Origin of the sequence: Clostridium sp. AF19-22AC, from assembly GCF_003479085.1 — a bacterium.
GTDB classification, from domain to species: domain Bacteria; phylum Bacillota; class Clostridia; order Lachnospirales; family Lachnospiraceae; genus Faecalicatena_A; species Faecalicatena_A orotica.
Genome location: NZ_QUGN01000001.1, coordinates 230,687 through 288,357 on the forward strand (window position 1 = coordinate 230,687; position 57,671 = coordinate 288,357).

Annotated in this window: 51 protein-coding genes (2 of these 51 running past the window's edge); 42 read left to right on the forward strand and 9 right to left on the reverse strand. The window is 42.2% G+C overall.

The genetic code is table 11. The features are described 5' to 3' along the window. A protein-coding gene (locus DWX43_RS01030; RefSeq protein WP_118618256.1) for an ATP-binding protein crosses the window boundary here: on the reverse strand, positions 1-1,144 show its 5' portion. 197 nt of this gene lie to the left of the window's left edge; only the first 1,144 of its 1,341 coding nucleotides appear in the window; its start codon is at positions 1,142-1,144; its stop codon lies beyond the left edge, outside the window. 114 nt (positions 1,145-1,258) lie between these two features. Next, a complete protein-coding gene (locus DWX43_RS01035) occupies positions 1,259-1,459 on the reverse strand; it encodes a hypothetical protein (protein ID WP_118618258.1) in 201 nt (66 codons plus the stop codon). 178 nt (positions 1,460-1,637) lie between these two features. On the opposite strand from DWX43_RS01035, the gene DWX43_RS01040 reads away from it, so the two are divergent. Together DWX43_RS01040 and DWX43_RS01045 are read left to right on the forward strand one after the other, a co-directional pair. Continuing rightward, positions 1,638-3,938 (forward strand): glycoside hydrolase family 3 C-terminal domain-containing protein, encoded by a 2,301-nt coding sequence (locus DWX43_RS01040; protein WP_118618260.1) that lies wholly within the window; start codon positions 1,638-1,640, stop codon positions 3,936-3,938. Beyond that, a complete protein-coding gene (locus DWX43_RS01045) occupies positions 3,919-5,751 on the forward strand; it encodes a family 43 glycosylhydrolase (protein ID WP_118618262.1) in 1,833 nt (610 codons plus the stop codon). The genes DWX43_RS01040 and DWX43_RS01045 overlap by 20 nt, the downstream gene beginning before the upstream one ends. Positions 5,752-5,759: 8 nt before the next feature. On the opposite strand, the gene DWX43_RS01050 is transcribed toward DWX43_RS01045, so the two are convergent. Next, positions 5,760-6,611 (reverse strand): AraC family transcriptional regulator, encoded by an 852-nt coding sequence (locus tag DWX43_RS01050; protein WP_182440587.1) that lies wholly within the window; start codon positions 6,609-6,611, stop codon positions 5,760-5,762. Between the two features lie 587 nt (positions 6,612-7,198). Here DWX43_RS01050 and DWX43_RS01055 point away from each other — a divergent pair. The 18 genes from DWX43_RS01055 (at position 7,199) to DWX43_RS01140 (ending at position 27,050) form a co-directional block, all read left to right on the forward strand. Beyond that, positions 7,199-8,572, forward strand: a complete 1,374-nt coding sequence (locus tag DWX43_RS01055) for an MFS transporter (protein ID WP_118618266.1) — start codon at positions 7,199-7,201, stop codon at positions 8,570-8,572. A 16-nt stretch (positions 8,573-8,588) separates the two neighbouring features. After that, positions 8,589-10,949, forward strand: coding sequence for a glycoside hydrolase family 2 TIM barrel-domain containing protein (locus DWX43_RS01060; protein WP_118618268.1), 2,361 nt, complete (start codon positions 8,589-8,591; stop codon positions 10,947-10,949). A gap of 99 nt (positions 10,950-11,048) precedes the next feature. Then, positions 11,049-12,077, forward strand: a complete 1,029-nt coding sequence (locus tag DWX43_RS01065; RefSeq protein ID WP_118618270.1) for a LacI family DNA-binding transcriptional regulator — start codon at positions 11,049-11,051, stop codon at positions 12,075-12,077. A gap of 302 nt (positions 12,078-12,379) precedes the next feature. Further along, entirely contained in the window at positions 12,380-12,850 is a 471-nt protein-coding gene (locus DWX43_RS01070; RefSeq protein WP_118618272.1) for a cupin domain-containing protein, read from the forward strand. A 5-nt stretch (positions 12,851-12,855) separates the two neighbouring features. Next, entirely contained in the window at positions 12,856-13,266 is a 411-nt protein-coding gene (locus DWX43_RS01075) for a cupin domain-containing protein (protein ID WP_109731444.1), read from the forward strand. Positions 13,267-13,447: 181 nt separating this feature from the next. After that, positions 13,448-14,650 (forward strand): hypothetical protein, encoded by a 1,203-nt coding sequence (locus tag DWX43_RS01080; RefSeq protein WP_118618274.1) that lies wholly within the window; start codon positions 13,448-13,450, stop codon positions 14,648-14,650. Between the two features lie 13 nt (positions 14,651-14,663). After that, positions 14,664-15,836 (forward strand): iron-containing alcohol dehydrogenase, encoded by a 1,173-nt coding sequence (locus DWX43_RS01085; RefSeq protein WP_118618276.1) that lies wholly within the window; start codon positions 14,664-14,666, stop codon positions 15,834-15,836. 15 nt (positions 15,837-15,851) lie between these two features. Next, positions 15,852-16,685 carry an alpha/beta hydrolase gene (locus DWX43_RS01090; RefSeq protein WP_118618278.1) on the forward strand — a complete coding sequence of 278 codons (834 nt, stop codon included), beginning with the start codon at positions 15,852-15,854 and terminating at the stop codon, positions 16,683-16,685. After that, on the forward strand, positions 16,682-18,118 hold the full coding sequence (locus DWX43_RS01095) for a 6-phospho-beta-glucosidase (protein WP_118618280.1): 1,437 nt from the start codon (positions 16,682-16,684) through the stop codon (positions 18,116-18,118). The genes DWX43_RS01090 and DWX43_RS01095 overlap by 4 nt, the downstream gene beginning before the upstream one ends. A gap of 11 nt (positions 18,119-18,129) precedes the next feature. Then, the gene (locus DWX43_RS01100) at positions 18,130-19,092 is read left to right on the forward strand and encodes an aldo/keto reductase (protein ID WP_118618282.1); all 963 of its coding nucleotides are present in this window, start codon (positions 18,130-18,132) and stop codon (positions 19,090-19,092) included. A 202-nt stretch (positions 19,093-19,294) separates the two neighbouring features. Continuing rightward, the gene (locus DWX43_RS01105) at positions 19,295-21,160 is read left to right on the forward strand and encodes a PRD domain-containing protein (protein ID WP_118618284.1); all 1,866 of its coding nucleotides are present in this window, start codon (positions 19,295-19,297) and stop codon (positions 21,158-21,160) included. Positions 21,161-21,186: 26 nt separating this feature from the next. Beyond that, a complete protein-coding gene (locus DWX43_RS01110) occupies positions 21,187-22,431 on the forward strand; it encodes a PTS transporter subunit EIIC (protein WP_118618286.1) in 1,245 nt (414 codons plus the stop codon). Between the two features lie 14 nt (positions 22,432-22,445). Further along, on the forward strand, positions 22,446-22,757 hold the full coding sequence (locus DWX43_RS01115; RefSeq protein WP_118618288.1) for a PTS sugar transporter subunit IIB: 312 nt from the start codon (positions 22,446-22,448) through the stop codon (positions 22,755-22,757). A gap of 4 nt (positions 22,758-22,761) precedes the next feature. Continuing rightward, the gene (locus DWX43_RS01120) at positions 22,762-23,106 is read left to right on the forward strand and encodes a PTS lactose/cellobiose transporter subunit IIA (RefSeq protein WP_118618290.1); all 345 of its coding nucleotides are present in this window, start codon (positions 22,762-22,764) and stop codon (positions 23,104-23,106) included. A gap of 35 nt (positions 23,107-23,141) precedes the next feature. Beyond that, positions 23,142-24,131, forward strand: coding sequence for a Gfo/Idh/MocA family oxidoreductase (locus DWX43_RS01125; protein ID WP_118618292.1), 990 nt, complete (start codon positions 23,142-23,144; stop codon positions 24,129-24,131). 61 nt (positions 24,132-24,192) lie between these two features. Next, positions 24,193-25,215: an NAD-dependent epimerase/dehydratase family protein gene (locus tag DWX43_RS01130; protein WP_118618294.1), complete on the forward strand. Its 1,023-nt coding sequence runs from the start codon at positions 24,193-24,195 to the stop codon at positions 25,213-25,215. A gap of 13 nt (positions 25,216-25,228) precedes the next feature. Then, entirely contained in the window at positions 25,229-26,197 is a 969-nt protein-coding gene (locus DWX43_RS01135; protein WP_118618296.1) for a beta-propeller fold lactonase family protein, read from the forward strand. A gap of 4 nt (positions 26,198-26,201) precedes the next feature. Beyond that, positions 26,202-27,050 carry an aldo/keto reductase gene (locus tag DWX43_RS01140; RefSeq protein WP_118618298.1) on the forward strand — a complete coding sequence of 283 codons (849 nt, stop codon included), beginning with the start codon at positions 26,202-26,204 and terminating at the stop codon, positions 27,048-27,050. A gap of 193 nt (positions 27,051-27,243) precedes the next feature. On the opposite strand, the gene DWX43_RS01145 is transcribed toward DWX43_RS01140, so the two are convergent. Then, the gene (locus tag DWX43_RS01145) at positions 27,244-27,597 is read right to left on the reverse strand and encodes a helix-turn-helix transcriptional regulator (protein WP_182440588.1); all 354 of its coding nucleotides are present in this window, start codon (positions 27,595-27,597) and stop codon (positions 27,244-27,246) included. Between the two features lie 224 nt (positions 27,598-27,821). On the opposite strand from DWX43_RS01145, the gene DWX43_RS01150 reads away from it, so the two are divergent. The 9 genes from DWX43_RS01150 to DWX43_RS01190 all read left to right on the forward strand — a co-directional run bounded on the left by DWX43_RS01150 (position 27,822) and on the right by DWX43_RS01190 (position 37,721). Beyond that, positions 27,822-28,589, forward strand: a complete 768-nt coding sequence (locus tag DWX43_RS01150; RefSeq protein WP_118618302.1) for a Uma2 family endonuclease — start codon at positions 27,822-27,824, stop codon at positions 28,587-28,589. A 1-nt stretch (position 28,590) separates the two neighbouring features. Further along, positions 28,591-28,932 (forward strand): arsenate reductase family protein, encoded by a 342-nt coding sequence (locus tag DWX43_RS01155; RefSeq protein WP_118618304.1) that lies wholly within the window; start codon positions 28,591-28,593, stop codon positions 28,930-28,932. A 108-nt stretch (positions 28,933-29,040) separates the two neighbouring features. Then, positions 29,041-29,601: a TetR/AcrR family transcriptional regulator gene (locus DWX43_RS01160; protein ID WP_118618306.1), complete on the forward strand. Its 561-nt coding sequence runs from the start codon at positions 29,041-29,043 to the stop codon at positions 29,599-29,601. 163 nt (positions 29,602-29,764) lie between these two features. After that, positions 29,765-31,108, forward strand: coding sequence for an MATE family efflux transporter (locus DWX43_RS01165; RefSeq protein WP_118618308.1), 1,344 nt, complete (start codon positions 29,765-29,767; stop codon positions 31,106-31,108). Positions 31,109-31,207: 99 nt separating this feature from the next. Continuing rightward, positions 31,208-31,957 (forward strand): ABC transporter ATP-binding protein, encoded by a 750-nt coding sequence (locus tag DWX43_RS01170; protein ID WP_118618310.1) that lies wholly within the window; start codon positions 31,208-31,210, stop codon positions 31,955-31,957. Positions 31,958-31,970: 13 nt separating this feature from the next. Continuing rightward, entirely contained in the window at positions 31,971-33,980 is a 2,010-nt protein-coding gene (locus tag DWX43_RS01175; RefSeq protein ID WP_118618312.1) for an FtsX-like permease family protein, read from the forward strand. A 27-nt stretch (positions 33,981-34,007) separates the two neighbouring features. Beyond that, a complete protein-coding gene (locus tag DWX43_RS01180) occupies positions 34,008-35,567 on the forward strand; it encodes an ATP-binding protein (protein WP_118618314.1) in 1,560 nt (519 codons plus the stop codon). Continuing rightward, on the forward strand, positions 35,539-36,159 hold the full coding sequence (locus DWX43_RS01185) for a response regulator transcription factor (protein ID WP_118618315.1): 621 nt from the start codon (positions 35,539-35,541) through the stop codon (positions 36,157-36,159). The genes DWX43_RS01180 and DWX43_RS01185 overlap by 29 nt, the downstream gene beginning before the upstream one ends. A 164-nt stretch (positions 36,160-36,323) precedes the next feature. Further along, positions 36,324-37,721 carry an MATE family efflux transporter gene (locus DWX43_RS01190; RefSeq protein ID WP_243099227.1) on the forward strand — a complete coding sequence of 466 codons (1,398 nt, stop codon included), beginning with the start codon at positions 36,324-36,326 and terminating at the stop codon, positions 37,719-37,721. A 70-nt stretch (positions 37,722-37,791) separates the two neighbouring features. Here the strand turns inward: DWX43_RS01190 and DWX43_RS01195 are convergent, their stop codons facing one another. From DWX43_RS01195 to DWX43_RS01205, 3 genes are read right to left on the reverse strand one after another with little or no spacing between them, the layout of a single operon-like run. Further along, entirely contained in the window at positions 37,792-38,748 is a 957-nt protein-coding gene (locus DWX43_RS01195) for an EFR1 family ferrodoxin (RefSeq protein ID WP_118618319.1), read from the reverse strand. 42 nt (positions 38,749-38,790) lie between these two features. Beyond that, the gene (locus DWX43_RS01200; RefSeq protein ID WP_118618321.1) at positions 38,791-40,062 is read right to left on the reverse strand and encodes an OFA family MFS transporter; all 1,272 of its coding nucleotides are present in this window, start codon (positions 40,060-40,062) and stop codon (positions 38,791-38,793) included. After that, positions 40,059-41,636 carry an FGGY-family carbohydrate kinase gene (locus DWX43_RS01205; RefSeq protein ID WP_118618323.1) on the reverse strand — a complete coding sequence of 526 codons (1,578 nt, stop codon included), beginning with the start codon at positions 41,634-41,636 and terminating at the stop codon, positions 40,059-40,061. Before DWX43_RS01205 ends, DWX43_RS01200 begins: the two co-directional genes overlap by 4 nt. 172 nt (positions 41,637-41,808) lie before the next feature. Between DWX43_RS01205 and DWX43_RS01210 the strand changes: the two genes are divergently transcribed. After that, the gene (locus DWX43_RS01210) at positions 41,809-42,855 is read left to right on the forward strand and encodes a zinc-binding dehydrogenase (RefSeq protein WP_207666080.1); all 1,047 of its coding nucleotides are present in this window, start codon (positions 41,809-41,811) and stop codon (positions 42,853-42,855) included. Positions 42,856-43,482: 627 nt separating this feature from the next. On the opposite strand, the gene DWX43_RS01215 is transcribed toward DWX43_RS01210, so the two are convergent. Next, positions 43,483-45,438, reverse strand: coding sequence for an HTH domain-containing protein (locus DWX43_RS01215; RefSeq protein ID WP_118618325.1), 1,956 nt, complete (start codon positions 45,436-45,438; stop codon positions 43,483-43,485). 178 nt (positions 45,439-45,616) lie between these two features. Between DWX43_RS01215 and DWX43_RS01220 the strand changes: the two genes are divergently transcribed. From DWX43_RS01220 to buk, 12 genes are all read left to right on the forward strand, one after another. Continuing rightward, positions 45,617-46,762, forward strand: coding sequence for an iron-containing alcohol dehydrogenase (locus DWX43_RS01220; protein ID WP_118618327.1), 1,146 nt, complete (start codon positions 45,617-45,619; stop codon positions 46,760-46,762). Between the two features lie 108 nt (positions 46,763-46,870). Next, positions 46,871-48,046 carry an MFS transporter gene (locus DWX43_RS01225; RefSeq protein WP_118618329.1) on the forward strand — a complete coding sequence of 392 codons (1,176 nt, stop codon included), beginning with the start codon at positions 46,871-46,873 and terminating at the stop codon, positions 48,044-48,046. Beyond that, the gene (locus DWX43_RS01230) at positions 48,043-49,098 is read left to right on the forward strand and encodes an NAD(P)-dependent oxidoreductase (protein ID WP_118618331.1); all 1,056 of its coding nucleotides are present in this window, start codon (positions 48,043-48,045) and stop codon (positions 49,096-49,098) included. The genes DWX43_RS01225 and DWX43_RS01230 overlap by 4 nt, the downstream gene beginning before the upstream one ends. An 11-nt stretch (positions 49,099-49,109) precedes the next feature. Then, on the forward strand, positions 49,110-51,080 hold the full coding sequence (locus tag DWX43_RS01235) for an FAD-dependent oxidoreductase (RefSeq protein WP_118618333.1): 1,971 nt from the start codon (positions 49,110-49,112) through the stop codon (positions 51,078-51,080). A gap of 31 nt (positions 51,081-51,111) precedes the next feature. Continuing rightward, positions 51,112-51,753 (forward strand): class II aldolase/adducin family protein, encoded by a 642-nt coding sequence (locus DWX43_RS01240; RefSeq protein WP_109731664.1) that lies wholly within the window; start codon positions 51,112-51,114, stop codon positions 51,751-51,753. Positions 51,754-51,770: 17 nt separating this feature from the next. Beyond that, the gene (locus tag DWX43_RS01245; RefSeq protein WP_118618335.1) at positions 51,771-52,772 is read left to right on the forward strand and encodes a phosphate acyltransferase; all 1,002 of its coding nucleotides are present in this window, start codon (positions 51,771-51,773) and stop codon (positions 52,770-52,772) included. 37 nt (positions 52,773-52,809) lie between these two features. Next, on the forward strand, positions 52,810-53,442 hold the full coding sequence (locus DWX43_RS01250; RefSeq protein WP_118618337.1) for a 4'-phosphopantetheinyl transferase superfamily protein: 633 nt from the start codon (positions 52,810-52,812) through the stop codon (positions 53,440-53,442). Next, positions 53,439-53,678 (forward strand): phosphopantetheine-binding protein, encoded by a 240-nt coding sequence (locus DWX43_RS01255; RefSeq protein ID WP_181368690.1) that lies wholly within the window; start codon positions 53,439-53,441, stop codon positions 53,676-53,678. Before DWX43_RS01250 ends, DWX43_RS01255 begins: the two co-directional genes overlap by 4 nt. 11 nt (positions 53,679-53,689) lie before the next feature. Next, entirely contained in the window at positions 53,690-54,979 is a 1,290-nt protein-coding gene (locus tag DWX43_RS01260; RefSeq protein WP_109731476.1) for a thiolase family protein, read from the forward strand. Between the two features lie 12 nt (positions 54,980-54,991). Then, complete coding sequence (locus tag DWX43_RS01265) at positions 54,992-55,429, forward strand: zinc ribbon domain-containing protein (protein WP_109731477.1); 438 nt, start codon at positions 54,992-54,994, stop codon at positions 55,427-55,429. A 14-nt stretch (positions 55,430-55,443) separates the two neighbouring features. Then, entirely contained in the window at positions 55,444-56,274 is an 831-nt protein-coding gene (locus tag DWX43_RS01270) for a ThuA domain-containing protein (RefSeq protein ID WP_118618339.1), read from the forward strand. 45 nt (positions 56,275-56,319) lie between these two features. After that, complete coding sequence (gene buk, locus DWX43_RS01275; protein ID WP_118618516.1) at positions 56,320-57,420, forward strand: butyrate kinase; 1,101 nt, start codon at positions 56,320-56,322, stop codon at positions 57,418-57,420. A gap of 116 nt (positions 57,421-57,536) precedes the next feature. Here buk and DWX43_RS01280 read toward each other — a convergent pair whose 3' ends face one another. Continuing rightward, positions 57,537-57,671, reverse strand: partial view of a hypothetical protein gene (locus DWX43_RS01280; protein WP_118618341.1) — the final stretch only. The gene runs 783 nt beyond the window's last position; the window shows 135 of its 918 coding nt (coding positions 784-918); its start codon lies off the right edge, out of view; it ends in the stop codon at positions 57,537-57,539.

Consider the following 57,671-nt stretch of genomic DNA (forward strand, 5'->3'; position numbering starts at 1 on the left):
CTACAGGGAAAATATCGTTTTCCCGCTGAATCAGGAAATCAACCTCATAAGGAGGATTTGTCTGTGTCCAATACCGGGGTACGACTTCAAATTGTGTGACCAGGGTCTGAAGCACATAGTTCTCGGTCAGTGCCCCCTTAAACTCTGTAAACAGGCGGCTGCCTTCACCAAAGGCAGTAGGAGCCAGATGTGCCAGACGCCGGAGCAGCCCCACATCCACAAGGTAAATCTTAAAAGCTGAAAGGTCGTCATAGGCAGCAACAGGAAGGCCGGGAGCAGAACTTCGGTAGATTTTATACACCAGGCGGGCATCTACCAGCCATTGCAGGGCATCCTCGTATTCACGGGCTCTTGCCCCTTGTTTGACTACTTTATAGATAAATTTTTTGTTCTCCCTCGCCAGTTGGGACGGTATGGACTTCCAGATCATCGAAATCTTCGGGAACTCACTGATATTAGGGTGTTTCGCAAAGTCACGCTCATAGGCGCCAATGATTCCGGACAGGGCTTCCTGCATGGCAGGGACATCCCGTGCCATTGTCCACATTAAAACAGATTCCGGCATACCTCCGGTTACATAGTACATTTTGAGCTTTTCATAAAGAGGATTGAAGAATGCATCAGGGATTGGTTCAATAGTATCCAAGCTTTCTAAAAATGCCGCCAGATTGCCATCACCATTAGCTAACAGGAACTCCTCAAAGGTCATAGGGTCAATCTGCATAAAGTTGACTTTACCCACAGGGAAAGAGGAAGGCTTTGCCAAAGCTATGCCCAACAAAGAACCCGCGCAGGCAATGTGATACTGCGGTGCGTTCTCACAGAAATACTTCATGGAATTGATGACCTTGGGACAATCCTGCACCTCATCAAAAATAATGAGGGTCCTCTCCGGCACGATCTTCTGGGCACTGGCGAGCATCAAATTCTGCAAAATCCGGTCTACGTCCTTTGTCGTTTCAAAGAATTGTTTATATTCCTCGTTTTCATCAAAGTTAAAATAAGCAGTATTTTCATAATAGAGTCTGCCGAACTCTTTGAGAACCCAAGTCTTACCCACCTGACGCACACCCTTCAAAATCAGGGGCTTACGGTAAGGGGAATTCTTCCAATCGAGCAGTTTCTTCATTATAAATCGTTCCATATAAACACTCCTTCACACTTTTATTGGAGTTTTCGTGTTCTAAATCACACTTTTATTATATGCAGAAGTTGCGGAGAATACAACCCAAATCACAAAAATATATGAGGTTTATTATTACTGCCATAAAACCTGTGTCAGCCTAAGCAGTGCAGGGATGGTAATGATTGACATCATAGTTGAGGTGACCACAGCTTCTACGGCATAAGGATAGTCGAGGCGGACAAAGGAAATCTGATAGAGGGAAATGGAAGGATTCTGCTGGATGTGCATCACTCCATCTGCCGCAGCTGTTGAAATATTTGAAAAGAAAGACATCGGATATCAAATATCATATTTATAAGGTCAAAAATTTAAAAGAGGCTACGAATGCTGACAAAAAAATTACGTGAATTAGCAAATAGAGAGAATAAAAAGCGAAATTGCGATATTATGCTAAAGGAATTACTGCTATAATAAACCCAATTAATCATACAGGAAAGGTGGTTTTATATGCATGGATTCTGAGATAAGTCAAATTGTTTCGCAGCTTTCACTTGAAGAAAAAATAGCACTAACAATTGGAGAAGGTAATTGGAATACAAAGGATGTAAAGGAAATGGATATTCCGGCGGTACGTATGCAGGATGGTCCACATGGGCTTAGATTACAAGACGGAAATGGGAATGACATGAATGGAGGCGGAGAACCAACGATTTGTTTTCCGGCCGCTTGTTTGAGTGCATCAAGTTTTGACCGTGATCTTTTGAAAGAAATGGGAAAAGAACTGGGACTGGAGTGTCAGGCAAAAGGTGTTCATTTATTGTTAGGACCGGGAATCAATATTAAAAGAAATCCACTGTGCGGGCGTAATTTTGAATATTACAGTGAAGACCCATTCGTTGCGGGAGAACTGGGGGCCGCCTTTGTCCAGGGAGTTCAGGAGCAGGGAACCGGTGCCTGCGTGAAACATTTTTTCGCAAATAATCAGGAATATCGGCGAATGAACAGTTCATCGAATCTGGACGAAAGAACAGCCAGAGAACTGTATTTGCCAGCGTTTGAAAGGGTCATTCAGAAATCACAGCCGTGGGCTGTTATGGCAGCATATAATAAAGTGAATGGAACATATTGCACAGAGAATAAAGACATGATTGTTGACCTGCTGCGGAATGAATGGGGATTTAGGGGGACGGTGATCAGTGACTGGGGCGCAGTGCATAATCGTGTGAAGGCAGTGGCCGCCGGATGTGACCTGACAATGCCGGGAGAAGAAACCGATGATAAAGTAATGAAAGCGTACCAGAAAGGAGAAATAACAGAGCAGGAATTAGACCGTGCTGCAGAGAATGTATTAAAACTGGCTTTTAAGGGAAAAGGCTTTCATAAAGATAATGTCGAATTTAATTATGAATCAGGGCATAAATTAGCTGGAAAAATTGCGGAAGAATCTATCATTCTTCTTAAAAATGAAGAACAGGTTCTTCCGTTAAAACAAGAAGATGGGATTGCATATATCGGGAAATTTGCAATTTCCCCCCGGTATCAGGGCGGGGGATCCAGCCACATTAGCAGCAAATATGAGGAAAATGCATTAGAGGCTTCACGAAAACTTATGCCGGAAACAGATATCAGTTTTGCAATGGGGTATGAAGATGATACTGTTAATAAAGAATTTATTGCACAGGCAGTGGAAGTTGCTAAAAAAGTGCAGAAAGTAGTTATATTTGCCGGATTATCTGATGAAATGGAGTCAGAAGGATTTGACCGGAAGAGTATGGATTTGCCGGAGAGCCACAATGAATTGATTTACAGGGTTTCAGAAATACAGCCGAATACAATTGTAGTCTTACATAATGGAGCACCAGTGGAATTACCGTGGCTGAAACAGGTAAAGGGGCTGATTGAAACATATCTGGCAGGAGAGGCTGTCGGCACAGCAGTCTCCAAGATTCTTTTTGGTAAAGTGAATCCAAGCGGCAGGCTTCCGGAGTCATTTCCGGAAAAATTGGAGGATAATCCATCTTATTTATCGTTTGGAGGCGAAAATGGTGAGGTAGATTATAATGAGCGTATGTTTGTTGGCTATCGTTATTACTGTAGTGTCGGACGAAAAGTAAGTTTCCCATTTGGGTATGGATTATCTTATACTAATTTTGAACATTCCAATTTACGTGTGGATACTGATAAAATAACTGAAAACAGTACGGTTTCTGTATTCATTGATGTCAGGAATACAGGAATGGAAGATGGGAAAGATGTCGTGCAGCTTTACATAGAACCGCCGCTTGGGGAATATAAACGCCCTGTCAGGGAATTAAAGGGATTTGAAAAAATTTCATTACATGCCGGGGAAAGTAAAACGGTACATTTTGAATTGGAGTACAGAGATTTTGCCTGCTACAGCCCGGAATCCAAGGGCTGGTATGCCCGTCCGGGGAAATATGTGATTGCCATTGGAACCTCTGCGGAGGATATGATAGATACTATTTGTATTGAAGCAGAAGGAGAAGAGATTTTACTAACTTCACATTTTGATGAGAGTACAATGATTAAAGAATTTGTCCAGCACCCAATAGGTAAAAAATATTTTCTGGAACATTTCGAAGCAATGACAAGGGGCATGAGCGCCGCAGGACTGATACCGGCAGACATGTTAGAATCAGTTCTTGCTAAGGGGCCGGAAATGGGAATGGAAGACTTATTAAATCAGTCTGTTTCTATACTTCTTGACTTTTCTGGATGCAGTGCAAAAGAGAGGAAAGAATTATTTTCATTCATGAATAGGAGAGGCAGCGATGTCAAATTATTATTGTAATCCACTAAATTTAACATATCGGTATCAATATAACCAAAAAGATGAGGGATTTATCCGGAACAGAGAGGCTGCGGATCCATCATTAATTGTGTTCAAAGGGAAGTACTATTTATTTCCTTCTATGAGCAGGGCATTCTGGAGCAGCACTGACCTTGTAAACTGGGAGATGTACGATTTGAAAAATGTACCAGTATATGATTATGCACCAGATGTCCGTGTGATTGGAGAATATATGTATTTCAGTGCATCAAAAAACGGAGAAATCTGTGATTTTTACAGGACTAAGAACCCTGAGTCCAGAGTATTTGAAAGAATAAAGGGCTCTTTTGAATTCTGGGATCCGAATTTATTTGCAGACGAGGACGGACGCGTCTATTTTTATTGGGGGTGTTCAAACATGACACCTATCTGGGGGGTAGAACTTGATCCGGAAACAATGAAACCTCTGGGAGACAGAATTGAACTAATTAGTAATCATAAGAAAACGTTCGGATACGAGCGTGTTGGAGAAAATCATCATTATGATATGAAAAAAAATAATGTATGGTTTATGATGCGGGAGAATTTTGCAAAGCAGATGGGCTGTAAGGCAGAAGATATCACAGATCTGGAGCCAATAATTGAGAATCTGCCAGAGGAGCAGAAGAAGATTGTTCAGGAGCTGCTGACAGACAATCCTTATATAGAAGGAGCATGGATGACAAAGCACGAAGGCCGGTATTATCTGCAATATGCCTGTACCGGAACAGAATATAATGTATATGGGGATGGGGTATATATTTCAGATAGACCGCTGGGACCATTTAAATCAGCACTTAACAATCCATATTCCTATTCTCCCGGTGGTTTTTTGCCCGGAGCAGGTCATGGTTCAACACTGGAAGATTTACAAGGGCGGTTATGGCATACTGCAACCATGCGTATTTCTGTTAATCATGCTATGGAACGGAGAATTGGATTGTGGCCGGCCGGTTTTGACGAAGATGGGGAATTATTCTGCAATCAGAGATATGGTGACTGGCCAAGAAAAATAGATGAGAATAGTAAGAATCCGTGGGAGGCACCGGAATGGATGCTGCTGTCTTATGGGAAGAAAGTGACAGCTTCCAGCGGATATCATACTGTAAGTAATGTAGTAGATGAGAACGTGCAGACCTGGTGGAAAGCAGACACTTGTCAAAGTGGAGAATGGGTTTGTGTAGATTTAGGCGAAAAAGCTGATGTCAGGGCTGTTCAAATCAATTTTGCAGATGATTCAGGAATTGTCAGACTTCCGAAAGGAAAAACGGCTGTCGAAGAGAACAAAAGCCCCTCCCGATATATAGAAGAGGTGATCTATCAGACACAATGGCTTTTAGAAGGGTCGGAAGATGGAGAAAACTGGGTTATAATAGAGGATAAAAGACAGGCAAAAACAGATCTTTCCCATGATTTAGTGGTTCAGGAAAATGGGACAGCAGTAAGGTATATTCGTCTAACAGTGACTAAACTGCCATATGATTCTATACCATGTATTTCGGGATTACGTATCTTTGGCCATATGGAACATAAGAAACCTGAGAAAGCATGTGGGGTAAGTGCTGTCCGCACAAGTGGAATGGATATGAAGATAGTCTGGAGCGGGGAAGCTCAGGGGGCAGTTGTATTATGGGGACATGCTGAAAATAAACTGTACCATAGTTTTATGGTTTATGGAAAGAACCAATTAGAGATTGGAGCACTTGTAGCGGATACAGATCACTATTATGTCCGTGTGGACCTTTTCAATGAAGGGGGAATTACCGAGGGAGATATCGTAGAAGTATCCCGGTAAATCAGATCTTACGGAGACTTTAAACGATATTCTCTCGGTGACATACCATATTGCCTGCGAAAGCTGTCTGTAAAATAGCTCTGGGACCCGAACCTATAGCGGGCGGCTATTTCCTGAATATCTTCATTGGAAGTAGTCAGAAGATTTGCAGCAGCTTTTAAGCGGGCTTCTTTTATGTACTGTGCAGGTGTCTTCCCTGTTTCCTTTTTAAATTTTTTACTGCAGTAATAGTCAGAATAACCGGTGAGTGAAGCCAAATCTGAAATGGAGATATCTTCCTCAAGATGAAGTGTGATGTAATCACAGCATTGTCCGATTAATTTTGAGTATTGCTGTATTTTGCATTTGTGGACACGTTCCACAAAATCGCGATGCATAGTGTTGGCAATTGTTGATAATTCACTTAAGCTGTGGCATCCTTCAACTGCCTGAAAATATTGATCGGCCAGGTTATATGCAAGTTCTGGATTGAGTCCCCCTTCAATAGATGCGCGTGAAAAAAGAACAATGCTTACCTCAACTGAGTTCTGCATCTGCCGAAGCATATTATCCGTACAGAGGGTGCCTATTTCTCCAGTAGAACTAAGTGTGTCTAAATAGTGAAAGATTTCAAGATTACCTTCCCTTACCATTTGCAGCATTTTTTGTTCAGCATGATAAGTTCCATGTGCGGTATAAGGTTTGCTTCCTGTTAAACCAGATTTGGCAGCATTTGTCTCTGGCTGGGTAAAAAAGCGTATATCGCTGGAGGATATTTGGGAATCTGAAATACAATGGGCCATCATAATTGTATAATCTATCATGTGATTCCAGGAAATGAGTGGAAGAGTATGAGAAAGATTTACAATTTGCTGGCGCAATGTTTTGGGGAGGCCCTTCCGCAGCAGATTTAAATCCAGATTATGACTGGAAACATCACTGATGAAAAAAGGTCCTAAAACATGGAGCCTGAAATTTTCTGGACTGCAAAGGTATGGGATTGCGATCCACATCATTTGAATGGAACTGCTTACAATGATAGGAGAAGGGCTCTGGAAAATTTCGTCTGAAAAATCTGCCTGTCTGAAACAAATCTGAAAACATTGGTTAAATGCCTCAGAATTCTGGCAGGAACTTTTTATCAATTCGAGTTCTTTATTATATTCCCAAAAATAAAAATTATGGCAGCAGCATGCCATTTCTTCAAACAGCATGAGTTTGGTTCTATATTTTTCCAATGAATAATTCCTTTCAAAATTTTTATATAAAATTATTGTACTTTATTTCACTATGCATGTCAAAGAGATTAGATATTATTTCTTTAAATTAGACAATAAATCTAAAAAAGAATAATATAAAGAAATAATATCTAATATACGATAGTCTGATTCGTACTATTAGAGTAATATATAGCCATACAAGTTATTTAAGACGAAAATTTTGTGAAAACAAAAGGAGGACAGAGGGTATGAAAACAAAAAACAAAAAAGAAAATCCGGGAAAAATAGGGGCTCTAAAATTTTGGGCATGGAGTGCTAGAGACCTTTCTCTATCGACAAACTTCATAGTATTAAGTTTTATTACAATCTATTGTACAAATACTTTGGACCTGAATCCGGCTCTTGTCGGCGCCTTGCTGATGGCCAGTAAAATTGTAGATGCAATCACAGACTTATTTGCGGGATACGTCATTGACAGGACAGAGACAAAATTAGGTAAAGCAAGACCATATGAATTTGCGATACTCGGGGTTTGGATTTGTACATGGCTGTTATATTCAGCGCCAGCACAGGCAGGCACCGTTGTAAAGTGTATTTGGATTTTCGTAATGTACATATTTGTAAATTCTATATTTACCACATTATTAAATGCAAATGGCAACGCATATATGGTTCGTGCATTTGGCACCAATGAACAGCGGGTAAAACTGGCATCTTTTGGTGGAATTATCATCATGGTAGCTTCCATTTTAATTAATATGATTTTCCCTGTTGCAATGTCCCGGATTGCAGTGTCACCGTCAGGCTGGAGTAAAATGGTGGCAATGTTTGCAGTTCCGCTTGGCGTAATTGGGATTATGCGGTTCCTATTTGTTAAAGAAACAGAAAAAGTAGATACTGTATCAGAGAAAGTCCGGTTTAAAGATGTATTGATTGTTTTGAAAGAGAATAAATATGTATACATGGTTGCTTTATTACAATTAGTATACAGCATTGTAACTGGTACAGGTGTAGCAACATATTATTATACTTATATTGTCAAAAATTTAGAAATTATGGGATTTGTCAGTGCGGCCAGTGTGTTTGTTGTTCCCCTCATGATTTTCTTCCCGCTTATGCTTAAAAAAATTACAATGGGTAAAATGGTACAGGCTGGCTGCATTATTTATGCGGCAGGAAGTTTTATGATTTTTATTTCTAAAGGAAACATTACTGCATTAATTGCTGCTACTATAATTATAGGAATAGGTTCACTTCCAATTACATATTTAATTAATCTTATGGCTTTGGATTGTGGTTCTTATAATGCTTATATGGGGCGTCAGAGAATGGATGGGACAATTGGGGCGGTAAAAGGATTTGCAAATAAACTCGGGGGTGCCTTAGGATCTGGATTACTTGGAGTCATGCTGTCCCTTGGAGGATTCAATGCAAAACTGGAGGATCAGGGAGCAGGGGCAAATATGGCAATTTCATCAGTATATGGTTTGATTCCGTGTATTTTGTTCGCCGCAATGGCTGTCATGTTAGTATTTTATAAACTGGATAAAATGATGCCGGAAATCAACCGTGCACTTGAACAAAAGAAAGAAGATATTACAAAAGCAGCAGAAGAAATATAAAGCAGCCGGAGAGTGAATGAAAATGCGTTTAGATTTTAATGATAATTGGATGGTAAAGATGAACCATTCAGAATGGAAAAAGGTAATGATTCCACATGATGCAATGCAGGAAGAAGCAAGAAATGCGGATGCCAAAGGTGGTTCAGCTTCTGGATTTTTTCACGGTGGACATTATATATATCAAAAAGAATTAAATCTTACATTAGAAGAATTGGAATTACATTATACACTGGAATTCGGCGGCGTATATAGAGATGCTGAAGTTTATATTAATGGAAATCTGGCAGGAAGCTGTGCTTATGGATATGTTCCCTTCCGTGTTGTTATGGACCCGTTCTTAAAAGAAGGAAGAAATATAGTTACTGTAAAAGCAGATAATTCGGATCAGCCGGATAGCAGGTGGTACACCGGGGCAGGGATATACCGCTCTGTATTTCTGAGAATTCAGAAAAAGCAGCATCTTATTCCGGAACAAATACGAATACGGACACTTCAAATCCAGCCGGCAAAAGTAGAGGTACAGACGGGACATGCAGGAGGAAGAGTCCATGTGGAAATTACCGATCCTGAAATTCAGAAAACCGTAGCCTCTGGAGATGGCAGCAAAGTGGAACTGAAAATAGAAAATGCTGTTCTTTGGGATAGCGGGAATCCGCATCTTTATCAGGTAAATGTTCAATTGTGGGATAAAGATGAAATTTTGGAGGAAATACATATTTCATATGGCATCCGTCTCATTGAAAAGAAAACAGACGGTCTTTATATTAATAAGCAGAAGGTATTATTGAAAGGCGGATGCATTCATCATGATAATGGGATTCTTGGAGCAAGAGAATATCAGGAGAGTGCAGATAGAAAAATACGTATTTTAAAAGAAAATGGGTTTAATGCTATTAGAAGTGCACATAATCCCTGTTCAGAAGAAATACTGAATGCCTGTGATAAATATGGTATTTATGTGATGGATGAAACATGGGATATGTGGTATCGGAAAAAGAATGAATTTGATTATGCATCTGAATTTGAGAAACACTATAAAGATGATATTCACACAATTGTGGAAAAGGACTCTAATCATCCATCTGTCATTCTTTATTCTATCGGGAATGAGGTGAGCGAACCGGCAGAGCAGCGTGGTATACAATTGGCAGAAGAGTTAGTGAGTTTGTTCCATAAAGAAGATCCTGCAAGACTGGTCACTGGTGGATTTAATCTTATGATTATCGCTAATGCGGCAAAAGGTAAACAGATGTATCAGGAGAATGGCGGTTTGGATGCTTCTCAAAACAAAGATCTGTCCGGGATGAACAGTACGATGTTCAATATGATTACATCTATGACCGGAAGTGGAATGAATAAAGCAGCAAACGGGAAAAAAGCTGACCTTGCCGTGTCACCGGTATTAGATAAACTGGATATATCGGGTTACAATTATGCTTCAGGACGTTATCAGGAAGATAGCAGAAAACATCCGGGGCGTTTGATTCTGGGAAGCGAGACATTTCCTCAGGATTTAGCAGCAAACTGGAAAATGGTTGAAGAAATGCCGAATATAATAGGTGATTTTATGTGGACTGCGTGGGATTATCTGGGAGAAGCGGGACTGGGAGCATGGTCTTACGATAAGGATGCAAAAGGGTTTGCCAAACCATATCCGTGGCTTTTAGCAGATTGTGGTGTATTTGATATTCTGGGTAACCCTACAGGAGAAGCTTTATGGACAAAAATAATCTGGGGAGGCTATGTAACCCCTGAGATCGCAGTGCGGCCATGTAATCATCCAAAAGAGAAACTGATTAAAGCGGCATGGAGAGGTACAAATGCACTTCCATCATGGAGCTGGCGGGGCTGTGATGGAAATAGGACCATTGTGGAGATATATGCTGACGCATATGTAGCAGAACTTTTTCTGAATGGAAAAAAGATAGGAAAAAGGAAAATTAAAAACAAGATGGCGAAATTTCCTGTGAAATATCAAACGGGAGAATTGAAAACAATCGTTTATGATTGTACAGGCAAAGAAGCAGGGAGAAAAACTATCTGCTCAGGAACCGGAGCTGTGAAACCATCGATCATACCTGAAGAAGATGTAATTAAATCAGGGGCTGTCTGCTATCTGAACGTGGCCATGATGTGCGAAAACGGAATTGTTGATTGTAATTCTGACGAAATATTAACAATTCAGGTTGAAAACGGAAAACTCCTGGCTTTTGGAAGTGCGAATCCTAAGACAGAAGAAAGTTTCCTGACCGGACAATACTGTACTTGGTATGGAAAGGCTATGGCGGTTGTCCGGGCAGGAACAGAAGGCAAACTTCATGTAACTGTAAAATCTGCTAAATATACAACAACAAAAGAAATAACAATAGTGGGATAACACGGCATTATAAAATAAAAAGATAATATTATAAATTTATTGACGGATTTATAAAATAAATTTATAATATTATACATAATATTGCCGGAGGTATATGAAATGGCCGTTAGAGCGAAAGACATTGCAGAGGAGCTGGGGGTATCTACAGCGACAATCTCTCTTGTGTTAAATGGAAAACCTGGGATTAGTGAAAAAACAAGAAAGAAAGTATTACAGGGAATCAATGCTCTCGGCTACGGTTATTTGGTACAAGAACAACAGGCAGGCTCAGAAGAGAATAAAACCATAGGTTTTGTAATCTACAAAAATAGTGGTGAACTTCTGGGAATGAATTCCTTTTTTCCATTGATTTTGGATGGGATTGAGTTTACTGCCAGACAGTATGGTTATAATCTCGTGGTCATAAATATAGACCGGAAAGAGATTGATACGCAGATACAATTTATTAAAGATGCCAATTGCAGAGGATATGTTATATTTGCGACAGAAATGCAGGAAGAAGAGGTTTCCTTTTTTGAGCGCCTGCAGATCCCATTTGTATTGTTTGACAACTATTTTATTGATAAGCAGATTAATTCAGTAAAAGCCAATAATGAACAGGGAACGTATCTTGCTGTGAAACATCTTTATGAGATGGGACATAGAAAAATTGGGTACTTAGGGAGCGGACTGGATATAAGGAGTTTTATAGAACGACGAAAGTATGCTTTTTCTGCAATGGAAAGTTTTGGCCTTTCGGGGATGGAGCGCTATAGCTTTGATATAGGGTATCCCCATGAGAGGGCGGAATCCGGGATGGCATCTGTTTTGGAGAAAATCCCGAGGGAAGAGCTGCCTACGGCGTTTATGTCAGATAATGACCTTGTTGCCATTGGGGCAATGCAGGCGGTTAAAAGGCATGGATATAAGATACCGGATGATATTTCTTTTATAGGTTATGATGACAGACCTGTCTGTACCTTGTCAGATCCTAAGTTAAGCACGATTTGTCTGCCTAAAGAGCGTTTTGGGGCAGAAGCCGTGGAGCAGCTGATTTATGTAATTCAAAAGGGCTGGGAATCCTGTATAAAAATAGAAATTAATGGGAATCTGATTGAAAGAGATTCAGTAAGAAATATGAATAAATAAAGTGTTTAAGTAAAGAACTGGCAAATCATGATCTGCCGGTTCTTTTTTTAATGCACAAGTTTATAAATTTGGTGGTTTGATTTTACGTATTACTCATTTTTAAATAAATAATCTATAATAATAGACAAAAAAATGGACTTAAAAATGTTGAAAAGTAATAAAAATATTAGTGCAAACAAATAAATATTGACAGAATGGTATAAAAAATGTAATGTATAATTCATAAATATTATTACAAAATTTATAAATTATACTGATTAAGAATGTCTTAATCTGGTAAGTAAAATGAAAAGGAGAAAAAAATGGCAAATGCACCGGATTGGGTATGTAAATTCCCTTTCAAAAAAGAGGAAAAAAGACCATGTGTTATGAAACAGAGTGAGTTGATGCAGTTTCTTTATACAGAAGAAGCACCAGAAACAAGTGATTTAAACTGGCTCATTGCGAGTACGGATTCAGTTACGGTAGGAGAATATCAGCTGGCGCCGGGATCACACTTTGCACCTGCCGATATTCATCCGGGAGATGAAATCTATTATGTACTTAAAGGACAGGTTACTATGTTCCAGCCGGAAAGCGGACAAGTTGTTGAAGTGAATCAGGGAGAAGGCATTTTGATGCCTAAAGGCTGCCCTCACATTGGATATAACTTTGGTGAAAAAGAGGCCTTTATGTTATATGTAATTGCACCAAAAGCGTGGGATGAATCAAATGGGATTCCACTAGAGTATACAGGCGCTATGAAATTATATAAACATGAAGAAAGAGGGTAATTGATGTGAAAGATGTAAAAGATCAGATCGGATTCTATCCGGTAGAAGGAACAAAAGGCAGGGAGGCAAAACTGTTCTATAAACTGAACGATGAAAACGGATTAAAGATGATTAGCGGAAAAAGAACGCCTGCACTTCTCTCCATATGGTGCAGCAATGATCTGGTACAGTTTGGTACGATTAAAATTCTTTCAGGCGGAGCCGGACCCTGGCAGACGGAATACGACCGGCATAAAGGGGATGCAGTTTTTTATATAGCAGAGGGTACGCTCACCTTTTTCCTGAAAGAAAGGAAAGAGACATATGTTGTGCAGCAGGGTGATTTTATGTTTATTCCGGAAGGTGAAGACTATAAGATTATTAACTATTATGCCGGTACGGCAAAAGCAGTATTCGCAATAGCACCACAATTTTAATAGATTAGTAGATGGTATGGAAGGACTGGTTTGTATAACTGGTCCTTTTTGTTGGAAAGATTCTGGAACATAATTTACCATAGCCAATATGGTAAAAGTCGAAATGGAACATGAAAAAAACAAAAGTTATAATGCATATATACTAATAGGAAATTAGTAAAAAATAAAAAGGGGGTCGTATATGCGAAAGATTATCCATAATACTTTTGAGAGCGGAAACGGTATTTTCCGCATGATACCAAATTTTATTCCGATAAAGTTTGGTATGCCGGGGCGCAGGCTTAAGATTCACCCAAATGATTATTATGCTTTTGGGTTAAAAGCAGGAACAATTATGGAACGCTGGCTTTGCTCAGTTAATGGTACACGGGTGAAAAATCCTGATAATCCGAGTCAGGGAATAAGCTATGTTTTAGCTGAGGATGGAGAAAAATTTACCTTAAAAGAAGCGATTGTGGAGCTGGGGGAAGAATTAATTGGTGAGGAATTACAAAAAAAATATGGAACATTTCCGGTATTTTCTAAGTTTTTTGATTATGAAACCCCATTATATTTTCATTTCCATCCCAAAACGGAGATTGCGGCAAGGGTTGGATGTGAAGCAAAACCGGAGTGCTATTATTTTCCGCCGCAGTTTAATAATTATAAAGGAAAACGGGCTTCTACATATTTCGGATTTAATCCGGGAGTAACAAAGGAAGATGTGAAACGCTGTATTGAGAATTTTAGTGATTGTGATACAAAAATAACAAATTTATCGAAAGCGTATGATATCGAAGCCGGCGCAGGGTGGTATGTTCCGGCCGGAGTACTCCATGCTCCGGGCTCTCTTTTAACATACGAGCCACAGTGGGGGACAGATTTGAATTGTGTATTAGAAAATGTCGTAAGCGGTGAAATATTTGATGAAAAATATTTGTACGATATTTGTCCTCCGGAAGAAGAAAATAAAGTGGATTATATCATGAATGCAATAGACTGGGATAAAAATTATGATGAAAATTTCAAAGAGCATTATTTCAGGCCGCCAGTGGAATTACCGAAGACACAGGCCGGATTGACAGAAAAGTGGATTTGTTATGGCAATGATTATATAACGGCTAAAGAGGTAACAGTGATGCCTGACGCAAAAGTTGTATTAAAAGATACAGCAGCTTACGGCTGTATCCTGATTCAGGGATTTGGCACATTTGGTTTATTTGATGCTGAGTCAGTGAACATGATGCGTGTAGGTGAACAGACAGCGGATGAGTATTTTGTATGTAAAAGGCGTGCAGAAAAGGGTGTGGAAATTCATAATCGTTCCAAAACAGAGCCAATGGTAATACTGCAGCACTTTGGACCGGACAATATTGTTTATCCAGACAAAAAAACAACGAATTGAAAGGGGAACAAGTATGTTAGATTTTGAATATTACAATCCTACAAGGATTATTTTTGGCAGAGAGAGTATAGCGAAGATCCATAGTCTGTTAGAAAATTATGGACAGAATATCATGTTGTTATATGGAGGCGGAAGTATCAAAAAAAATGGAATCTTTGACAAGGTAATGGAGCAGCTCAGAGATAAAAATGTAATTGAAATGGGTGGGATCGAACCTAACCCAACGATTGAGACTATACGCAGATATATACAAAAATGCCGCGAAGAGAAAGTAGAGTTCATTCTTGGTGTCGGCGGTGGGAGTGTTATGGACAGTGCTAAGATGATCGGGGCAGGGGCTGTCTATGATGGGGATGTCTGGGACTTTTTCAAGAATCATGATCAGCTCCCAGAGGCAATGCTCCCGGTAGCAACAGTGGTTACACTGGCGGGAACCGGAAGTGAAGCGAATCAGAACTTTGTAGTTACAAATCCTGATACCTGTGAAAAGATTGGTAAAAACGGAGGTCCTGCATGTTTTCCGGAGTTTGCAGTTTGTGATCCTCAATTAACATTTACGGTGAATGCTTACCAGACAGCAAGTGGCGCGTTTGACACGATCGCACATGTTTTTGAACATTATTTTGCTGAGGCTGATCAGTATATGCCTGTTCAGGATGGAATGCAGGAGGCTGTTATCCGTGCTGTTATTACGGAACTGCCGCGGGCAATTAAGGAACCGGATAATTATGAGGCAAGGGCGAATCTGATGTGGGCTGCCCAGCAGGCATTGTTTGGAATTGCAGATATGGGAAAGGGGCATGGTGAACGTGTTGAGCACAAGATGGAACATATTTTAAGTGCCAGATATAACTGTGCCCACGGGGCAGGACTTGCAGTAGTGGTACCTCCGTTCAGAAAGCATATGTGCAGGCTTAATCCTGCAAAGTACAGGCAGTTTGCAGAAAATGTATTCCACATTGACTGTACTGGATTAAGTGATTACGAAGCCGGAATGAAAGGGATCACGGCTCTGGAAGACTTCATAAAGAGTGTAGGTCTTCCTGCGAGTCTGCGTGAAATCGGGGCTGAGAGTGAAACTGATGTCGATTTTCTTGCGGAAGAATTAGTAAGGCAGGGGCGTGTAACAAAAGGAACGGGAATTGGTCTGAAGGAACTAAAAGAGATGTATGCTTCAGTCTATTAAAGCAAGGAGGACAAAATGGAGTTAAAGATATATGAAGTAGTCAATCAGCAATACAATATTGGGGGTGATGGAACAGCAGAGTTTGATATTCCGTATGCTGTGCACTCTGAAAAAAATAAACTGGATTTATACATTCCGACTATAAAAAGGGAAAGGTACCCGTTAGTGGTGTTTATTCATGGCGGTGCATTCTTTAAGAGCAGCAAAGAGCGTCATCTTTCAAATGTTTTAAACTGTCTTCTGTATGGATATGCAGTAGCCAGTATTAACTATCGTTTCAATGATGAAGCAGCATATCCGGAAATTCGTATGGATTGCATAGAAGCATTTAACTTTCTGGCGGCACGTCCGGAAATTGATGACAAAAAAATTGTTTTATGGGGGGAGAGTCATGGTGCGTACCTTGCTGATGATATTACGGTGAGTTGTTCCCATATGTTACAGTTTAAACCTGCAGGGATCGTCAGCTTTTATGCACCGATTGATTTGAAAGATTTTTACCTGTATAAGGAAGAACATCATGAACATGTAATGGTAGACGGGTATGAAAATGACAGTGTTACTTTCCGGGCGGAGGGAGACAGTCTGCTCAAGGAAATGGAGAAATATGCTGTTTTAAAAAATATCAGTGGACAGGAACCTCCGTTTTATCTTCTGCATGGAAAACAGGATGATACCATCCCATACAGATATACAAAAGAGTTCGACAGGGCTTTGGCTGAAAAAAAGGTAGAACATGTAACGGACATAGTAGAAGATGGAATTCATGGAATTGATTTCTACGCATCTCCTAAGTATAATGCCCCCGTATTAAGGTTTATAGAAAGCGTTATGGAGGGCGGCAGATGACAAGGCTTAATAAAGATTTTTTGTGGGGAGGGGCGCTGGCGGCACACCAGTTTGAAGGCGGTGTAATAAATACTTCGAAAGGGTATAGCGTTGCAGATGTAATGACCGCCGGAAGTGCCGGGAGACCCAGAAGAATTACGGATGGGGTGATTGAGGGGGAGTATTATCCAAACCATATGGGAATTGATTTTTACTCACATTACAAAGAAGATATTGCATTGCTTGCCGAATTGGGTTTCCGATGCTTTCGAACATCCATAGCATGGAGCAGAATTTTTCCAAAAGGTATTGAAAAGTATCCAAATGAAGAGGGGCTTCAGTTTTATGATGATGTATTTGATGAACTGCTAAAATATAATATCGAACCAGTAATCACGTTATCTCATTTTGAAATGCCATATTGCCTTGCAAAAGAATACGGTGGTTTTTTGAATCGAAAGACAATTGATTGTTTTATAAAATTTGCAAGGACATGCTTTGAACGTTATAAAGGTAAAGTGAAATACTGGATGACCTTTAACGAGATAAATAACCAGATGAATTACAGGAACGATATATTCGGATGGACTAATTCGGGGGTACATTTTGAGGAATATGAAAATCCGGAAAAGGCCATGTATCAATGCGCACATTATGAACTTGTGGCAAGTGCGCTGGCGGTGAAAACAGGCCATGAGATTAACCCTGAGTTTCAAATAGGCAATATGATTGCTATGGTGCCGGTTTACCCATATTCCTGCAGACCGGCGGATATGGTATTACAGGTTCAGGCAATGCATGATAAATGGTTTTTCTGTGATGTTCAGTGCCGTGGGCACTATCCCAATTATGCAAAGAAGATGTTTGAAAGAAAGGGCTATGAACTTGATATAACGCAGGAAGATCTTGAGATTCTTAAAGAAGGGTGTGTCGATTACATAGGATTATCCTATTATATGAGCAATACGGTAGATTCTACTGCATGCAGAGATATTTCTAAAGCAGTAGACTCAACGAATTCTCATTCTGTTAAAAACCCTTTTATCCATTTTTCAGACTGGGGATGGGGGATTGACCCGGAAGGACTGAGATATGCATTAAATATGATGTACGAGAGGTATGAAAAACCTTTATTTATAGTAGAGAATGGTTTTGGCGCTGCTGACCATATGAAGCCGGATGGTACGGTGGAAGACCAATACCGCATTGAGTATTTACGGGCACATATTAAAGAGATGAAAAAAGCTGTTCTTGAAGATGGGGTTGCATTATTGGGATATACAGTATGGGGCTGTATTGATTGTGTATCTTTCACAACAGGTGAAATGGAGAAGCGGTATGGATTAATATATGTGGATCGCGATAATGAAGGAAGAGGGACATATAAACGAAGCAAAAAGCAAAGCTTTGAATGGTTTAAAAAAGTGATTGCTTCAGACGGCGAAATTATTTAGGAGGATAAAAAATGAAGTATGTAACAGTAAAAGGCTCTGACCGGCAGTTTTCCCAGATTAGTTTAGGTACAATGAGAATAGTCCGTAAAGAGATAGATGAAAATGGTAACAAAGTTTATGTTGGCAAAAGCGTGGAAGAAGTTGAAAACTTGATTAAGTGTGCACTTGATCTAGGAATTAATTTGATTGATACGGCAGATATTTATGGACACGGTTTGGCGGAGGAACTGATAGGAGAGGTCATTAAAAAGAATCCTGCAATCAGAGAGAAGATGATACTTCAGACTAAATGTGCCGTAGTATCTACGGATGAAGAAAAGAATTATAATGTATCGAAAGAATACATTCTGGCTAGTGTCAATGCTTCTTTAAAACGTCTAAATACGGATTATCTTGATGTCCTTTTACTTCACAAACCAGATCCACTTTATGATCCGGCGGAGATTGGTGAGGCATTTGAACAGCTTTATGAGGAGGGAAAGGTGCATAATTTTGGGGTTTCGAATTTTACATCTTTACAGGCAGCTGTAATACAGAAGCACTGTAAGAGGCCGATTGCATTTAATCAGCTGCAGTTTTCTATTGTACATTCTTTGATGATAGATTCTGAAGTCAATGTTAATACAAGATCTGAATATGCAGTGAATTATGATACGGGCCTTTTGGATTATTGCCGTTTAAATGATATCAGAATTGAGGCATACAGTGTTGTACAGGGAGATAAGGGGGCATTTATTGATAATCCGGGATATGAGAAACTGAATCAGGTAATGGATGATCTTTGCATAAAGTACCATACTAATAAAAATGCTCTTGCAGTTGCGTGGCTTCTTAAACATCCGGCAGGGATTATTCCGACAATTGGCACAACGAATCCGGAACATTTAAAAGATTCTCTTGACGCACTTAATTTTACATTGACCAGGCAGGATTGGTTTGATTTATATCTTGCTTCTGGTAAACCGTTACCATAAAACAAAATAACTATTGTACTTACAGGATAATTAATCAGCAGTGATGTTCCTTACCGTATTTATAACGGTAAAAAACGAAATTGAAACAAAAGGGGGAAACGCATATAATATAGGTAACACAAAGGATATTACGATCGTACTTTTTAGTGGAAGAAGTTTATTAGTACTAATAACATAGGATTAAAGATGGGGAGGCTTACAAATGGCATCCAAAAAGGAACTTAGGGTTTTAAATAAAATGCTGAAAAAGCCTTGTATAACAAGCAGGGAAGTGGAGGGGATTTTGGGTGTCAGTAATAAAACGGCCCGAAAAATGATAGCACTGCTTAATGATGAGATTGTGCTGCATGGGGCTGAGATTACAGCAAAACCAGGAAAGGGATATTCTTTAATTGTGCATAAAAATGCTGCATTCGAAAAATTTCTGGAGGATAATCAGATCATAGATGCAGCAAACACAGAGAATAGGTCTGAATTTTTAATCCGATTATTTATTGATACAGAAGAGTACCTCAAAGTAGAAGAACTGGCTGATATGTTATATATATCGCAGAAAGGAGTCAGTAAATCTTTAAAAGAGGCGGAACATTATTTAAATGAATTTGATCTTAACATAATAAGAAAACCGCACTATGGCATGCGGGTAGATGGAAAGGAGTATGATATCCGAAGGTGCCTTTCTTCAATGGCGGGTGAGAATGATTTTACTGCTATAGACAAGAGTATCATTGAGGTGGTAGATAAAGTATTCAAAAAGAACGAGGTAAAAATGTCAGAAATGGCTTTAACTTCATTCTTAATCAGTCTTCAAATTACTGTGGACAGAGTGAAAAAGGGAAAATTAGTAGAAATGGATCCGGCCAGATTCGAAATCAGTATGCACTCGCAATTGAGGCACGATATTCAAGCGGCAAAAGAGTGTGTGAAAGCTTTGGAAGAAGAATACCAGCTTCTATTTCCAGAGGATGAGATAAATTACATAGCGTTAAATATAATGGATAAAAAATACTACGAAAATAATGGAAGTCTGGTAATTAATGAGGAAATTAATTTATTAGTAACAGAGATTTTAGACAGTATCTATAAAACATATGGGCTGGATTTTCGTAAAGATCTGGATTTCTATATGATGCTGGTAAAACACCTTATCCCCTTAAGGCTGCGGTTATTATATGGAACCATGATTAAGAATCCGATCTTAGAGGAGGTAAAGGGAAAATATCCGTTTGCATGGAGCATTGCTTCGGGCTTGAACCATATTATTAAAAAACATTATGACAGGATGATGTCTGATGATGAACTCGGTTACATTGCGATTGCAGTGCAGCTGGCCATAGATAAACATAAAAAGCAAGTAGACAATAGAAAAAATATTCTTCTGGTTTGTGCAGCAGGGAATGTCTTCTCACGGTTTTTAAAATACCGTTTTCAGGAACTTTTTAAAGACTGTATTGAACAGGCATATACATGTGATTATTCTGATCTGCGGGACTATGATTTCAGCAAAATTGACTATGTGTTTTCAACTGTGCCAATAGATATAAGTCTTCCTGTACCAATTTATAAGGTAGAGTATTTTCCTGATGAAGCAGAAATGGGGGACATACGCACCGTACTTCAAAAGCCTGCAAGTATTATAGAAAAATATTTTTCAGAGAAGTTGTTTCTTACAGAAGTAGAGGCTGAAAACAAATCGGAAGTGATTAGGCAAATATGTAACCATATTGCAAAAGCAGTAGACGTACCGGAGGATTTTTATGATTTGGTAATGAAACGGGAGAGCCTGCTTCAAACTGCAATGGGAGGACAGGTGGCTGTACCTCATCCACATCATACAGTTACAGACCAAACATTAATCTGCGTTGCTATTTTAAAGAATCCTATTTATTGGAATAAAACAGATAAAGTTAAAGTAGTTTTCCTGATTTCAATTTCACAGAATGATATGGATGATATGGAGAACTTTTATAGTGATTTCTTTAAGCTGGCATTAACAAAGGAAAACATTGATAGTATCGTAAAAAACCAAACGTATGAAAACCTAATGAGTATTGTAAGATCAATTTGAACCGGCAAGGTTCGGAGGAGAAGAGAATGAAAAAAATAGATAAGATATTTGAAAAGTTAGATCCCATATTTGGGAAGATCGGCAATGAAATCCATCTTCTGGCAATCAGAGATGCATTGATGTCCATGATCCCATTTCTGGCAATTGCCGGAATATCAACTTTCTTTGGTGCAATTTTGTTTACTGAGACAAGTATAATCGGAAAATTTATGGATCCGGAAACACTGACAAACATCGGAACATTTTTTACCCGCATCAGTACCGGCACCATTAGTCTGATGTCATTAATGCTGGTAATCATGATCCCGTATTTTATGGGAAAACAGAGGGGGTATTACAATCCATTGATTCTGTCAATTACAAGTCTGTCGCTGTTCTTTGTTTTCGTACCATTAGCAGGCGGATATGATTATTTTGGCACGCAGGGAGCATTACTTGCAATGATCATCGGGTTAACTTCTTCAGAGTTGTTTATAAAGCTGTCAAAAAATAAGAAGTTAAGAATTAATGTAGGCGATAACGTTCCAGAAGCAGTTAAAAACTCATTCAATACAGTTATTATCATCATCATTTTAATTTGTTTATACTCATTGATTGCTACTGTATTATCAGTTGTAACAGGAATGGAAGCAATTGCATTGATTTGTGATATCTTACAGAAGCCTCTTGTCAGTGTTGGAGCAACACTTCCCGGTGCGATTATTTACACATTGGTACAGACAATCTTGTTTTCATTCGGGATTCATCCCGGTGCTGTCGTGGCTCCTATTGAGACCGCATTTGTTACGGCAATGGACCAGGGAAGGATAATCAATTATTCATTTGTAACAACATTTGGGCAAATGGGCGGTACGGGAGCCTGCCTCGGATTATTAATTGTTTTGATGTTCCTTTCTAAGAGAAAAGAGTTAAAGGTAGTGGGCAGACTTTCTGCAATTGCGGATATATTTAATATTAATGAACCATTATCATTTGGTGTTCCGATTGTATTTAATCCAACTTTAATTATTCCATTTATTGTTTGCCCGTTATTTAATACCATCCTGGCATATGCGGCAACAGCAGCAGGCTTTATGTCAGTGTTTACAAATGTGATAACATGGTCTACACCGGCACTCTTCAAAGGGTATATTGCAAGTAACGGTGACATTCGGGCTGTAATTATGGAACTTATCTGTCTGGTATGTGATATTTTAATCTGGCTGCTCTTTGTGAGAATGTATGAAAGACAGCTTAATAAAGCAGACGTTGCATCAAATTCTGCTGACTAAAGGAGGAAAACGTTATGGTACGTATAATTGTTTGTTGTTCACAGGGGATGTCTTCAAGTGCTTTGATGCAAAAAATGAGAAGCTACATAACCAATGCAGGGGTTGATGCGGAGGTAAAGGCTGCTACAACCTCCCAGATTATGTCCGCAGAAATGGATTTTGATATTGTGATGCTGGGACCTCAGATTAGATTCGAAAAGAAAAAACTTCAGACGGCTTTTCCGGATAAAGTTATTGAGGTTATTCCGATGCAGTCTTATGGCCGTCTGGACGGTGAAGGGGTTGTAAAATTTGGTTTACGTCTCCTGGAAGAAAAGAAAGGTTAATAGTATGGAAAAGCAGAATAGTTTAGAAACAGAACTAGAAACATTTGAAGATAATGTTATGGCATTGATCACAAATGGAGGAAGTGCAAAATCTGAATATGTGAAGGCAATTCAGTATTCCCGGGAAGGAAAGTTTGAAAAAGCCAATGAGATATATGAAAATGCTACAAAGATGTATGATCAGGCACACAGTGTCCATTTTTCAATGATAGGTATGGAAAATATGGTACCCCGGAATCAAATGGAGAGTCTGCTTCTGATTCATGCAGAAGATCAGTTAAATAGCGCCGAAACATTTAAAATATTATATGAGGAATTCAAAGAATTATATAAGATGATCAGAAACTAAATATATTATACATCAGGTTTTAGGAGGAAAAAAATTTGAAAATTGGAATTGCAGGTTCTGGAATGATAGTTCGCTATGTTCTGGAAAACGTATGGAACGAGGTCGGGAACATAGAAGCGAAAGCCATTTGGTGTCGTGATGCAGAGCGTGATGCAGCAGAAAACATTGCAGGAGATTATAGCATTAAAGATATTTATGAAGACTATGATGAGTTCTTAAAAGATAACAGTTTTGATTTTGTATATATTGGGCTTGTCAACTCATTGCATTACGAGTATTCGCTGAAGGCAATCAAGGCGGGCAAAAGTGTTATTTGTGAAAAACCATTTACGTCAACGGCAAAGCAGGCGAAAGAACTTCTGGATGCAGCCAGAGAAAATCATGTATATGTGTTTGAATCAATTCTGCCCTGGTATTCGGATAACTATGATGAAATTAAGAACAGATTACCGGAGGTTGGGGACATTAAGCTGATCCAGTGTAATTTCTCACAGTATTCCCGCAGATATGCGAGTTATCTAAATGGAACAGTACTGCCGGTATTTAATCCACTTTTGGATGGTGGCGCTTTATATGATATTGGTGTGTATAGCATTCATTGGGTTATGGGACTTGCCGGTGTACCGGAAAAGACAGCTTACTTCCCGAATATAGGATATAACGGCATTGATACATCTGGAATATTGGTTATGGATTACGGCAGCTTTAAAGCTGTATGTACTTCGGCTAAAGACTCGGCGTCCCCGGGATGCTGCATGGTACAGGGAGATAAGGGCTGTATTGTGATGCATTCCCATCCGGGAGAATGTCACAAGATTGAACTTACATTAAACGGGGCAGACCCAGTATGTCTCGACAAAGCGCCTCTGGGTGAACCCTTTGTGAATGTATATGAGAGAATCCTGCCAATTGTAGAGAAAGATGAATATGATGTATGTTATGCAATGATGGATAAAGTCATTGAAGTCATGCAGGTGATGGAAGATGCCAGAAAAGGGGCCGGAATTAAATTTTCCTGTGATTAATTCCAGTGTTCCATCCGGCAGGTTACTTGAAAGATGCAATCAATAGAAAGAGGTAGTTGAAATGAAAAAAGTACTTATTGTTGGCGGAACAGGAACTATATCAGAACCGGTTGCCAAAATGCTGGCAAAAGATAAGGAAGTAGAATTGTACCTTCTTACAAGAACAGGGGCATCGAATGGACTGCCCAATACCGTAAAATACATCAAAGCTGACATAAAAGCAAATCCGGATGATGTAAAGGAACAAATAAAGGACATGTCTTTTGATTCAGTAATAGACTTTATTATTATGAATTTAGAAGATGCCCGAAACAGCACAGATATTTTCAAAAATCATACAAAGCAGTTTATCTTAATCAGCACTGTAGATGCACTGGATCATCGTTTTAACTGTCTGATAGACGAATCTATGCCATATGGAAACCAGTACTATGATTACGGCCAGAACAAAGAAGCTGTAGAAAAATATTTTTTGGATGAGTGTAAAAGAGGTTTCCCTGTTACAATTGTAAGGCCTACTCAAACATATTCCAAAAACAGAATTCCTCTCAGCATTAAAGGAAAGTCATGCTGGAGTGTGGTTGAGCGTATGCTGCAGGGAAAAGAGGTTATTATTCACGGAGATGGACAGGGACTGTGGGCGAGTACTCATGCAGAAGACTTTGCACCTTTGTTTTGCCCTTTGGTAGGCCGGAAAGAAGCAATTGGAGAGATATTTCAGGTGATGAATCCGGAGCCCATGACCTGGGACATGATTTATCAGAATCTGGCTGACTTACTTGGTGTCGAGTATAAACCAGTATATATTAGCACATATCTTTTGGATGAATCTAAAGTATATGGCTGGAAAGGCTCTATTCATGGGGACAAGCATTTTTCATGTTTGTTTGACATTTCAAAAGCAAAACAATTTTGCCCGGAATATTCTCCAAAGATAGACATTCGCACAGGTCTTAAAATGTTTCTGGATTATATGGATGAAAATCCACAGCTTAAAGTTACAGATCCGCAATTTGATGAATGGTGTGACAAAACAATTGCCCGTTATAAAGAATGCATGGGTGAATTCATAAAAGATATATAATGAGAGGAATATAATGGAAAGGGAGCAGATGGCGCTTTATCTGACTGCATATGGAAATGCGGAACAAAAAGATAAAGGTATTGTGAGATTAGTATTTAACAGAGTGAATGGAAGTATCCGGAAAGATAGCACTTACCTCTTAAATGGAAAAGCAAATATGGTAATTGATTTACCAGATCAATTGATTGTTTCAGTAAAGGGACCGGAGAAAACAACTTTGGATTTCTATGGAAAAAACGGCATAAAAATGCGGGAAGTCGCGACAGATTTATTTTATAGCTTTGCCTCTCCGGCAGAAGGAGGATTCCTGCTTGCCAGTTATGAAAGCGGAGCAGATAGTTTTTATGATTTAACAGCAGATCAAATCCGTAAAACAGTAGTACATAAAAGGGAGGGATATGAGAAGGCGGGAAAATCACACTTCATTCACCAGATGGAAGATGGAAGATGCATATCTGTAGAAAATAGTTTACAGCAGATTTATATATATAAAGATGAAGGTCTGGAAATAGAAGATGTAATTAATTTTCCCCAATATGCAGAGAAGAATATTCGTCTGCTGGCTTTTTCACAGCACCATCAGAAAGCATATCTTAACACAGAACTTACAAATGAAATTATTGTTTTAGACACAAAAGAGTTTGCAATAATAAAAGAAATCAAAATGACGGATGAAAAGGAAGTTTTCAGTGGCGGTCATGCGATTCGGGAAGATGAGAAACTTTTATGTACGGCATTGAGAGGAAAAAATGTAATTGTTGTTTCAGAGATATGTGACGATGGCATACCAGATATTAAGTATGAATTTTCTTGTGGTAAAACGCCAAGAGATTTAAAATTTATTGGAGACTATTTACTTGTAAGCTGTACAGACAGTAATTGTGTGGAAGTATATCAGGTAACCGGGGAAAAAGCGTATAAGATAGATGAAGCAGAAGTATTTCAGCCAATTACATTTGCGATCGACGGGGAAAGGAAATAAAAAAATGAATAAGGCAACAGATACATTTACTCTGAAAAATGGAGTAGAGATACCCTGCATTGGGTTTGGGACATGGCAGACTCCAGATAATGAGGCCGCGTACACAGCAATTGAAACGGCAATTGCAGCAGGCTACCGTCATATTGATACTGCGAAGATTTATAAGAACGAAGAAAGTGTCGGTAATGCTATAAAGAAATCCATAGTTCCCCGTGAAGAATTATTTATTACAGGAAAAGTGTGGAATACGGACCGCGGATATGAAACAACCCTCATGGCATGTAAAGAATCATTAAAGAAAATGCAGTTGGAGTATTTTGATTTGTATCTCATACACTGGCCAGCTTCTTTTAATAATTATGAGAATTGGGAACAGATTAATGTGGATACATGGAAAGCAATGACAGACCTGTATAAAGCCGGAATGGTAAAGTCAATAGGCGTATCTAATTTTATGCCGCATCATTTAAGGGCATTAATGGACATGGAAATTGTGCCGATGGTAAACCAGATTGAGTTCCATCCGGGACAAATGGAACAAGAGACTGTTCATTTCTGCAGAAAATACAACATCGTTGTGGAGGCATATAGTCCGCTTGGAACAGGCCGGATGCTTGATAATGCAGTTTTAAAGTCGATTGGTAAAAAATACAATAAAACGGCTGCACAAATTTGTCTGAGATGGGCTGTACAAAACAAGGTAATTCCTTTGCCCAAATCAATAACACCTGACAGAATTAAGGAAAATATTCAAATATTTGATTTCGAATTGAGTGCGGACGATATGGATGTAATCAACTCAATGGAATACTTTGCGGGATCAGGACATCATCCAGATTCTATGAAAGAATAGGGCGCTGGAAAAGTGTATAAAAAATTTATGATGTATGCGATGGGCTGGAATATAAATTAGAAGCCATAGTAAAAACAAGAATATCTTATGAAAGCTTAGGTGCCCAAAGGCACAAGACTTCATAGGATATTCTTATTTTGTGGGAAGGGGCTTAAAAATCGGTATTAACCGACATCCCCTTTTCAATAGTATTTTACATATCTTTTATAAATTTCAAAATCTTTATCATCTTATCCTGCTCCTCCACAGAAAACTGATGCACAATATTCAAAAGCTCGGCATCCCGGGCTTCGGAGCGTTTTTTCTCGTCTGTATCAGCATCCCCGGTGTATTCCCCGGCATTTAAGATAGAATCCAGAGTTACATTGCATAGTTTTGCGTAATATAAAAGAACGCGAAGATTTAATTTAGCACGGTTATTTTCGATATTGCTGATAAATGATACCGTACAGCCAAGGTCATTGGCTATTTGTTCCTGCGTATAAGAATGCTTTGTCCTGAGCCGTTTCAATTCCATTCCCACTTTACTCAAATCCTGCTGTTCCATTGCTTTCACTCCCATCTATATTACAGTTTATCTGCTCCGGATACGTTTGGCAGTATGAACCGTAATTGATCTATACTAATAAGTATATTTTAGTATACTTAACAGTTGAAAACAACCAGTTTATTTAGTATAATAAAATATACTTATTAGTATAGGGAGAAAAACTTGGGATGGAGATTCGGGAGATATTAGATTTATAAAGAAAAGATCAGGAGGTGAGCATTATGACTATTCAGGAAATGAAACAGTTGATGCAGGAGCGGGGATATACTTATGCCCAAATTGCAGATTTATCAGGTGTTCCGCTTGGAACGGTACAGAAGATTTTTAATGGGGAAACTAAAGGTTTAAGGTATGATATACTTACTGCACTTGAGGGGATATTTAAGGAACCGATGGCAGTGATGGAGAGCTGCGCGGCTTACGGGGAGGAAAAAAAGCCCGGTATGTATACCATAGAGGATTACCGCGCACTGCCGGAGGAGCAGAGAGTGGAGCTGATAGACGGATATTTTTATGATATGGCGGCACCTACGACCTTCCATCAGTTGATAGCAGGCGAGGTATACCGCCAGATTGCAAACTATATCATAGATCAGGGAGGTGCATGTACGCCGTTTATCTCTCCGATTGATGTCCAGCTTGATAATGATGAAAAGACCATGATTCAGCCGGATGTGATTATTGTGTGTAAGCCTGATCAGATTGAAAGGCGTAATATCATGGGAGCGCCTGATTTTGTTCTGGAGGTTATTTCACCGGGAACCAAGAGAAGGGACCATGTCGTCAAGTTATTTAAATATGAACAGGCAGGTGTCCGGGAATATTGGATTGCAGACCCCTATAAGAAGAGGGTACTGGTGTACTTTTTCCAGTGTGAAGCTTCCCCTGTGATTTATCCGATTGACGCGGACATTCCGGTAAATATCTATGAAGGAAAGCTGACGATTAAGTTTCAGCAGATTGCCAAATGGGGAGAGCAGGAGGATTAACATGAATATACAGATTTTTGGCACAAATAAATGTTTTGACACGAAGAAGGCCATGCGCTATTTCAAAGAACGGAATATAAAGTATCAGTTTATTGATATGAAAGAAAAAGGAATGAGTAAGGGCGAATACAATAGCGTAAAGCAGTCAGTAGGCGGACTGGATGCCATGCTGGATGAAAAATGCAAAGACAGGGACGCTCTGGCACTGATCAAATATATCGCAGACGAAGATAAAGATGACAAGGTTTTGGAAAACCAGAAGGTGCTGAAGATGCCAATCGTCCGGAATGGTAAGCAGGCAACGGTAGGGTACTGCCCTGAGATTTGGAAAGTATGGAACTGAGCTGGATAACAAGAAAGAAGAAAATAGGCAAGACTGACTGTGTCAAAAGCTTGACAGATAGAGATATTGAGAATATAATTGAACAAAAGTTCAATTATGGAGGGCGAGATGGCGCAGGTATTAAAGGAAGATATAAATAAAAGAATACTAAAAGCTGCTCTGGAAGAATTCTATGAGAAGGGGTATAAATCAGCCGCTATGCGGAATATTGCACAGAAAGCTAAAATACCGGCGGGTCTCATTTATTCCTATTATAAAAATAAAGAGGCACTTTTTAATGCTGTTCTAAGTCCGGTCCGGTATGACTGGGAACGGGTATTGAATACAAAGGATGATACACATAATGAGGGTGAGATATATGGTCTGAGCCGGGCCGAGACAGATTGTTTGATTCAGTTGTTTGAACATAGGAAGGAATTTATCATCCTAATGGATAAAAGTGAGGGGACAAAATACGCACCGGAGAAAGAACGGTTTGTACTGGATATAGAAAGTCATTTAAACAGGCATCGCAGAGATGATATTGCAGATGCAGTTTTTATCCATATTGTTGCAAGTAACTTTGCAGATGGCTTAATGCAAATTATGTATCATTATGAAGGAAAGGAATGGGCGATTATGATACTGCAAAAATTATCGAAAATGTATTTATCGGGAATTGGTCTGTAAGGCTGGTTCCTTTTTTTATTGAACAATATTGAATTAATGTTCAATATTGAGGCGGGAATACGATATGAAGCAATAGTGTGTGTTCGCATTGTTTAGATATTATCTGGCATAAGTGTTTTACCTTTTGCCGTTAATATAAATAAAATATCAGGAGGATATTATAATGAAAGAAGAATCAACAAGAATCAATTTATTACAAAAAGCGGATGTTTCAACTGCACTTATCAAATTGGGAATACCTACAATGATCGGCATGCTTATTTCTGCATTGTATAATGCCATTGATGCTTATTTTGTAGGCGGTCTGGGAATAAGCCAGATGGGCGCCGTGTCTGTAGTGTTTCCAATCGTCCAGATTGTTATTGGTTTGGGAATGATGTTTGGAGCGGGTGCATCTTCCTACATATCACGCCTGCTTGGAAAAGGGGATCAGGAACAGGCGGACCAAGTAGCATCTACAACACTTTTTTCAAGTATACTGGCAGGTGCCATAGTGATTGCAGGAATTCTTATCTTTCTGGATTCCGTACTTACTTCACTGGGAGCAACAGATACAATCTTACCCTATGCAGCGGCATATGCGCGGATTTATGTAACAGGTTCTATCATAAATGTATTCACAGTTACAATGAACAATCTGCTTACGGCACAGGGAGCAACAAAGTTTACAATGATAGCAATGCTTACGGGAAGCATTACGAATGTCATTCTGGACCCGGTTATGATTTACGGAATGAAATTAGGCATAGAGGGAGCGGCTATCGCTACTGTTATTTCCTTATGTATCAATATGCTGTTCTATATTGGATACATCGTAAAAAAACGAGGAGTTTTAAGAATTTCATTTAATAGGATTAAATTTTCTAAAACGATCTACGTGGAAATTCTGAAAATTGGCATACCTGTACTACTATTTCAACTTTTAGCCAGTGCTTCAATGGGGGCCATTAACATGTCGGCGAAACTGTATGGAGACTATGCAGTTGCGGCAATGGGAGCGGTTACCCGGATTATGACTGTAGTTACCTATGTAGTATTTGGATTTCTGAAAGGATTTCAGCCGTTTGCCGGATATAATTATGGGGCAGGGCAGTTTGGAAGATTAAAAAAATCCATTCACCTTTGTATGGTATGGTCTACCGGATTTTGTATCATCGCGGGAATTGTACTTATTATTTTTTCAACACCAATCGTTTCCCTTTTCGGAACAGATATGCAGATGATCCGGCTGGCAGGTAAGGCACTTAAAATGAACGCAGTTATGTTTATGACGTTTGGCTTTCAAATGGTATATGCATCATTGTACCTTGCAATTGGTAAAAGTCTGGTTGGAAGTTTGCTAAGTCTGGGCAGGCAGGGAATCTTTTTCTTTCCGTTAATTGTTTTCCTGCCCCGGATTCTGGGACTGGCAGGGGTGATCAGTGTTCAGCCGGTGGCAGACTTTTTTACTACAATAATCACTGTGTACTTTGCAATAAAAATAGATAAGCAGCTTATGATAGGTTAGGTTTTTCCAGCTAGGCTGTTAACATTGCCGGATTTACTCATTCGCTTCTTTCTCCACAGGAGTACAATACAGGTACCAAATGAAAAAGGAGAGGTTACTATGAGTATATTGTTAGAAGCGAAAGAGGTAACAAAAATTTATGCCAGGGCACAGCGCCCCAGCTTAAACAAGGTATCTTTTTGTATAGGCAGGGGCGAATTTATCGGTATTATGGGTGCATCCGGTTCCGGAAAGACTACCCTGCTCAATGTGCTTTCGACGATTGATACGCCTACAAGCGGAGAGATCCGGATAGACGGTGTGGATTTGAAGAAGCTCAATACGACAAGTGCCGCCGATTTCCGCAGAGACCATCTGGGTTTCATTTTTCAGGAATATTTCCTGCTTGACAGTCTTACGATCCGTGAAAATATATCTGTTCCACTCACTCTTCAAAAGCTGCCACCAGAAAAAATCGAACATATGGTGCGAAGTCTGGCAGAAAGATTTGGAATCGCGTCACAACTGGGCAAATATCCCAATGAGCTGTCCGGAGGACAGAGGCAGAGGGCGTCAGCGGCAAGGGCTGTTGTAAAACATCCGCGCATCTTGTTTGCGGATGAGCCGACAGGCGCTCTGGATTCAAGTTCGGCTGCAGATCTGCTGGCTGCTTTGAAAGAAGCTAATGAGGAGCTTCATACGACCATATTGATGGTTACCCATGACGCTTACGCGGCAAGCTTTGCAAACCGTATTTTGATTTTCAAAGATGGCAGTATTATCAGGGAACTGCATAAACATAACGGCAGCAGGCATGAATTTTATGAGAAGATAACTGCAGAAAACGCAAAACTGGATACGGAAAGATAAGGGGGGCAGGACAATGAATACTTTATCTGTGGCAGTCAAAAATTTAAGGAAAAATGCTTCATTTTATGCCCTCTACCTGCTATCAGCGGCCCTTGTAGTTACTGTTTTCTTTGCTTTTGCATCGTTTTCCGTGAACGATGTAATGCTTGATAAAATATCTTCGGATGGCCGGGTAGAGTCGATGTGCAGTACCATCTCACTTTTTTTAATGGCATTTGTGGTATTTTATATGTCCTATTCGAACCGTTTTTTTCTGAAACGCCGGACAAAGGAGCTTGGTATTTATTTACTGCTGGGGTATCGGAAAACGACGATACTGTCCCTGCTTACTGCTGAGAATATAATAATCGGCTGCTTTGCTTTTGCTGTTGGACTCGGTTCAGGAGCAATCGCCCATAAAGGGATTGTATGGGGCATTACGCGTCTTCTGAAACTTTCAGCAGATACTTCACAGATACCACTTTTTAATATCCATGCCATCATAAAAACTGCAGGATTTTTCCTGCTGGTTATGTTTTCCCTGTGTCTCTCAAACGGACGATTTCTTTTTAAAAGCTCTCTTATGGAGATGATACGTTTTGAAAAGAAGGCAGAGAAGGGCATGAAATTTCATCGTATTCCTGCTGTGCTCGGGCTTGTAATGACCTTATCGGGTTACATTCTGGCGCTGGATATTCTGAGAGGTTCACAATCCCTCTGGATTTCCGCCGGATTTTATTCTGTCGGCATGCTGACGGCAATGCTCATTGTGATCGGCACAATATTCTTTATCTCATCATTCCTTCCTTATGTGATGAAGAAAAGTAAGAATAGTAAACGGTCATTTTACACTGAAACGAAAATCATAACGACACCAAACTTTATCTACCGTATCCGTTCCAATGCAAGAACTCTGGTTATGCTTACACTGCTTTCTGCGGCAGCCCTATCAGTATCTAGCATTATGGCCTTGACAATCTATTATCCAATTGCCGCTGTGTCCCGTGTTGCCCCGTCGGAAATCGAGTTCAGAGTGGAAGATGAAACGCAGATAGATGCGGCCAGACAGATCGTCCATAATTATGGAATTGATGATAATGAGGTTACTTTTTCGCAGACAAATATTTATAAAGTCACATCGTCTGCACCAGACCTTCCCGTGGAGTATAGTGTCGGTACTGCAATGGGGGATGCCAAAAACAAAGAAATACTGAGGGAAGCCGGTTTTGAATGCATCTCTTATTCAGACTTTATTTCACTTTTACAGGCACAGGGCAGGACAGATATTCCTGACGGGATAAATAGCATGGAATGTATTTTAGTCAAATACCAGCCTGATGGAAACGGAAATTCCGAGGCGGGCAGTATCTACCCCCTGAATATAGATGGCGGTGAAGTACCGCTGACTGTAAGGGAGGTTACATTAAACAATCCGGTTTCTTTTGCAAACAGTATCGGAACCTTGATTGTGAGCGATGAGATTTACGGGCGCCTGAAGCTGACAGACTCACCGGCCACAAGGATCTTAAGCATCAATGGGAAAGCTGTTGAAGATAACGATGCACTGTATGCCGATATCAGCGATATGCTTGGGAACAGCCCTTATCTGCAGGGATACTCGCACAGGGTAAATGAATTGTTTTCGCTGAACAGTTCGACGTTCCTGCTGATTGGTTTTCTCGTCGTTTTGTTTTTCATAGCTGCCGGAAGTATTTTGTATTTTAACAATATATCTGCCGTTTCCGACACAAAATCTGATTATGAAATCTTGATGAAAATGGGATATTCCATCCGGAGCATTCAGAAAATCATCAGGAAACAAGTGATGACATTTTTTGGCATACCGTTCATACTCGGCCTTGTAGATTGTATTTTTGCAGCCATCGTGTATAAGGCCGGGCTGATGCAGAACCTGCTTGGAAATGCATTCATCCAGTATGTTCCGGCTGTTATCGCCATAGCTGTGACAGCACTCATTTATGTGATCTATTACCTCCTTACCGTACACACTTGCTGTACAATGGTATGCAAAAAGATGCTATAATAGTAGATATCTAAAAGGAGGGTGGTAATGAAAAATACAATAGGGAGGCTGTTGTTCTGGTTGAATTACATTTTGGTTATCCTTTACATGGCCCACCAGGTCAGCAGGGGACAGACAATAATTGAAAGTAGTGTGGCGATTCTTATTTCGTCACTCATGCTCATAGATAGTACGTATATCAGCGCGTGCAACATCAGAGATAATAAAGTCATTACGCTTTTCTGCGGGCTTCTGGCTTTAGACAGCTGGTATATACTTCTGTCTTTTTCGGAAAGTGCGGCAGAGGGCTTCATCTTTATCGCACTAAGCCCGTTGATATGGTATGTGTCAATCCGTTTTGTGCTGATGTTTTTATTTCAGGGAAGCGGATATAAATTCCAGAAAGCGGTGCATGTGGTGCTCCTGGCAGCCTGTACCGGCTCACTTGCCGGCATCTGCATTTCGGACAGGGTATATGCATGTTTCTATGGGATACAGTTTTTATTAAGCTGCCTGTGCTTTTTATTTATCGTTATCTATCACTGGAAAAGAGCTGCCTTTGTATTGAAAAATGAGTGGAAGAGCCTCTCATTTTCAGCAGCAGTGATTACGTTCCTTTTCCTGTTGTATTATTTTGCCACTCTGGATGTACATGGCCATATCTCTAATTTCGGGATATACCTGCCTGGGCTTCTGTTCTTAATGAGCATTCATGGAATTGTTCTGAAAGAGAACAGCGGCAGTCCACTTTCTACGATTTTCAGTAAAAAGCAGTTGGCGCTAATGATAATCTTATTTCTTCTTATTCCGGGGCTGGCCGTTATGCTTACAGGCGGCAGTTATGAAGAATGGTGCATTGCCGTAAATATCCTGTTTTCTTTTACTTATATCTGTAATATCGTTTTAGGCTATAACTTAAGGAAGGGGGAAAGCAGGTTAATCAAGGAAAGCCAATATGGGGAAGCTCTGCGGCAGCTTAAGCAGGAAGAGCTGCTGAAAGCGGAATTTGCCAATTTTTTGCACGATGATGTACTGCAGGACCTTCTTTCTGTGAAAAATATGATGACAAAAGTGCATCGTCCGGATGTGCAGGATATGATAATTGAAACACTGGATGGCCTGAATAATCATATCCGCAGCCAGATGCAGGATTACCACCCCGTTATCCTGAAAAACCTGACTGCAAAGGAAAATTATCAAAATCTAATAGAGGCTGTTTCGCAGTCGTTCCCCGGGCGGAACATGCAGATCTCTTTTGACTGCCCTGAAAACCTATTCTTAGTTGAGCCATACAACGTTTTTATATACCGGATGCTCAAAGAACTTCTGACAAATGCCTTCAGGCATTCTGACGGGAGCCAGGTATGGGTAATGCTTACACTGGAAAACGGGACTATAGAGTTATCTGTCAGCGATGACGGGAATGCCGGGGCAAATGCCCTGATTACAGCAGATAAAGCAAAGCACAAGGGGATCGCTTCCGTGAAAGAGCAGGTAAATAACATGGACGGATTGATGACGATATCGGATAACACGCCACATGGCATCAGGGTACAAATCTCAATACCAATGAAAGGAGATGTTTCTTATCAATATTTTATTAGTTGATGACCATACACTTTTTGCAGGAAGTCTTTCGATTGCCCTGGATGAATATGATGAAATCGCCCATTTCTATTCAACGCAGGACATTCAGAGTCTGCAAAAGATGATCAGTGATAAAAGCATAGATATTGTTTTGATGGACATTAACCTCGGTAATTTAAGTGATGCCGATGGATTAGAAATAGCGGCAGGTTTGTTAAAAGAGAATTCTGCAGTAAAAATCGTGGTTCTCACGGGTTATGATCTTCCCGTTTACAGGCATGAGGCGAAAAAAGCGGGTATAAGTGGTTTCCTGAATAAAAACATCAGTCCCGATGATTTGATTTCATCGCTGATTCATGTTTTTCGTGGTGGTACTTGTTTCCCCTCAGAGAATGGGGACATTATTATTGAGGATTTAACGAGTATGGAAAAGAAAATCTTACGGCTGATCAGCAGCGGAAAAACGCGGAAGTGTGTTGCCGGGGAATTATATATGAGTGAGAGGACTCTTTCAAATCACTTGCAGCATATCTTTGGAAAGTTAGAAGTTTCTTCTGTCGTGGAAGCTGTGACTAAAGCAATTCAGCTCGGGTATATATCACCGATATGGTGAAAAAAGATTAAGTTATACAGAGAACAAAAATCATATCCTGATTTTCGTTCTCTGTTTTTTTGACGACAGGATATAACGAAAAATCGTATATAAGGAGGATAAGCATAGGAAAGTCTTTATTTGTTTTCCGGGATATAATGAGGGTTAAAAAGGGGGAATCCATCATGGGAAAATTATTCGGGCCGGTCGATATGACAAAAGGGACGCCCTGGAAGAAGATCGGGATATTTACGATTCCTATGCTGCTGGGAAATATTGCGCAGCAATTGTACAATACAGTGGATAGCGTCGTGGTAGGGAAATATATTGGGGATTCCGCACTGGCGGCCGTCGGTTCGGCGGGACCGGTCGTGAATCTTCTGATTGTATTATTTGTAGGAATCAGTGTAGGCGCAAGTATAGTGGTATCCCAGTATCTGGGAGCCAGAATACGCGACGGGCTTTCACATACAATCGGCAACTGTATTACGCTTACATTTATTGCATCTTTGTTAATCATGGTGGTAGCCACGCTTCTGGCCAGGCCGATGCTGCAACTTTTAAATACGCCTGACAGCATCATTGACTGGTGCACATCCTATTTGAGAATTTTATTTCTGGGATCGGCAGGGCTGGCCTTTTTTAATATACTCAGCGGGGTTCTGCGTGGATTAGGTGATTCTGTTTCCGCATTAATCTATCTGCTAATTTCAAGCATGATTAATATTATTTTAGACCTGTTTTTTGTTTCTGTGCTGAAACTGGGAGTTGACGGGGTAGCCTATGCAACCATTATTGCACAGGGGATTTCCGGACTATTATGCTTTCTCAAATTAAAACGGATGGATACACTGTTTGATATTAAACCTCAGAATCTGAAATTAAAGAAGGAATTTGCCATTGATATTATCAGGCTGGGATTTCCTTCAGGAGTGTCACAGGCTATTCTGGCGACTTCAATGCTGCTGGTACAGTCATTGACAAACAGTTTCGGTGAATTATTTATTGCAGCGAATGTGATGGTAATGCGTGTGGACGGCTTCGCGATGCTGCCGAACCAATCCTTCGGAAACGGACTGACGACATATGCGGGGCAGAATGTGGGCGCCGGGGATCAGGCAAGGGTTGAGCAGGGGGCCAGACAGGGGACGCTGATGACAATCATAACAACTTCTGTGATCACGGTTTCCATCCTGATCTTCGGGAGGAACCTTATGGGGATATTTACAAACACAGAGGAACTGATTGCTACGAGTATGAAAATGATGATGATACTTGCCCCGGGCTATGTTGCAATGGGAATCGTACAGGGATTAACCGGTGTTATGAGGGGGGCAGGAGACACGATCACACCAATGTGGATAGCCATAACAATGACATTGTTTATCCGCGTGCCGCTGTCATATTTACTCATATTTTTGACGAAAAGTGCACAATACCCACAGGGAAGAAAGGAATATATCTTTATTTCACTGACGCTATCCTTAATTATGGGGGCAGTCATGAGTGTTTACTTCTACAGAAGAGGGAAGTGGAGAGGGAAGAGTGTAGTTGACAGTGAGGTCAGGAACACAGAAAAATAGAAGAGAAGGAATATAAAGAGATTGCCCGGAAAAGCCGCATATAGCGATTTTTTCCGGGCAATCTCTTCCTTTACTCCTCTGGTTTTGCCGGTACTTTAAAATGTGGTTTGTCCGGATGTGCCAGACAATAAGGTGTGTTAAATCCAACCTCTTCAATGGGAATTAGTCTTCTGAATTCGCCGTTACGTTCGGCTTCATCTAAAATGCTTTCGAATAATGTTTTCCGAACGCCAATCAGAGGCTTGATATGTTCTTCAATACTAGGTTCTAGGCGAATAGCACCAGTCGGACAAATCATGAAACACCATGCGCATTCATGGTTGTCGTTGCAGCAGCAGCCCTCGCTTCCAAACTTTTGGGGTTCACATGATAAATCAATGTAATCCATCGTACAATTATCCATACAACGCGTACATTTGGGATAAATACATTTTTCCGGATCACGCACAATTTTTCCCTGAGGGTTCCCATATTCTAATAGCATATTTACAATTGCAACAGCCTGGTTTTTATTAACGTCATTTTCCGGCATTGGCGGGATGAGATCTGTCTCACCATTGTGAATACGCTGACTCCTTTCCACCATTTCACGGCCAAATGCTTTGGCTTCTGCCAGATCCTGTGCATCAGGATGCCCGGCAGTGTAATAAGGCTCAGGCATGCCCGGCATTACGACGTTTCCATACCACCGCCTGCTTCCGATAACTGTAAAACCAGCTTTCTTTAGGTTTGGGAGCACAACCGGGAAATAAAACCCCGGCATTGTACCATGTGTACAAAATGAAAAAATATGCCTGCCCTTTTGGTCAGGGGCATTATTATAAAATCTGCGGATATTCGGCGGGTCAGCTTTCCAGACAGGGCTTCCGAGACCAATTAAATCATAATTTTCCAGCATTTCATAAGAAACTTTTTTAATACTTTTTACATCAACCTGTGATGCTGCTTCTCTGGCGCCGTCACCGATGCTGTGTGCAATTTTGCGTGTATTCCCGCTTTGAGAGAAATAAATAATTAATACTTTCATGAGTTTCACTCCTATACTTGAACTTTCTCAGGTACACAGGGGCTAACGGGTCTTTCTCCGGTATAAGAGGGACAGTAATATTCCCAAAACTGCTAACCCAATGGCGATAACAAATGCTAAGCTGTAATTTCCAGACGCGCTATACACCTGATTCATAATCGTAGGCCCTAAATAACCTGCCAATGCAAATCCGATAAACATAATCCCATAATTTACGCTGTTATTTTTCTGGCCGAACTGATCCGCGGTGAATCCGGGAAATACGCCCATGAAGGAACCGAAACAAAGTCCGATTATAGATACCCCGATATAGAATTTTACCACATCGCCAATCCCGGACGTACAGATCAAAAGCAGTCCCGGTATGGATGAAACGAGCATAATCGTGAGAACATTAATCCTTCCGATGATATCCGACAGATACCCGGCGGCAACTCTTCCCAGAGTGTTAAACAGTGCTAGGACGGAAACGGCAGTTGTGGCTGACATAACTGACATCCCGATCATCTGCTGGGCGATAGGGGAAGCCTGTGAGATGGTCATTAAGCCAAATACAGCCCCGCAGGTCAGCATTGCGATCATGATGTAAAACACCGGGTCCTGTAACATTTGACGCCAGTTTTTTTCTTCTTGTATTCTGGTATGTTCTTTTTTATCCTTTCCGCCGTTCTTCTTTTGAGCCATTTTTTCTTCATATCCAGCCGGTACAAAACCTTCCGGACACTTTTCAATAAAAAAAGCCCCGATGCATATAACTAAAATAAATACAATACCTAACAACTTGAAAGTAGGGATGATTCCCATGCGGTGAATACATACATTTGCTATCGGAGGAATCACAACAGAACTGATTCCATATGAAGCCGTTGCAATTCCGCCGACCAGACCGCGCCGGTCAGGAAACAGTTTTACAGAATTATTGATGGTGCATCCGTATACAAGTCCCATCCCCAGACCACACCCTAATCCATAGCTTACCATAAGCGATGGGATGCTTTTTGCAAACCCGGACCCGATCATGCCGATTCCAAACAGCAGTCCTCCTAAAAAGACAACCCATTTTGGCCCGAATTTGTCATTAATCATACCGCCTGAAATGAGTGTGACCGGCCCTACTGAATTCGCAATCGTGAATACAATTGCGAGGTCGGAAGCTGTAATTGCCGACGAAGTGACAGAGCTTAAATAATCTGCCATAGGCGCGGCAAAGACACTCCATACATATAGGGAGCCGATACAAAGATTAATCATACAGCTGGCAACTAAGACAGCCCACCTTTTCTTTGTTAATTGTTTTGTTTTTTCATAATTCATCTTTTCTCTCCATCATGTTCCAGTTCCTGCATGGTTTTCCGCAGTTTTATAAAATCCTCATCCAGATGTTTGTACATATCCAGATAATAAGGATAGAGCCGGTCGTAAACCGCAGCCCATTCTTCATCAGGCTGAATGACTTCTTTCACCCGGATCAGCTTGTCAATGCTTGCAGTAAGGTCTGAAAAGACTCCGATAGAATGTCCCACAATCAAGGCATCGCCGAAAGGAACATCTCCGGACTTCTCATCCAGAATGTGCACAGGCATATGCAGCATAGAGGCTTTGATTCTGGACCATGTACGGCTTTTGGCTCCGCCCCCGGTAATGCGCAGGCAGTCTGCTTTTCCGCCGGCGGATTTGATCGTATCCATAACATGGCGCAGGGCAAAAGCGGTTCCCTCAAAAACACTGCGGAGCATTTCATCCTTTGTTGTGTCGAGAGACATGCCGATAAACATTCCTCGCGCATGGGAATTCCAGAGCGGCGCCCGCTCTCCGAGCAGATAGGGGAAGAAAAGAACACCACCGCTGCCGGGTGCGGCATTTAATGCAAGCTGGTTGATATGGTCATATACGTTCATCCCGTGTGCGGCTGCGTAGTCCTTTTCTGGCTGTCCGAAGGTATCTAGACACCATTTCAGCGCGGCTCCGCTTGTATTAATCGGTGCATCAAAGACGTAAGGCATTCCGTCTATGGAGCATGGCTTGGTTACGACAGGGATATCTGTCGCGCTGCGCCGGTCACTTCCTACAAACACAAGGGATGTCGTGCCAGAGGATTCCCCTGCTTCACCGAGTCTGCTCAAACCGGTTGCGTACATAGAAGCCATCGCATCACTGGCGCCGGCAGCCACCGGAATGCCGCTGACCAGCCCGGTTAACGCAGCTGCCTGTGGTGTAACAGTCCCGATAATTTCAGTTGTCAGGCTTGGTGCAGGGAGCAGTGCATCCAGATCACATCCGATTACTTTCTGGATTTCTTCGGACCACTTTAAATTCTGGAGATCCAGACATTGGCACCGCACGGCCTGATCGATATCCATCGTCATTTGGCCTGTGAGTTTATAATTAATATAGGAACTTGCCTGCAGCACCCGGTATGTCTTAGAAAAAAGTTCCGGTTCATTCTTTTTGAACCACAGGATTTTATTAGGAAGAAAAGCAACATCCGGCTGTGCACCAATGATTGAAACAAGCCTGTTAAAGCCAATGGAATCTATGATATAGCGCAGTTCTGCAGCAGAACGGCTGTCCATCCATATCATGGCATTCCTTAAGGGACTGCCTTCCTTATCTACGGGAAGCATAGTGACGGTCTGGGAGCTTACAGAGATGCCACGGATCTTCCTCACGACTTCCGGTCCGGCTTTCCGTGTGATTTCCTGCAGGATTTCTACGGTATTGCTCCACCAGAGTGCTGCATCCTGTTCTACCATTTCCGGTCCGGGGAACAGCAGTTTGTTTTCCCTTGACGCCGAGGCGATTACTGTCCCGTCATCTGCTAAAATAATACCCTTTACGTTGGTTGTTCCCAAGTCAATGCCGATCAGGCAGTTTTCTGGATTACTCATATAGGGTGTACCTCCTCTAAAAATATAGTGTGCATCATACTATAAATAATGTTAACAGGTGAGTATCAACTTCTCAAAACACAAATTGCCGTAACAAAACGGCAATATAAAAATTGCTTCTGCTGGGATGCAATTTTATACTGTAAGCAGAAAATGACAGGAGGAAGATAATATGGAAATGAAAGCGGCAGTGATGTACGGACCGAATGATATAAGGGTGGAATCTGTGGAAAAACCGGCGTGTCCCAGGGACGGGCTTATATTGAAAATCATGGCGGTTGGCCTGTGCGGCTCCGATATCCGGAATCTGACAAGTGACTCAAGGAAAGGAAACTACCCGTTTATTTATGGACATGAAATAGTAGGTGTCGTGGATGAGGTCGGGGAAGAAGAGACGAAGTATCAGACGGGAGACCGTTTATTTTTATTTCCGGGAACCTATTGTATGGAATGCGAGGAATGCATCAGCGGTCATAGTGAAAACTGTTCCAACAAAGAGGTAGCCTCTCTTGCGGGAACCGGTGGTTTTGCACAATACGTGGCAGTAAAAGGGGAAAAAATCCGGAGGGGCGGAATCTATGAGATTCCTGAGGATGTTTCATTCGAGGCGGCGAGTCTTGGAGAACCACTGACCTCTGTCTTTGCGTGTCTTGAAAACGTAAAGGTGGAATATCCGGATGTGCTGGTTATTATCGGCGCAGGTCCGATCGGATGTTTCATGGCACAGCTGGCAAAGATCAGGGGCGCCCAGAAAGTCATTATGATCGATTTGAACGATACACGTCTGGAAATGGCAAAACAGTTTGGAGTCGATGTTACCGTCAACAGTTCCGTGGAAGATCCCATTGAGGCTGTCAAACGGCTGACAAATGGGAAAGGTGCAGACAAAGTCATCTCAGCCACACCGGCCAATGCAACACAGACACAGAGCATCCACATGGTAAAAAAAGGCGGGCTTGTCGTATTCTTCGGCGGAGTCCCGAAAGACTCCATGACAGAACTGGACTGCAATCTGATCCATTACAACAATATCTGGATAAAAGGACATTTCGGGGCCTCCTACAGCCAGTCTAAGAGAGCATACCAGCTTGCGATTTCACCGACGTTCCCGACGGAGAAATTCATCACACATATACTGCCTCTGGATAAAATCAACGAAGGGATCCAGCTAACAAAATCAGGCGAGGCAATCAAGGTAGTTTTGCATCCTTGGGATTAAAAGGAGCATAGTTAACGAGCTTTAGTCTCGTTGACGGATGGGGGGCGCCAAGCAGACTGTAATGTCTTTTCAAAATCCTGACCGCTTGACGAAGAAGTTCTAATAGAGCGAGAGACGCACAGAAGGGCACATCCGGCCGGAAGGAAAAGGCCCATTTCCCGGAGGAAATCCCAAGCCAGGTGCGGCGTATGTGTATGGGCTGCCCGGCTGTTAGCTGCTTCGGATATAAATCATAGTGAGGACACATCCGTTTCACATGGTTAGAGTCCCTCCCGAGTCTTTCCTGCTGTCCGGATGAACCAGCCTGCGGTGGAATGGGACGAAGCCCTGACGGAAGCATGGGGCCTGTTTGGAATACATATAATGAGCTTAGCAGCAGTTAGAGGATACACACAAAATCAGACGGAGAAAAGTGAATTACCAAATTCACTTTTCAGACCGCCTGAGATGCCTAATCATCAGATTAGGTATTGAATGCGGGCGGTGCCGCCTGATTTTGCGTGTATTCTCTTACTGCTGCTTAGCGAATGTACAGTATTCCAAACAGGCCCCATGCTTCCGTCAGGGCTTCGTCCCATTCCACCACAGGTGTCCCCCATTCCGTCTTCAAAGCGAAGACTCGCTCCCTCACTCTTCGCAGTTTTTTGGGGTTGAGAAAAAGTTTAACAATTCCTCTTTGGTATGTACCCTGCGGAAATAGTCAGTATTGTCATGTTCAACATATATTTCCTGTAGCAGCTTCAGGAGTAATGGCTGGCTTGACGCGTCGAAGCAGGCCATGATTATAACCCGGATTTTGTTGGATTTCCACAGGATTCGGTGCTCTAAGGTTGCGACTGAAAGCTGTGTTTTTTCAGCCGGTTTAAGAGAATACAAAAATAATACCCCGGGCTGGAATCCGTATGTGTAAGTGGACTCTCTTCTTAAGATGTCCTCCAGAAACTCAGAGGTTACCAGTCCATCGCGGATAAAATCTTCACACAGGTATTCGATAACCGGAAATCTTTCGGTTACGCTTATGTTTTCATGCCAGTAGGCATCAGGCAGAAGGCTGGACAGGGACTGGGGCTGGTTCTTAAAGAGGAACTTCATGCAGTTGTCGGATACTACCTTCTGAATACGGAAATAATCCTCCGGCAGCATATCAGGGGAGATGCGTAAAACCTGTGTGCCCGGATGATCTGTTATCTTTTTCTGGACGGTTGTCAGAACGAGGTCTGTATTCTGAAAATTAAAGGCGCTTCGTGCATTCACGGGCAGCAAGGCAGTGATGTTGATGTAATTGCCGAAGGCACCCAGCGTTTTTCTCTTAATTGCCCAGATCGCCGGCAGATTCAAGTGACAGCAGATGACGGTCCGTATGCGGTTTTCCGGATGGCATGTCCAGTAACCTTCCAGAGCGCCGGAAATACAGAATGTCAGGTAAATCAGTTCTTTTTCATTCAGGTAATAACCCAGATATTCCAACGCCACCGGCTGCATCAGATAAGCGATTTCAGAGTCAACCAGAAGATTCTTCCGGATCAGATTGATATTCCCCTGTGCATTGAATATATGACCGGGCGATTTCAGGTAACGAAGATATTGTAAAAGTGTAATGTAGAAATCTTCATCATCAGAAAAATCAATATGGAAGGTCGCGCGGACTTTTTTTAAATAGCAGTCTGCCATTTCAAGAAAGAGCGGGTCAAAATAATCGGCCACCGTTTTAAAATTCAATTTTGATGCATCCAGTAAATGGCTGTCGCACAGATGCCGGTAAATGGCCTGTTTCTCCTGAGGGGGAAAGCTGCAGGAAAATACCTCTTCCATAGAATCGAATATATCCGTACACAGGCTGAATACGTTGTCATTGATATCTGTATATGCAGGCTCCTCGGGCAGAATATGTCCGGACAGCATACGGTAATACATAATCGCAAGTGAAAGATTAAGTGATACCAGATTTGCATCTTCAATCTGGAAATGGCAGTTATATAAATGTCTGGCAGTAATCTGCATAATCAGATTCATGATATCTTCATCCAGAAAATGATAATTGTAATAGGCATTTCCCGTGGTGTTGTAATTCCAGTCATCGTGGAACAGCTGGTTTAATATTGCACGGCGTTTTGACTCACAATGCTCGAATTCCCATGTGTTGTCAATGTGTTTTAATTTTATATGGGGATCGGAAAGAACATAGAGTCTCTTCAGTGTCGCGATATCATTGTCCAGTGTGGTTTTGCTTACATACATTTCATCTTCCAAATCATATTGGTTCAATGGGACCTCTGACAGGCACAGCTGGAAAGTCAGATAGCGGATACGGTCCTCTCTGGTTGACAACATATCGTCTGTTTTGAACTGCTCCTGAAAGGACTTCATATCTGGGCATTCTAAAAAGTACCCCTTGCTACGTTCGGCAGATATTCTGGCGCCACAGGCAGTGAGGGCCTGATTGATTTCAACAATATCGTTGCGTATAGTGCGGGGGGAAACACCGAGCTGCTTGGCTAATGTCTGTCCGGTAATATGTGAGGTCTGATTCTGTATCAGGTTCAAAAGCTTGCGCTGCCTTAAAGACAATGTGATAGATTCCATATAAAACTCCTTTTCATGGACTTGCAGTGTGTCTGCCCATAGGTTTGAACAGAGATTACAGATTTATAATAACAGAAAATATTTCCTCTTTAAAGAGGAAAAAGTGGATTTGAGACACAGCGGGAAAATAGTTACCATTGTACTTAGAAAAAATGATACCAGAAAAAGGAGACAGACTATGGCATTTGAATTTTTTGTAAAAAGCGATATCACATTTGGCAGAGACTCTGTAAAAGAACTCTCGAAAGTAGTAAAGGGCTGTAAAGCAAAGAAAGTGATGCTTGTTTATGATGCCGGGGTAAAATTTGCAGGTATTGCGGATACCGTGCTTGAGAACCTGAAAGCAGCGGATGTGGAAATTGTGATTTTTGATAAGGTGATTCCAAACCCTACGAATGAGATCGTGGAAGAAGCGGCCGAGATTGCGAAGCGTGAAAATGTAGATACATTCGTGGCAGTCGGCGGGGGCAGCAGTATTGACCTTGCAAAGGCGATTGACGTTTTGATGACAAATCCAGGGCCGATCGGCAGATACGGCGGAATCGGCATGGTAGAAAATGAATTGCTTCCCTTGATCGCAATTCCTACTACTGCGGGGACATCCAGTGAGATTACCAATGTAAGCGCCCTGATTGATACGGAAAAAGTACTGAAGTATGTAGTCATCGACAATAAGCTTGTTCCATCCAAAGTCATCATTGACCCGGAGTTCACAAAGACGATGCCTGCATCGGTAACCGCCTCGACAGGAATGGATGCGATTACACATGCAGTTGAGAGTTATATTTCAAATATGGCGACCCCGTTAACGGAATTTCATTCCTTACAGGGACTGAAAATCATCTACAGTAATCTGCCGGCGGCCGTGAAAGACGGCTCGAACATGGAGGCAAGGGAACAGATGATGCTTGGATGCGTCATCACCGGGTTTGGTTTTTCCAATGCAAACCTGGGGCTGGTACACGGGATTGCCCATACGTTAAGTGCACATTTCCAACTTGCCCACGGGATGGCAAATGCAACGGTTCTGCCGTATGTTATGGCTTTTAACGCGGAAAGCTGTCCGGAGAAAATGGTTGAACTGGCTAAAGCGATTGATCTTCCTGTAACAGGGAATATCGATACCGATAAATATCTTCTCTCAGACGAGCTCTTAAAGCTTACGAAAGAATTAGGCATCAAAACATTGTCAGAGCAGGGGATCAGGGAAGAGGATTTCGAGATGCTGGCCAAAGACGTTCTTCACGAGCCGGTCCTTGGCTTTAATCCGAGACAGAACATTACAAAAGAAGATATCCTTGGTATTTTAAAGAAAGCATATTAACGAAGGTGTATGAAAGAAAGCATCTTAAAGAAAGCTTATATCAAGAAGGGTAACCGATAAAATGCATCTGAAAGGAAGCATTTAAAACAATAGAAGGGAATACAGACATTGAAGAAATCACAGAAAATGAGAATCATCCTTGCTGTTGTGGCAATTTCGTTCATACAGGGGCTGCAGTATTGTGTTTCACCGGTATTGGGGCAGATACAGGAGCATTATTCCGATATCAATGTGTCGCTGGTACAGATGCTGATTACGGCGCCGGCACTGCTCTCTATGATTGTAGCGCTGGTTTCCGGGGGATTAGTGGTAAAAATCAGTAAGAAAAAGCTGCTTCTTTTTGCCGCTCTGGTCGCAGGCATTACCGGATTTCTGCCATATCTGGCGGACAGCTTCTGGCTGCTATTCGTATCGCGTACATTGTACGGAGTTGCATTGGGACTGGCCTGTACCTTGAACACAGCCGTTGTGGCAGAGTTTTTTGAAGGGAATGAGCGGGTTTCCGTCATGGGAATACAGGCGGCGAGCATCGGCATGGGGATGGTAATCATCACGACAGCAGGCGGAAAACTGGGAAGCTTTGGATTTACCTACTCTTACATAACAAATATCATAGGATTTCTTTCCTTCATCGTACTTGCAGTTATGCTCCCCGATACGGGGACGGCTAAGGTAACAAAGACGGAGAGAATCCGGTTAAATAAACGGGTATTCCAGATTGCATTTCTCGGATTTTTAGAATTTATGTTTTTGATTACATTTACGACGAACATCGCGATGCACATAAGCGGGGCACTGGCAGGGGACAGTTCGGTATCCGGTATCCTGACGGGGATTTTCTCGGGGGCACAGATCGTCATGGGGCTGATTCTTGGCAGGGTTGTACGGGTGACGAAGCAGGCGACTCTTCCGGCAGCAATGATAAGCTTTCTGATCGGGGCAGTCCTTTTAATACTCTTTCCGTCCAATCTGCCGGTCCTCATAGCTGCGTCCGTGTTCTGCGGATTCTCGCAGGGGATGTTTATCCCGCAGGCGATGGTGGAGGTGGCGAATGCCGTTCAACCGGTTGCGACAGCTATGGCATCTGCGTGCTTCACCTGTGCAATGAGCTTTGGCCAATTAGTATCGCCAAGTATTTTAAATTCAATATCAAAACTGGTTTTTGGAAATATAAGTACTTCAAATGTGTTTAAAATTGCGGCAGCAGGCATGGCTGTTTCGGCTTTGATTGGATGCCTGATTACATGCCGCAGTGAAAATAAAAGAAGAGGAGAAAAAATATGAAAAAAACATTAGCATTATGCACATCCATTCCGGAAAAACAGATGGAAATCATCAAAGAGCAGTGTGAAATCACGATTTGCGGTGAATTAAAGCATGGCAAAGGAAACGTAACAGAAGATATGACAAAAGAGGAATGCATGGGGCATGAAATCGTAGTACTCGGTGATGAATACGCAGGTGCAGACACAATTACAGCCTGGGCGGAATCCGGGATGAAGTTTATGGGGGTTGCAAAAGGAACGCCTGCAACGGTTGACCATGATGCAATCCAGGCGGCAGGTCTGGAGTTATCTTACACACCGGGAAGAAACCGTGTGGCAGTCGCGGAGTTTAACATGGGACTCATGATAGCGGCGGCAAGGAACCTGACACTGAGCTGTACCGGTTTGTCGAAGGGTGAGCATACCGGTCCTGCGAAGGAAAATATTTACGATGTGCCGGATGTAAAGAATGTTACGTTTGGCCCGCTGGATGAGAATCATCCGTTTACGGATTACGGGATTGGTTTTGAATTATACGGGAAAAAACTGGGAATCGCAGGATATGGCGCGATCGGGCGTGAAGTGGCAGTGAGGGCCCTTGCATTCGGCATGGAAGTTCTGGCCTATGACCCGTATATGCCGGCCGACAGGGTGGAAGCCGACGGGGCGAAGGCTGTGGATCTTGACACGATGCTTTCTGAAAGTGACATGGTCAGCATCCATCTGCCGGTTCTGCCTTCTACAAAGGCAATGGTAAACAAAGAATGGTTTTCCAAAATGAAGCCTTCTGCATATTTAATCAATACGGCAAGGGCAGCAGTCATTGACCAGAAGGATTTGGTTGAGGCACTTCAGAATAAAGAGATTGGCGGAGCCGCGATTGATGTGTACTGGGAAGAACCGGTACCGGCAAACCATCCACTGCTTTCTATGAGAAACGTTGTGTGTACACCGCATATGGCCGGACTTACAACGGATGTTGACAACTGGTCAGGAACCATGATGGGTGACGAGGTCATCGCGTACTTAAAGGGAGAACCGAGAAAGTATATCTGGAAAGTAAGAAAATAGAGGAGGCAGATATGGCAGGAAAGTGTGCTAGAGGAAAAGAAAAATATCCACATCTGTTTGAGCCGGTCAGAATCGGAAACATACGGATGAAAAACAGGATCATCGCGGCTCCGACAAGCCCGAGCATGATTACAACGGAAGGTCATTTTACTCCGGAAATGACAGCATATCTGGAAGAAAAGGCGAAAGGCGGGGTAGGTGTGGTTACCTATGGAGAAGCGATTGTACATTCTGCAACGGGAAAATCACATAATAAGCAGCTTCAGCTGGATTCTTTCGGGGTAAAACAGGGGATGGCGCAGGTTGCAAGGGCGATTCACAATGGCGGGGCCTATGCTAATATCCAGCTTTCCCACGGTGGTATGTATGGTGGTCTTGCAAGCGTCGGAGGAGATCAGGACCGCCCGGCCGTTGCCTATGGACCAAGCCGGATGACAATGCCTGCGGGCGAAGTAGAGGAAATGCCGAGAGAGATGATTTTTGAAATCGTAGAATCCTATAAAACAAGTGCAAAGCTTTGCAAGGACTGTGGGTTTGATATGGTACAGGTCCATGCGGCGCATGGGTGGTTATTCTCTCAGTTTTTATCCCCGGCCTTTAACAAGAGGACGGATGAATTCGGTGGTTCTCTGGAGAACCGTGCGAGATTCCTCCTTATGGCCCTTGATGCAGTAAGAGAAGGCGTGGGACCTCATTTCCCGATTGAAATCCGTATTTCGGGAGATGATTTGAGTACGAATGGCCTTGGAATGGAAGACTGCATAAAAGTTGCCAAAATGGTAGAGGACAAGGTTGATTTGTATAATGTATCCTGCGGAAACCATGAAGACCCTGCACTGTTTTGCAGGACACACCCGTCGGCATTCTATCCCCGCGGCGTCAATGTATATCTCGCGGCAGAGATAAAGAAACAGGTGAATAAACCGGTTGCCTGTGTAGGTTCTTTAAACAATCCGGCCCAGATGGAGCAGATTATAGCAGACGGGCAGGCAGATATCGTGGAGATTGGGCGTGCACTTCTCGCAGATCCTTACCTTGCTAAAAAAGCACTGGAAGATAAAGCTGATGATATTACCCCATGTCTGCGCTGCTATGAATGTTTTGGTGAGACATCTAAGAGCGAGACCTTGAAATGTACTGTGAATCCGACAATGGGGCAGCAGCTGCCTGCTAAATATGGAAAGGCAGCACCAAAGAAACAGAAAAAGGTTCTGATAGCAGGAGGCGGGCCCGCAGGCATGCAGGCGGCTGTCACGCTGGCAGAGCGCGGCCACGAAGTGACACTTGTGGATAAGGCTGGAAAATTAGGCGGCAATCTGCATCCGGCAGGAGCACCTTATTTTAAAGAAGACATTCTGAAATTTGCCCATGTACTTGAGGCGCGCGTAGCAAAAGCCGGTGTGACGGTAGTATTGAATACGGAAGTGACACCTGAATATGTAAAAGCGTTTGCTCCGGATGCATTGTTTGTGGCGATTGGATCGAACGAACTGCGTCCTCCGATTAAAGGCATTGACCTTCCTCATGTGATCATGGCGGTAGACGCGGAATTACACCCGGAAAAACTGGGCAGGAGAGTGGCAATCATGGGCGGCGGACTGGTAGGCAGTGAGGCGGCAGTATCATTTAGCCATGAAGGGAAACAGTGCTCGATTATCGAAATGAAGCCTGCAGTGGCAGAGGAAGTCAATTCCTTTTACCGCGGGGGACTGATGACAGAGGTAGAAAAGTCTGCCGACATTTATGTGAATACCAAAGTAAAAGAAATCATTCCGGCAGGGGTTCTGTGTGAACGTGACGGGGAAGAATTTGTGGTAGAAGCAGACTCTGTCGTATGTGCACTGGGATTCCGATCTCCGTATGACAAAGTAGATGCACTCTGCGAATGTGCAGATGAATATTACATTGTAGGAGACTGCAGCAATGTGGGACAGATTTATCAGGCAACGAACCAGGCATATTACGCAGCACTGCGGGTGTGATAAAAAGGAAGAAAAGAAAGGAAAAAAAGAGATGAAATATGAAAGAATTAGAAAAATTGTATTAGACGCTATTTTAGATGCAGTAAACCAGGGGCTGATCAAAGGAACATCAGGGAACATTGCGCTTCGTGATGACGATGAGGATGTTGTTGCAATTACCCCGAGCGGTATTGCTTACAGCACAATGAAAGCAGAAGACATTGCAATTGTAGACTTAAACGGCAAATGGCTGGACGGACCATACAAGCCATCTTCAGAAGTGCCGATGCATACTGCTGTTCTGCGTGCAAGACCGGATGTGAAAGCAACCGTACATACTCATGCAATGTTCGCAACAATCATGGCAATGGGAGACGGTGAAATTAAGGCAACAACACCGCCGCAGTGTGAATTCGTGCCGGTTCGGGTAGTGCCTTTCACAATGCCGGGAAGCAACGATCTGGCAGAAAAAGTCGCAGAAGCTTTAGGGGAAGATGGCAGAGCCTGCTTAATCAAGAACCACGGAATGTTCTGCTGTGGAAAAGATATGAAGGCGGCGATGGCAGCTACAGTATATACAGAGGAAATGGCAATCACAGAGTATTATGCAAGACTTCTTGGTAATTATGAACCAATGCCGCAGGAGGCTGTCGACGCTATGCAGGCGTTGATCAAAGCCGACCAGGCCGTGTAAGAACCGGAGGAATTTTTATGGGAGTATTGGACCAGATTTATGAAAAAGCAAAAGTAAATCCTCAGAGAGTAGCTTTTCCGGAGGCGGCAAATGAAAAGATGATGCAGGCTGCCTATGAGACTGGAAAAGAAGGCTTTATCAGGCCAATCCTTGTAGGTGATGCGGCCGAATTAAACGCGCTGTGTAAAGAAAGAGGATATGAGACAGAAGTATTTACGATTGTTGATATTCAGGAAGAAACATACAGACAGAAATTAATTGCTGATTATGTTGCACTTCCGGGAACGCTTCTTAAGGAGAGGGCTGTTGGAAGGCGTATGGAGAATCCGCTGTATTTTGCGATGGTGATGCAGGCTGTGGGGGAAGCGGATGTGACATTTGCCGGAATTGATAATACAACCGGTGACGTGCTGATTGCAGGGCAGACGATCATCGGCTTACAGCCGGGAATCAGCACCGTATCAAGTATCGGACTCTGTGATATTCCCGGATTTGAAGGCAGCGAAGGGACTCTTCTTGCGGTGGGCGACAGTGCGGTGTGCACGAATCCGAGTGCCGGGCAGCTTGCGGAAATAGCAGTTTCTGCCTGTGATACAGTAAAGAGCCTGCTTGACTGGGAGCCGAGATGCGCGATGATTAGTTACTCTACGCTTGGCAGCGGCCAGAGCGAGCTGGTTGATAAGGTTGTGGAAGCACTTCATATCGCACAGGAAAAACGCCCTGACTTAAAAATAGACGGGGAATTCCAGCTTGACGCCGCCATCAAACCAGAGGTTGCAGCGAAGAAGGTTTTAAGAGAAAGCGAAGTTGCAGGGAAAGCCAACGTATTGATCTGGCCGGACCTGAATGTAGGCAACACGGCCGTGAAATTAATTCAGACATTCGGCCATGCGGATGCGTACGGACCGATGCTGCAGGGATTTAACAAGGTGGTTTGCGACTGCTCAAGAGGGGCGCCGGTTTCAGAAATCAAAGGAAACACTGTGATCAGTGCAGTGCGTGCTGCGGGAAACAAATAACATATTTTGTGGTTAGTGAAACTGAAGGGACGGGGTTATGATGGCGGAGAGTGTGAAAATAATCATCGCAGATGCACGGCTTGCTGAAGGAAAGGAAGCATATTTACTTTCACAGGCTGCACCCTGTTATGTGAAGAAGCACAAAGCATCAAAGATTAAAAAGGATGCCCTTCAGGAGCTTGTCACAGGATATCTGCTGAAACACTACCTTGACATCAGTAAAGATGAACAGCTTACTTACAACATGTATGATAAACCTTCCCTTGCATCGGCAGAGACATGTTTTAACATCTCACACAGTGGGGATTATGTTGTGCTTGCAATCGCGGATTGCGAGGTCGGTGTTGATATTGAAAAAGTCATGCCATTCCATGAAGCAACTGTTAAGAAGGTATTCCATACAAAACAAAAAGAAGAATTATATAAAACAGAGGGTCTGGCAAGGAATGAGAGGTTTACTCAAATGTGGACCCAGTGTGAGGCCAGGCTCAAACTGAAAGGGGTCGGATTCGCTGAAGGGTGGGACAAGGCGAAAGAATTAGAAGAGTGCTGTAGTTTGTATACAACCAGAATTGACGATTATTTCATATCCTGTGCCACAGAAAATCCGGCTGACATTGAGATAGTAACTTTAAATAACGAAGATGAAAAATGGAGGAAAGAATTATGACAAGAGAAGAAGTAGTAGCAAAGATGATCGAGTATGCGGCAATGGCATTTCAGGCAGATGCGGCAAATATCAATGAAAACACAAACATTGCAGAGGAACTGGGCGTTGCATCTACACAGAGGGTAGCCATGAGCGCTTCTATTGAGAATGACTTTGATGTCATGATCCCGGTTGCAAGATTCGGAAATTATAAGACAATCGGAGAGTTGGCAGACTTTGTAATGGAAGAAATGTAAGAGGTGGTACTGTGGTACATAATGTGAAAATTGGAAAAAATATGAGGAGTGTGTCCATCGTTGGAGTCGGTGCAACGCCGTTTTTTAACGGGATAACCAATCCTCAGTACAAAGGGCTTACAAACGGTGAGTTATTTGGATATGCGGCTCTGGATGCAATGAAAGATGCGCATGTGGAGCCGAGGGATGTTCAGTATTTCTTCCACGGTTCTGCAAATCCGCACGTGTTAAACGGATGTATTACACCAAACCTTCAGGTTGCCGACTGGTTTGGCATGAGAGGGAAAGGCTCCATCTCACATTCGGAGGGGTGCTGTACAGGATATATAGCACTCGAGGAGGCTGTCTTTGCGGTGGCAAGCGGCGCCTATGAGGTCGTTCTTTCCGGCTGCAGTGAACAGGGTACCGGTATGCCGGACGGCAACACGCCGGACCATATGCGTACGGCGCTTACTTCAGAAGTATTGTTCCCGGATCTGGACTCTATTTTTGACCGGGCTTATGGAAGATACTTAGGCGGCGGGCCGGGGATGAACCATGATGACTGGATCAACTTCTATGCCAAAGAAAACGGACTGACGCAGGAACAGGTGGATGATGTGCTGAACCATCAGGCGTATCATTTCAGGCGGGCGGCAGAACTGTGTCCCCGGGCGATTCGCAGGACTCCTTATGAAAAGCTTGCAAAAGACGCCGGATATGATGATGTCTGGGAGTACATGAGATCCCCGCACAATCCGAAGATGACGCAGTATTTAAGGACTTCCAGTGATTCCTGCGTGGCGGACGGTGCGGCCTGCTGTATCGTAGTGCCGACAGAAATTGCACATCAGTTCTGTGACAAACCGGTCGAGGTACTGGCGACGGGGGCTTCCGTATTGGATGCAATCGTGCCCCATCTAGAGAAAAAAGCGACAGCAGAGGCAGCGCGCCAGGTCTTTGAAGCGACAGGACTTACTGCGGATGATATGGATTTACTGTACGTCAATGATTTTATCGGTTCATCGGCATTCCTTGCGGCAGAAGAGATCGGTTATCTACCGAAGGGTGAAGGCTGGAAATATGCTCTTGACGGACGGCTGGCATATGACGGTGACAAGCCAATGAATACAAATGGCGGACGTACCTCTTACGGACATGCATTTGGTGCATCCGGAATGGCGGATGTATTTGAAGCAGTGACACAGATGCGTGGAGAGGCCGGAGAACGTCAGATCAAAAAAAGACCGAAGCATACTTTCTTAAGAGGATTTGGCGGAGCACAAAACGTCCGGGCTACAATCTTAAGAGCTAACTTTTAGGGGGTGATGAGGATGGATCAGAATAGAATCAGCACGGAAGAATTTTGGAATCCGGAGCATGTAGTGGAAAAATTCTGGAACGGCTTACAGGAAGGAACCATTTATGCAAAAAAATGTAAGGAATGTGGAGCAATTGAATTCCCCCCGCATCATGCCTGCAATTCCTGCGGTTATCACGATACAGAGTGGACAACGCTGGCGGGAAAGGGCGTGCTGAAAACATTTGTATTTACAGGAGCATTAAACGCAAGGCTTGAACTGGAAGACAGAGGACTGAAATATGTCTGCGGAGAAGTCCAGTTCGATGAAGGACCGGAAATGAATGCCGTTATCCTTGGAATTAATAAGAAAAAAGCACGGGAAATTTCCGATAAACTTCCAGTGAGAGTCCGCCCTGTATTCTTTGATATGGGAAGATATACGACTCTTTTCTTCGAACTTGATGAGTAGAGGAGGAGAAGGACTTGGAAAAATTAAATGTGCTTCTGGTAACCGGCCTGCTGACTGCAGAGCATCAGGGACGGCTGATTACACAGCGATTGAGGGAGCTTCTGGAGGCGACCGGCCGTTTTCGGGTTGCGATTGTAGAAGAGTTCCGTAATATTACACCCGCTTTTTTAAAACCATACGACGTATTATTTATAGATTACGACGGGAAAACATGGCCTACAGACAAGGCACAGAGGTTTGGGGAACAAAGCGAAAAAGCGGTTTATGATTTTGTCTCAGAAGGAAAGGGAATCGTATTCTATCATTCATCCGTCTGGGTGGATGCGGACTGGCCGGACGAATGGAGAAAACTTCTGGGCGGCTATTGTGCAATGGAAAAAGGGTGCAGGCGCTGTCCGAAAGATGACCATTTCGTGGAAACAATGGATGAAAACCACCCTGTAACAAAAGGAATTGATAAGAAATGGATGAATGTTTTCGATGATTTATTTACACATCTGATCATTCATCCTGAAGCAAACGTTCATGTACTGGCAGCTATATTTGACGACGTTGAAAATTACAGGGTTCCAGGTTTTCCACCGCCGCACCACCCGGTAGATATTCCGGACGGAAGGCTTGAAAATATGGAAGGGGTCAACCAGTATACACCGGTAATCTGGACAAATGAATATGGCAGAGGCCGTGTCTTTGTGACATCCATCGGACACTGGGAGGCTCTTGACCGTTTTAACTTTATTACGATGCTTGTCCGCGGCGCAGAGTGGGCCGGGACAGGCGAAGTTACCCTTGAAAAACCAGACAGGTCCGGTAATAACCGTTTAAAATTATTTCCGTATTATTAAAAAAGTGCCGCATTGCTGCGGCGCTTTTTATCTAAAAGGAGAAGAATAAGTATGTTTAAAATATTTACAATCAATCCGGGATCTACATCCACTAAGATTGCACTTTTTGAAGATGAAACAAAAGTATTTTCTAAGAATGTTAACCATGCAGCAGAAAAGCTGGCACAGTATCCGGCAATCTCCGACCAGCTTGAATACCGGAAAGAGACGATCGACACGCTATTGAAAGAAAACAACATTTCTCTTGACGGAGTCACCGCATTTGTCGGACGGGGCGGCGGACTGCTTGCAATGGACGGAGGTACCTATGAGGTGGATGACATTGTTCTCGATCATGCAGTACGCGGTGCAAATGGAGTTCAGCATCCGGCGATGCTGGGACCGCAGATTGCACATGAATATGCAAGGCTATACCATGCAAAAGCCTATGTGGTGAATCCGCCGGATGTCGATGAACTGCAGGACCTCGCAAGAATGACGGGGATTAAGGGCGTGTACAGGACTGTACATTTACATGCGTTGAATTTAAAAGAGACTGCAATCCGACATGCTGAAAGTATGAATAAAAAATATGAAGACTGTAATTTTATCGTCTGCCACATCGGCGGCGGAATCTCGATTTCTGCCCATCGAGGCGGGAAGATGGTAGACGGATATGACATTGTCGGGGGCGAAGGCCCGATGGCGCCAACAAGATGCGGCAGTATTGCGGTATCAGATATCCTGAAATATTGCAGAGACAAGGATCTGGGAGAAGTGAAACAGCTCTGCACAAGAAACGGCGGATTCGTCAGCCACCTTGGCATTTCCGATGCGTTAGAGGTGAGCAGCCGTGCAAAAGGCGGCGATCCATATGCAGCGATGCTGTGGAACACCATGATTTACCAAATTGAGAAATGCATCGGTTCGATGGCGGCAGTGCTTCATGGAAGAATCGATGGGATTCTGCTTGGCGGCGGAATGGTCTATAACGAAGACCTTGTGTCACAGATTAAAGACACTTGTGAATGGATAGCACCGGTAACTGCATACCCGGGCGAGTTCGAAATGGAGGCTATGGCTGCAGGAGCGGTCAGGGTCTTAAGTGGAAAAGAAGAACTGAAAAAATACAGTGGGGAATGTAGGTTTAAAGGGTTTGACTTTTAAACAAAACAGGAAGTCCGCCGCATCTCTATTTTTGTTGTATAGATGCGGCGGACTTCCTGTTTATGCAGTATAGCCTCGTAACATTACTATTCAGGGATTTGGACTGTTACATAGTTTTAAGAGTCCTCTTTCAATGAAGCGATAAGTTCCTGAATAGTTTCCACAGATTCTTCCAGTTCATCAGCGATTTCCTCCGGACTTTTTCCTTTAGACAGCTTCTTTTTTAACTGTTCAATTAACTTATCCTCACG

Excerpts from the sequence above, each read along its gene's own strand:
- DWX43_RS01245 (WP_118618335.1), top strand. The coding sequence starts at position 51,771 with ATGGGAGTATTGGACCAGATTTATGAAAAAGCAAAAGTAAATCCTCAG.
- DWX43_RS01060 (WP_118618268.1), top strand. The coding sequence starts at position 8,589 with ATGAAAATGCGTTTAGATTTTAATGATAATTGGATGGTAAAGATGAAC.
- DWX43_RS01120 (WP_118618290.1), top strand. The coding sequence starts at position 22,762 with ATGGAAAAGCAGAATAGTTTAGAAACAGAACTAGAAACATTTGAAGAT.
- DWX43_RS01110 (WP_118618286.1), top strand. The coding sequence starts at position 21,187 with ATGAAAAAAATAGATAAGATATTTGAAAAGTTAGATCCCATATTTGGG.
- DWX43_RS01070 (WP_118618272.1), top strand. The coding sequence starts at position 12,380 with ATGGCAAATGCACCGGATTGGGTATGTAAATTCCCTTTCAAAAAAGAG.
- DWX43_RS01190 (WP_243099227.1), top strand. The coding sequence starts at position 36,324 with ATGGGAAAATTATTCGGGCCGGTCGATATGACAAAAGGGACGCCCTGG.
- DWX43_RS01230 (WP_118618331.1), top strand. The coding sequence starts at position 48,043 with ATGAAAAAAACATTAGCATTATGCACATCCATTCCGGAAAAACAGATG.
- DWX43_RS01095 (WP_118618280.1), top strand. The coding sequence starts at position 16,682 with ATGACAAGGCTTAATAAAGATTTTTTGTGGGGAGGGGCGCTGGCGGCA.
- DWX43_RS01105 (WP_118618284.1), top strand. The coding sequence starts at position 19,295 with ATGGCATCCAAAAAGGAACTTAGGGTTTTAAATAAAATGCTGAAAAAG.
- DWX43_RS01055 (WP_118618266.1), top strand. The coding sequence starts at position 7,199 with ATGAAAACAAAAAACAAAAAAGAAAATCCGGGAAAAATAGGGGCTCTA.
- DWX43_RS01185 (WP_118618315.1), top strand. The coding sequence starts at position 35,539 with ATGTTTCTTATCAATATTTTATTAGTTGATGACCATACACTTTTTGCA.
- DWX43_RS01145 (WP_182440588.1), bottom strand. The coding sequence starts at position 27,597 with ATGGAACAGCAGGATTTGAGTAAAGTGGGAATGGAATTGAAACGGCTC.
- DWX43_RS01140 (WP_118618298.1), top strand. The coding sequence starts at position 26,202 with ATGAATAAGGCAACAGATACATTTACTCTGAAAAATGGAGTAGAGATA.
- DWX43_RS01090 (WP_118618278.1), top strand. The coding sequence starts at position 15,852 with ATGGAGTTAAAGATATATGAAGTAGTCAATCAGCAATACAATATTGGG.
- DWX43_RS01115 (WP_118618288.1), top strand. The coding sequence starts at position 22,446 with ATGGTACGTATAATTGTTTGTTGTTCACAGGGGATGTCTTCAAGTGCT.
- DWX43_RS01215 (WP_118618325.1), bottom strand. The coding sequence starts at position 45,438 with ATGGAATCTATCACATTGTCTTTAAGGCAGCGCAAGCTTTTGAACCTG.
- DWX43_RS01135 (WP_118618296.1), top strand. The coding sequence starts at position 25,229 with ATGGAAAGGGAGCAGATGGCGCTTTATCTGACTGCATATGGAAATGCG.
- DWX43_RS01175 (WP_118618312.1), top strand. The coding sequence starts at position 31,971 with ATGAATACTTTATCTGTGGCAGTCAAAAATTTAAGGAAAAATGCTTCA.
- DWX43_RS01240 (WP_109731664.1), top strand. The coding sequence starts at position 51,112 with ATGAAATATGAAAGAATTAGAAAAATTGTATTAGACGCTATTTTAGAT.
- DWX43_RS01035 (WP_118618258.1), bottom strand. The coding sequence starts at position 1,459 with ATGTCTTTCTTTTCAAATATTTCAACAGCTGCGGCAGATGGAGTGATG.
- DWX43_RS01180 (WP_118618314.1), top strand. The coding sequence starts at position 34,008 with ATGAAAAATACAATAGGGAGGCTGTTGTTCTGGTTGAATTACATTTTG.
- DWX43_RS01155 (WP_118618304.1), top strand. The coding sequence starts at position 28,591 with ATGAATATACAGATTTTTGGCACAAATAAATGTTTTGACACGAAGAAG.
- DWX43_RS01210 (WP_207666080.1), top strand. The coding sequence starts at position 41,809 with ATGGAAATGAAAGCGGCAGTGATGTACGGACCGAATGATATAAGGGTG.
- DWX43_RS01195 (WP_118618319.1), bottom strand. The coding sequence starts at position 38,748 with ATGAAAGTATTAATTATTTATTTCTCTCAAAGCGGGAATACACGCAAA.
- DWX43_RS01130 (WP_118618294.1), top strand. The coding sequence starts at position 24,193 with ATGAAAAAAGTACTTATTGTTGGCGGAACAGGAACTATATCAGAACCG.
- DWX43_RS01100 (WP_118618282.1), top strand. The coding sequence starts at position 18,130 with ATGAAGTATGTAACAGTAAAAGGCTCTGACCGGCAGTTTTCCCAGATT.
- DWX43_RS01150 (WP_118618302.1), top strand. The coding sequence starts at position 27,822 with ATGACTATTCAGGAAATGAAACAGTTGATGCAGGAGCGGGGATATACT.
- DWX43_RS01065 (WP_118618270.1), top strand. The coding sequence starts at position 11,049 with ATGGCCGTTAGAGCGAAAGACATTGCAGAGGAGCTGGGGGTATCTACA.
- DWX43_RS01170 (WP_118618310.1), top strand. The coding sequence starts at position 31,208 with ATGAGTATATTGTTAGAAGCGAAAGAGGTAACAAAAATTTATGCCAGG.
- DWX43_RS01255 (WP_181368690.1), top strand. The coding sequence starts at position 53,439 with ATGACAAGAGAAGAAGTAGTAGCAAAGATGATCGAGTATGCGGCAATG.
- DWX43_RS01220 (WP_118618327.1), top strand. The coding sequence starts at position 45,617 with ATGGCATTTGAATTTTTTGTAAAAAGCGATATCACATTTGGCAGAGAC.
- DWX43_RS01165 (WP_118618308.1), top strand. The coding sequence starts at position 29,765 with ATGAAAGAAGAATCAACAAGAATCAATTTATTACAAAAAGCGGATGTT.
- DWX43_RS01040 (WP_118618260.1), top strand. The coding sequence starts at position 1,638 with ATGGATTCTGAGATAAGTCAAATTGTTTCGCAGCTTTCACTTGAAGAA.
- DWX43_RS01235 (WP_118618333.1), top strand. The coding sequence starts at position 49,110 with ATGGCAGGAAAGTGTGCTAGAGGAAAAGAAAAATATCCACATCTGTTT.
- DWX43_RS01085 (WP_118618276.1), top strand. The coding sequence starts at position 14,664 with ATGTTAGATTTTGAATATTACAATCCTACAAGGATTATTTTTGGCAGA.
- DWX43_RS01200 (WP_118618321.1), bottom strand. The coding sequence starts at position 40,062 with ATGAATTATGAAAAAACAAAACAATTAACAAAGAAAAGGTGGGCTGTC.
- DWX43_RS01045 (WP_118618262.1), top strand. The coding sequence starts at position 3,919 with ATGTCAAATTATTATTGTAATCCACTAAATTTAACATATCGGTATCAA.
- DWX43_RS01160 (WP_118618306.1), top strand. The coding sequence starts at position 29,041 with ATGGCGCAGGTATTAAAGGAAGATATAAATAAAAGAATACTAAAAGCT.
- DWX43_RS01265 (WP_109731477.1), top strand. The coding sequence starts at position 54,992 with ATGGATCAGAATAGAATCAGCACGGAAGAATTTTGGAATCCGGAGCAT.
- DWX43_RS01080 (WP_118618274.1), top strand. The coding sequence starts at position 13,448 with ATGCGAAAGATTATCCATAATACTTTTGAGAGCGGAAACGGTATTTTC.
- DWX43_RS01250 (WP_118618337.1), top strand. The coding sequence starts at position 52,810 with ATGATGGCGGAGAGTGTGAAAATAATCATCGCAGATGCACGGCTTGCT.
- DWX43_RS01205 (WP_118618323.1), bottom strand. The coding sequence starts at position 41,636 with ATGAGTAATCCAGAAAACTGCCTGATCGGCATTGACTTGGGAACAACC.